The 57177-nt window shown below is 71.6% G+C and carries 50 protein-coding genes and 2 pseudogenes; 27 read left to right on the top strand and 25 right to left on the bottom strand.

Annotation, left to right across the window (positions count from 1 at the left end; genetic code table 11):
* Positions 1-200: 200 nt before the first annotated feature.
* Positions 201-1055: an ion channel gene (locus AB0H32_RS12145; RefSeq protein WP_361118269.1), complete on the top strand. Its 855-nt coding sequence runs from the start codon at positions 201-203 to the stop codon at positions 1053-1055.
* Positions 1052-2467 carry a DUF2252 domain-containing protein gene (locus tag AB0H32_RS12140; RefSeq protein ID WP_361118266.1) on the top strand — a complete coding sequence of 472 codons (1416 nt, stop codon included), beginning with the start codon at positions 1052-1054 and terminating at the stop codon, positions 2465-2467. Before AB0H32_RS12145 ends, AB0H32_RS12140 begins: the two co-directional genes overlap by 4 nt.
* A gap of 139 nt (positions 2468-2606) precedes the next feature.
* Here the strand turns inward: AB0H32_RS12140 and AB0H32_RS12135 are convergent, their stop codons facing one another.
* The 9 genes from AB0H32_RS12135 to AB0H32_RS12095 all read right to left on the bottom strand — a co-directional run bounded on the left by AB0H32_RS12135 (position 2607) and on the right by AB0H32_RS12095 (position 15016).
* Complete coding sequence (locus AB0H32_RS12135; RefSeq protein WP_361118263.1) at positions 2607-2810, bottom strand: hypothetical protein; 204 nt, start codon at positions 2808-2810, stop codon at positions 2607-2609.
* A gap of 218 nt (positions 2811-3028) precedes the next feature.
* Positions 3029-5719 carry a LuxR C-terminal-related transcriptional regulator gene (locus AB0H32_RS12130; protein ID WP_361118260.1) on the bottom strand — a complete coding sequence of 897 codons (2691 nt, stop codon included), beginning with the start codon at positions 5717-5719 and terminating at the stop codon, positions 3029-3031.
* 528 nt (positions 5720-6247) lie between these two features.
* Positions 6248-7600, bottom strand: a complete 1353-nt coding sequence (locus tag AB0H32_RS12125; protein ID WP_361118258.1) for a hypothetical protein — start codon at positions 7598-7600, stop codon at positions 6248-6250.
* Between the two features lie 99 nt (positions 7601-7699).
* Positions 7700-8575 (bottom strand): methylenetetrahydrofolate reductase, encoded by an 876-nt coding sequence (locus tag AB0H32_RS12120; protein WP_361118255.1) that lies wholly within the window; start codon positions 8573-8575, stop codon positions 7700-7702.
* A 160-nt stretch (positions 8576-8735) separates the two neighbouring features.
* Positions 8736-9155: a CBS domain-containing protein gene (locus AB0H32_RS12115; RefSeq protein WP_361118252.1), complete on the bottom strand. Its 420-nt coding sequence runs from the start codon at positions 9153-9155 to the stop codon at positions 8736-8738.
* 154 nt (positions 9156-9309) lie between these two features.
* On the bottom strand, positions 9310-9819 hold the full coding sequence (locus AB0H32_RS12110) for an O-acetyl-ADP-ribose deacetylase (RefSeq protein ID WP_361118249.1): 510 nt from the start codon (positions 9817-9819) through the stop codon (positions 9310-9312).
* Positions 9820-10057: 238 nt separating this feature from the next.
* Positions 10058-11470, bottom strand: a complete 1413-nt coding sequence (locus tag AB0H32_RS12105) for an NAD(P)/FAD-dependent oxidoreductase (RefSeq protein ID WP_361118246.1) — start codon at positions 11468-11470, stop codon at positions 10058-10060.
* An 87-nt stretch (positions 11471-11557) separates the two neighbouring features.
* Positions 11558-12403, bottom strand: coding sequence for an inositol monophosphatase family protein (locus tag AB0H32_RS12100; RefSeq protein WP_361118243.1), 846 nt, complete (start codon positions 12401-12403; stop codon positions 11558-11560).
* Between the two features lie 792 nt (positions 12404-13195).
* Complete coding sequence (locus tag AB0H32_RS12095; protein ID WP_361118240.1) at positions 13196-15016, bottom strand: gamma-glutamyltransferase; 1821 nt, start codon at positions 15014-15016, stop codon at positions 13196-13198.
* A 340-nt stretch (positions 15017-15356) separates the two neighbouring features.
* Between AB0H32_RS12095 and AB0H32_RS12090 the strand changes: the two genes are divergently transcribed.
* The 9 genes and pseudogenes from AB0H32_RS12090 to AB0H32_RS12050 all read left to right on the top strand — a co-directional run bounded on the left by AB0H32_RS12090 (position 15357) and on the right by AB0H32_RS12050 (position 26421).
* Positions 15357-16088, top strand: a complete 732-nt coding sequence (locus AB0H32_RS12090) for a dienelactone hydrolase family protein (RefSeq protein WP_361118237.1) — start codon at positions 15357-15359, stop codon at positions 16086-16088.
* A gap of 970 nt (positions 16089-17058) precedes the next feature.
* The gene (locus AB0H32_RS12085) at positions 17059-18279 is read left to right on the top strand and encodes a M6 family metalloprotease domain-containing protein (RefSeq protein ID WP_361118234.1); all 1221 of its coding nucleotides are present in this window, start codon (positions 17059-17061) and stop codon (positions 18277-18279) included.
* A gap of 128 nt (positions 18280-18407) precedes the next feature.
* Complete coding sequence (locus tag AB0H32_RS12080) at positions 18408-20090, top strand: ABC transporter substrate-binding protein (protein ID WP_361118231.1); 1683 nt, start codon at positions 18408-18410, stop codon at positions 20088-20090.
* Complete coding sequence (locus AB0H32_RS12075; RefSeq protein WP_361118228.1) at positions 20087-21031, top strand: ABC transporter permease; 945 nt, start codon at positions 20087-20089, stop codon at positions 21029-21031. The genes AB0H32_RS12080 and AB0H32_RS12075 overlap by 4 nt, the downstream gene beginning before the upstream one ends.
* Positions 21028-22020, top strand: coding sequence for an ABC transporter permease (locus tag AB0H32_RS12070; protein ID WP_361118225.1), 993 nt, complete (start codon positions 21028-21030; stop codon positions 22018-22020). Before AB0H32_RS12075 ends, AB0H32_RS12070 begins: the two co-directional genes overlap by 4 nt.
* Positions 22017-22784, top strand: a pseudogene (locus AB0H32_RS12065) (ABC transporter ATP-binding protein); the annotation flags it as partial. The gene AB0H32_RS12070 and the pseudogene AB0H32_RS12065, both read left to right, overlap by 4 nt.
* A gap of 71 nt (positions 22785-22855) precedes the next feature.
* Positions 22856-23866 (top strand): dipeptide ABC transporter ATP-binding protein, encoded by a 1011-nt coding sequence (locus tag AB0H32_RS12060; RefSeq protein WP_361118222.1) that lies wholly within the window; start codon positions 22856-22858, stop codon positions 23864-23866.
* Positions 23863-25143 carry an alpha/beta fold hydrolase gene (locus AB0H32_RS12055; RefSeq protein WP_361118220.1) on the top strand — a complete coding sequence of 427 codons (1281 nt, stop codon included), beginning with the start codon at positions 23863-23865 and terminating at the stop codon, positions 25141-25143. Before AB0H32_RS12060 ends, AB0H32_RS12055 begins: the two co-directional genes overlap by 4 nt.
* A gap of 63 nt (positions 25144-25206) precedes the next feature.
* Positions 25207-26421, top strand: coding sequence for a M6 family metalloprotease domain-containing protein (locus AB0H32_RS12050; RefSeq protein WP_361118217.1), 1215 nt, complete (start codon positions 25207-25209; stop codon positions 26419-26421).
* A 22-nt stretch (positions 26422-26443) separates the two neighbouring features.
* Here the strand turns inward: AB0H32_RS12050 and AB0H32_RS12045 are convergent, their stop codons facing one another.
* Positions 26444-27409: a LysR family transcriptional regulator gene (locus tag AB0H32_RS12045; RefSeq protein WP_361118215.1), complete on the bottom strand. Its 966-nt coding sequence runs from the start codon at positions 27407-27409 to the stop codon at positions 26444-26446.
* Positions 27410-27548: 139 nt separating this feature from the next.
* Between AB0H32_RS12045 and AB0H32_RS12040 the strand changes: the two genes are divergently transcribed.
* From AB0H32_RS12040 to AB0H32_RS12010, 7 genes are all read left to right on the top strand, one after another.
* Positions 27549-28697: an FAD-binding oxidoreductase gene (locus tag AB0H32_RS12040; protein ID WP_361118212.1), complete on the top strand. Its 1149-nt coding sequence runs from the start codon at positions 27549-27551 to the stop codon at positions 28695-28697.
* A gap of 28 nt (positions 28698-28725) precedes the next feature.
* Entirely contained in the window at positions 28726-29040 is a 315-nt protein-coding gene (locus AB0H32_RS12035; protein WP_361118209.1) for a (2Fe-2S)-binding protein, read from the top strand.
* Positions 29021-30490, top strand: a complete 1470-nt coding sequence (locus AB0H32_RS12030) for an NAD(P)/FAD-dependent oxidoreductase (RefSeq protein ID WP_361118207.1) — start codon at positions 29021-29023, stop codon at positions 30488-30490. The genes AB0H32_RS12035 and AB0H32_RS12030 overlap by 20 nt, the downstream gene beginning before the upstream one ends.
* A 75-nt stretch (positions 30491-30565) precedes the next feature.
* Entirely contained in the window at positions 30566-31474 is a 909-nt protein-coding gene (locus AB0H32_RS12025) for a dihydrodipicolinate synthase family protein (RefSeq protein ID WP_361118204.1), read from the top strand.
* A 19-nt stretch (positions 31475-31493) separates the two neighbouring features.
* On the top strand, positions 31494-32498 hold the full coding sequence (locus AB0H32_RS12020; RefSeq protein ID WP_361118201.1) for a proline racemase family protein: 1005 nt from the start codon (positions 31494-31496) through the stop codon (positions 32496-32498).
* Positions 32495-33883, top strand: a complete 1389-nt coding sequence (locus tag AB0H32_RS12015) for an aldehyde dehydrogenase family protein (protein ID WP_361118198.1) — start codon at positions 32495-32497, stop codon at positions 33881-33883. Before AB0H32_RS12020 ends, AB0H32_RS12015 begins: the two co-directional genes overlap by 4 nt.
* Before the next feature lie 42 nt (positions 33884-33925).
* The gene (locus AB0H32_RS12010) at positions 33926-34600 is read left to right on the top strand and encodes a GntR family transcriptional regulator (RefSeq protein ID WP_361118195.1); all 675 of its coding nucleotides are present in this window, start codon (positions 33926-33928) and stop codon (positions 34598-34600) included.
* A 116-nt stretch (positions 34601-34716) separates the two neighbouring features.
* On the opposite strand, the gene AB0H32_RS12005 is transcribed toward AB0H32_RS12010, so the two are convergent.
* The 5 genes from AB0H32_RS12005 to AB0H32_RS11985 form a co-directional block, all read right to left on the bottom strand.
* Positions 34717-34944, bottom strand: a complete 228-nt coding sequence (locus AB0H32_RS12005; RefSeq protein ID WP_361118193.1) for a hypothetical protein — start codon at positions 34942-34944, stop codon at positions 34717-34719.
* 182 nt (positions 34945-35126) lie between these two features.
* Positions 35127-35384, bottom strand: a complete 258-nt coding sequence (locus tag AB0H32_RS12000) for a PLD nuclease N-terminal domain-containing protein (RefSeq protein WP_361118190.1) — start codon at positions 35382-35384, stop codon at positions 35127-35129.
* A gap of 108 nt (positions 35385-35492) precedes the next feature.
* Positions 35493-36056, bottom strand: a complete 564-nt coding sequence (locus AB0H32_RS11995; RefSeq protein ID WP_361118187.1) for a hypothetical protein — start codon at positions 36054-36056, stop codon at positions 35493-35495.
* Between the two features lie 12 nt (positions 36057-36068).
* Positions 36069-36422, bottom strand: a complete 354-nt coding sequence (locus tag AB0H32_RS11990) for a PadR family transcriptional regulator (protein WP_067308095.1) — start codon at positions 36420-36422, stop codon at positions 36069-36071.
* Positions 36423-37229: 807 nt separating this feature from the next.
* Positions 37230-38483: a hypothetical protein gene (locus AB0H32_RS11985; RefSeq protein ID WP_361118183.1), complete on the bottom strand. Its 1254-nt coding sequence runs from the start codon at positions 38481-38483 to the stop codon at positions 37230-37232.
* 828 nt (positions 38484-39311) lie between these two features.
* Between AB0H32_RS11985 and AB0H32_RS11980 the strand changes: the two genes are divergently transcribed.
* From AB0H32_RS11980 to AB0H32_RS11945, 8 genes and pseudogenes are all read left to right on the top strand, one after another.
* The gene (locus tag AB0H32_RS11980) at positions 39312-40376 is read left to right on the top strand and encodes a biotin/lipoate A/B protein ligase family protein (RefSeq protein WP_361118180.1); all 1065 of its coding nucleotides are present in this window, start codon (positions 39312-39314) and stop codon (positions 40374-40376) included.
* Positions 40377-40471: 95 nt separating this feature from the next.
* Positions 40472-40999, top strand: a pseudogene (locus AB0H32_RS11975) (biotin/lipoate A/B protein ligase family protein); the annotation flags it as partial.
* Positions 41000-41203: 204 nt separating this feature from the next.
* Positions 41204-41692: an SAV_915 family protein gene (locus tag AB0H32_RS11970; protein ID WP_361118177.1), complete on the top strand. Its 489-nt coding sequence runs from the start codon at positions 41204-41206 to the stop codon at positions 41690-41692.
* Positions 41689-41979, top strand: coding sequence for a DUF6317 family protein (locus AB0H32_RS11965; RefSeq protein WP_361118174.1), 291 nt, complete (start codon positions 41689-41691; stop codon positions 41977-41979). The genes AB0H32_RS11970 and AB0H32_RS11965 overlap by 4 nt, the downstream gene beginning before the upstream one ends.
* Positions 41980-41985: 6 nt before the next feature.
* Positions 41986-43209 carry a hypothetical protein gene (locus tag AB0H32_RS11960; RefSeq protein WP_361118171.1) on the top strand — a complete coding sequence of 408 codons (1224 nt, stop codon included), beginning with the start codon at positions 41986-41988 and terminating at the stop codon, positions 43207-43209.
* Positions 43187-43723: a hypothetical protein gene (locus AB0H32_RS11955; RefSeq protein ID WP_361118169.1), complete on the top strand. Its 537-nt coding sequence runs from the start codon at positions 43187-43189 to the stop codon at positions 43721-43723. Before AB0H32_RS11960 ends, AB0H32_RS11955 begins: the two co-directional genes overlap by 23 nt.
* 24 nt (positions 43724-43747) lie before the next feature.
* Positions 43748-44338 (top strand): hypothetical protein, encoded by a 591-nt coding sequence (locus tag AB0H32_RS11950; protein ID WP_361118167.1) that lies wholly within the window; start codon positions 43748-43750, stop codon positions 44336-44338.
* Positions 44339-44403: 65 nt separating this feature from the next.
* On the top strand, positions 44404-45075 hold the full coding sequence (locus tag AB0H32_RS11945; RefSeq protein ID WP_361118164.1) for a hypothetical protein: 672 nt from the start codon (positions 44404-44406) through the stop codon (positions 45073-45075).
* Positions 45076-45094: 19 nt separating this feature from the next.
* On the opposite strand, the gene AB0H32_RS11940 is transcribed toward AB0H32_RS11945, so the two are convergent.
* Complete coding sequence (locus tag AB0H32_RS11940) at positions 45095-45634, bottom strand: TlpA disulfide reductase family protein (RefSeq protein WP_361118162.1); 540 nt, start codon at positions 45632-45634, stop codon at positions 45095-45097.
* A 109-nt stretch (positions 45635-45743) separates the two neighbouring features.
* On the opposite strand from AB0H32_RS11940, the gene AB0H32_RS11935 reads away from it, so the two are divergent.
* Positions 45744-46220, top strand: coding sequence for a DUF3515 family protein (locus AB0H32_RS11935; RefSeq protein ID WP_361118159.1), 477 nt, complete (start codon positions 45744-45746; stop codon positions 46218-46220).
* Positions 46221-46302: 82 nt separating this feature from the next.
* Here AB0H32_RS11935 and AB0H32_RS11930 read toward each other — a convergent pair whose 3' ends face one another.
* From AB0H32_RS11930 to AB0H32_RS11890, 9 genes are all read right to left on the bottom strand, one after another.
* Positions 46303-47841: an NCS1 family nucleobase:cation symporter-1 gene (locus tag AB0H32_RS11930; protein WP_361118156.1), complete on the bottom strand. Its 1539-nt coding sequence runs from the start codon at positions 47839-47841 to the stop codon at positions 46303-46305.
* 152 nt (positions 47842-47993) lie between these two features.
* The gene (locus AB0H32_RS11925) at positions 47994-49013 is read right to left on the bottom strand and encodes a TIGR03842 family LLM class F420-dependent oxidoreductase (protein ID WP_361118153.1); all 1020 of its coding nucleotides are present in this window, start codon (positions 49011-49013) and stop codon (positions 47994-47996) included.
* 11 nt (positions 49014-49024) lie between these two features.
* Positions 49025-50428: a dihydropyrimidinase gene (gene hydA / locus AB0H32_RS11920; protein ID WP_361118150.1), complete on the bottom strand. Its 1404-nt coding sequence runs from the start codon at positions 50426-50428 to the stop codon at positions 49025-49027.
* 115 nt (positions 50429-50543) lie between these two features.
* Positions 50544-51386 carry a nitrilase-related carbon-nitrogen hydrolase gene (locus AB0H32_RS11915; RefSeq protein WP_361118148.1) on the bottom strand — a complete coding sequence of 281 codons (843 nt, stop codon included), beginning with the start codon at positions 51384-51386 and terminating at the stop codon, positions 50544-50546.
* Positions 51387-51540: 154 nt separating this feature from the next.
* Positions 51541-53139 (bottom strand): PucR family transcriptional regulator ligand-binding domain-containing protein, encoded by a 1599-nt coding sequence (locus AB0H32_RS11910; RefSeq protein ID WP_361118145.1) that lies wholly within the window; start codon positions 53137-53139, stop codon positions 51541-51543.
* Between the two features lie 60 nt (positions 53140-53199).
* Positions 53200-54483: an aspartate aminotransferase family protein gene (locus AB0H32_RS11905; protein ID WP_361118142.1), complete on the bottom strand. Its 1284-nt coding sequence runs from the start codon at positions 54481-54483 to the stop codon at positions 53200-53202.
* Positions 54480-55322, bottom strand: coding sequence for a nitrilase-related carbon-nitrogen hydrolase (locus AB0H32_RS11900; protein WP_361118139.1), 843 nt, complete (start codon positions 55320-55322; stop codon positions 54480-54482). The genes AB0H32_RS11905 and AB0H32_RS11900 overlap by 4 nt, the downstream gene beginning before the upstream one ends.
* A gap of 158 nt (positions 55323-55480) precedes the next feature.
* Complete coding sequence (locus AB0H32_RS11895) at positions 55481-56890, bottom strand: hypothetical protein (protein ID WP_361118136.1); 1410 nt, start codon at positions 56888-56890, stop codon at positions 55481-55483.
* A 149-nt stretch (positions 56891-57039) separates the two neighbouring features.
* Positions 57040-57177: helix-turn-helix transcriptional regulator (locus tag AB0H32_RS11890; RefSeq protein ID WP_361118305.1), on the bottom strand; the 138-nt coding region annotated here is incomplete at its 5' end.

Below are 57177 nucleotides of genomic sequence, written 5' to 3'. Positions count from 1 at the left end.
CGTCCGACCGCCGGTTGCGCCGCGGACCGCCGTCGGAACGGCGCGCCACGGCCTCGCGGTCACTGTCCTGCGCCCGTGCGGGGCACCGGATCACCCACGGCGGGTGATCCCCGCGCGGCGCCCGGACGATGGGCTGGCGAGGTCGGCAAGCGCCGGACCGGACGGAGCGAAGAGGGCCGACCGGAACGAGGAGAGCCGAGATGAGCGATCCCGTGACTGCCCGCCCGGAGCACGCCCGCCGCGGCTGGGGACACCGGCTGCGCCGCCCGGTTCCACAGCCGACCACCTGGGCAAAGGTTCAGGCTGTGGGACGGCCACTGATCATCACGGCCGGGCTGGTCGCGGCCTACTACCTGGCGCCCCTCGGTGTCCGGGGCGCGGGCGCCACTTCGGCACTGCTGCTGTGCGGGCTGTTCGGGGTGGCGCTGGTGTTCGCCTGGGAGATCTGGGCGATCATGCGCTCGCCCTATCCGCGGCTGCGGGCCATCGAGGCGCTGGCCGTCACACTGGTGCTGTTCCTGATGATCTTCGCCGGCGCGTACTACGCCCTGGACAACAACACCCCGGACTCCTTCAGCGAGCGGCTGACCAGGACGGACTCGCTCTACTTCACGCTCACCACGCTCAGCACGGTCGGTTACGGCGATATCACCGCCCGCTCGCAGACGGCCCGGGTGGTGGCCATGGTCCAGATGGCATGCGGTCTGCTCCTGGCAGGCTTCGCCCTGCGGGTGCTCACCGGCGCGGTCGCGACAGGGCTGCAGCGCAAGCGCTCGGCGGCGCCGGGAGCGGCGGACGGGACCGACGACGGCGGATCCGACGGCAACGGCGAGAACGGCACGTCCGGCAGGAACGGCACATCCGACGGGTCCGGCGGGAACGACGGGCACGACGGAGCCGGCGGGAACGGTGCATCCAACGGCTCCCACGGATCCGAGGAACCCGGGCACAAGGCCGGTTCGCACAAGGCCGGGTCCCTCGAGGCCCAGCCGCAGGAGGCCGGGTCGCAGGAGGCCGGGTCGCAGGAGGCCGAGTCACAGGAGGCCGAGTCATGATCGCAACCGCGCCCACTGCTGTGACCGTCTCCGCGTCAGCGGCCGAGCGGGCGGCGTACGGGAGAGCCGCCCGCCTGCGCGTCCCCCGTACGCGGCACGGCTGGTTCGAGGCACCGCCGGACCGGCCGGACCCGGTCGACGTGATAGAGCGTCAGTCCGCCACGCGGGTGCCCGAGCTGGTGCCCCTCCGCTACGGCCGCATGCTCGAATCCCCCTTCCGGTTCTACCGGGGGGCCGCGGCCATCATGGCGGCGGACCTGGGGGCCCAGCCCGACAGCGGTCTGCGGGTGCAGCTGTGCGGAGACGCCCACCTGCTGAACTTCCGGCTGCTCGCGTCCCCGGAACGGCATCTGGTCTTCGACATCAACGACTTCGACGAGACCCTGCCGGGCCCGTTCGAATGGGACGTCAAGCGGCTGGCCGCCAGCTTCGCCATCGCCGGCCGGGCGAACGGCTTCCCGGTCGCGGTGCAGGACGACGTGGTGCGCACGTGCGTGGGGTCGTACCGGAGCCGGATGCGGGAGTTCGCCGGCATGCGCACCCTGGACGTCTGGTACGCCCAGGACGACGTCGAGCAGTTGCAGGCGCTGCTGGCCTCGTCCATGGACAAGCAGGCGCGGCGCCGCACGTCCCAGGCTGCGGCGCAGGCCCGTACCCGCACGCATCTGCAGGCGTTCGCCCGGCTCACGCATGTCACGGCCGGCGGCCGGCGGATCGCCCCGGACCCGCCGCTGATCACCCCGTTCGCCGACCTGCGGACGGACCCCGCCGAGCGGGGACGCGACCGGGAACTCGCGACGCTCGTCTCGACGTACGCCCGCAGTCTGTCCTCCGAGCGCCGGCACCTGCTGCGCCACTACCGGCTGGTGGATCTCGCCCGCAAGGTGGTGGGCGTGGGCAGCGTCGGCACCCGGTGCTGGATCCTGCTCCTGCTCGGCCGGGACGACGACGATCCCCTGCTGCTCCAGGCCAAGGAGGCACAGGAGTCGGTGCTCGCCGCCCACACGGACGGCCCGGTCTTCACGAACCAGGGTCGCAGGGTGGTGGCCGGACAGCGGCTCATCCAGACGACCAGCGACATCTTCCTGGGCTGGACGCATGCCATGGGCGTGGACGGGCACGACCGGGACTTCTACATACGGCAGCTGCGGGACTGGAAGGGCATCGCCCGGCCGGACACCATGGACCCGGGCCTGCTGGGCCTGTTCGCCCGGATCTGCGGGGCCTCGCTGGCGCGGGCCCACGCCCGCTCGGGCGATCCCGTGGCCATCGGCGCCTACCTGGGCGGCAACGACCGCTTCGACCGGGCCCTGACCGGGTTCGCCCAGGCGTACGCCGACCAGAACGAGCGGGACTTCGGGGCGCTCGGCGCGGCGGTCCGCTCCGGCCGGGTGAACGCCGCCGTGCTCTGACATCGCCCGGTGACATCACGCATTGCCATCGCTCCATGACATCGCTCCATGACATCGCTCTGCGACGTCGCTCTGTGGCATCGCTCTGTGGCATCGCTCTGTGGCATCGCTCTGTGGCATCCCTGCGAGGACCCGCCGGTCATTCCGGCTCCGGTACCTGGCGCATCTCCAGCACCCGCAGTCCGAGGGACCGGAACCGGGCCAGCAGACCGTACAGATGCGCCTCGTCCACGACGCGTCCGAACAGGAGCGTCTGCCCGGACATCACGACGTGGTCCAGTTCCGGAAAGGCCTTGGTCAGCGTCTCCGACATGCGACCGTCGACGCGGATCTCGTAGCGCATGGGCTGCTCTCCCGCCACGGGCGTACTGCCGCCTCGGTCGCGATCCTCCGCTTTCCCGGGCGCCCGGGCCTCACCCGGTGCAGGTGATACCGGCTCCGGGAGCCACGACGCGCGGCACGCAGGCAGCCCCGTCCGCGGCGCCTCACCTGTCACGCGGGGACGGCCGGACAGTCGTCGCAGCAGGTGCAGTTCGCCGTCAGAGCAGCTGCAGTTCGCCGTCAGAGCAGGTGCAGTTCGCGGGCCCGGCGGACCGCGTCGCTGCGGCGGTTGACGGCCAGTTTCCGGTAGACGCTCTTGAGGTGCGTCTTGACCGTGTTCACCGACAGGGTCAGGTCGGCGGCGATCTCCTCCGTGGACATCATCCGGGACAGCCGGAGCAGCACGTCGCGCTCGCGCCCGCTCAGCTCCTCCACGACCAGCGACGGCAGCTCCTGCGGTGCGTCGCCGGGGGCTCCCTGCCCGCCGGGCGCGGGGAACAGCCAGCCGGCTGCCAGTTCGTCCAGCGGGGGCGTCTCCAGCAGCCGCCGCAGTTGCGGTCCGGCGGCCAGGAAGGGGCGCCGCAGCCGGTCCCGCCGCGCCTGCAGCAGGGCCCTGCCGAGCAGCCGGCGGGCGGTGTCGGTGTCCCCCGCCTCGTGCGCGGCGCGGGCCCGCACCAGCGCCGAACGGACGGCGACCGCCGGGCCCGTCCCGTTCTGGCCGTGCAGGCCGTCGAGCATGCGCAGGGCCGCGGCACGGTTTCCGGCGGCCAGGTGCGCCCACGCCGGCTCGGCAGCGTACGGCCGCCCGTCACAGGGAATGTCGTCCAGCACCTTCGAGGCGGTGTCCGGCCGGCCCTCGGCGAGGTGGGCGGCCGAGACGACCAGGGCCGTGTACGCCTCCGCCCAGGGGCAGGGAACGTCGGTGGTCACCGAGAACTCGGCGGCCGCGGCGGCGGCCCGGGCGTCGCCCCGGGCCAGCAGCAGACGCGCGCTCGCGAGGGCCCGGCCCGCCACGGCCACCGGGTCCCGTCCGCCGGGGCAGGCCTCGGCGGCCTCGTCGAGCAGTGCCTGGGCCTGCGCCAGCTCGTCGCGGTCCACGGCGACGACGGCCAGGACCGTGTGGGCGAGGCCGAAACCGCAGGGGCGGGGCAGCAGCCCGCGCTCCCCGTCGCCGAGCGCCGCCCGCGCCTTGCGTTCCGCCCGGCCGGGCCAGCCGTTCAGGTAGTCGATGAACGCCAGGTGCGCCAGGGCCTCCTCCCTGGGCAGGGTGCCCGAGGCCGCGCCGGGGCCGTCGGCCACCGCGGACAGGACGGCGCGCGCCTCGTCGAGGCGGCCCGCCCACAGCCGGGCCGACCCCAGGTGGGTCAGCAGCAGGGCGGTGAGTTCGGGGTGTTTGCGCAGCAGCTGCTCGGGGACCTCGTCGCGCAGTTCCTCGGCCGACCGCGCGGCCTGTTCCGCTCCGCCGGGCGAGCCGGCCAGCCGGGCCGCAAGGACACCGAGCAGCGCGCAGCTCAGCCGGGCGGCCGCGTCCCCGCCGCCTCCGTCCCGGCCGTCCCCCGCCGGGTCGGCCAGTGTCCGTTCGGCGCGGCGCAGGTGGGCCAGGCCGTGGTCCAGGTCGCAGCGGCACAGGTCGCGCGCGGCCCGCACCAGGTCCGCCGCCGCGCTGGTCGCCTCGGGTCCCATCGAGCGGAAGAGTTCGTCGAGGTCGTTGCAGCGCAGCCCGGTGAACAGCTGCCCGATCGCGAGGTCGTCGACGAGCGCGCCCGCGGTCAGGTCCCAGTCCCCCGCCGCCGCACCGTGGGCCAGGGTCTCCGGCAGGGCACCGGAGTCGCGCAGCCAGCGGGCGGCGCGCCGGTGCAGCTCGGGTTCCAGTTCGGGAGAGCGCTCACGCAGATGGGCGCGGAGGATCTCCGCGAACAGCGGGTGCAGCCGGTACCACGGGTGTCCGAGGTCCTCGACGAAGGCGTTCTGGCGGTGCAGCCCGGCGAGGATGGGCTCGCTTCCGCTCCAGCCGGTGAGCGCGTCGGCCAGCTCGGGCCGGAACCGCTCCAGGACGCTGACCTGCAGCAGCAGGTCCTGGGTCCGGGCCGGCTGCCGTTTGAGCACCTCGGCCAGCAGGTAGTCGGCGACGGTGCTGCGGGCCGCCTCGAACTCCTTCAGGTACGTCTGCGGGTCCACGGTCTGCTGGGCGGCCAGGGCGCACAGCCGCAGTCCGGCGGCCCACCCCCGGGTGCGGGTCACCAGGGCGCGGGTGTCCTCGGCGGGCAGGTGCAGCCCGTGCAGGCCCAGCAGGGCCGCCGCCTCCTCGGGGGTGAAGGCCAGTTCGGCGTCGCGGATCTCGGTGATGGCGCCCGCCACCCGGTAGCGGTGCAGCGGCAGCAGCGGCTCGGTGCGGGTCACCAGGACCAGCCGGATGCCGTCACCGGCGTGGTGCAGGACGAACTCCAGTTCCTCGGCGATCTGGGGGGCGGTGACGCGGTCGAACTCGTCGAGTACGACGAGCAGGGGCCGGGCGCCCTCGCTCAGGGCCGCGGCCAGGCGCGCCAGCAGCCCGTGGTCCACGCGGTCGGCGTCCGCCGGGCAGCCGAGGGCGTCGGGCAGCGGTGCGCCTGCGGCGTGCAGCGCCTGGAGCAGATGGGCCCAGAAGACGCCGGAGCTGTCGTCCTCGGACTCGGTGGTCATCCAGGCGACCGGGCGGTCCAGCCCGGCGGCCCAGTCGGCGACCAGAAGGGTCTTGCCGGCCCCGGCCGAGCCGTTGACCATCGTCAGGGGGGTCTGCAGTGCCTGGTCGAGGTGGTCCACCAGGCGGTCGCGCCGCAGGAAGGTGGCCGGCCTGGCCGGCGGGGCGAAACGGGTGTGGAGGAACGGCTCCCCCAGCGGGTCGGCGTAGGCCGCCTCGGGTGGCGGCAGGTTGTCTTCCGTCGCAGCCATGGCTCTCACCGCCTGTCCGTCGGATCACGGGCAGCGCTTCCTGCCACCAGGATCCCAGCCTTCCGGCTTTGGCACAGATCGGTAGATTCTGAGCATGTCGAGCAGGACCCGCCGACCCGGGCAGAGGACGTCGGTGGGATCGGTGGGATCGGCCGCCATCGGCGGGTCGCCCGGCAGGCTCGGGCGTCGGGGGCGGAGTCGGGGTCGGCTGGAAGGTTCGGGCATCGGGGGCGGGTCGGCTCGGGCGTCGGGGTCACCCGGCAGGCTCGGGCATCGAGGTCGGCCGACAGGCTCGGGCGTCTGAGGGCGGGCAGGCTCGGCCGTCGGCCGGGGACTCACCCCCTGCCGGCCGAGGATCCACCCCTCGCCGGCCGGGGGCTCACCTCCTGCCAGCCCGGGGCTCATCTCTCGTCGGCCGGGGACCCGCCTCCTACCGGCCGGGACCCACCTCTCGTCGGCCAGGGACCCACCTCCTACCGGCCGGGACCCACCTCCTACCGGCCGGGCCCACTTCTTGCCGACCGGGGCTCAGCTCTGGTCGGCCGGCGGGCCTGAGACAGGTGGGGGTGGGGGCGCCGGCCCGGCCGCCCGTCCGCTCGCCGCCAGCAGCGCCAGCACGGCGAGGACGGCGAGGAGCACGAGGACGAGCAGGAGGATCGTGAGGACCGTCGGGTGGTTCCACAGGGCGAAGACGAGGACCACGACGAGCAGCACGGCGAGGGTGAGCGGCCGCCGGTAGGCCTGTGCCCACGCGCCCGCGCGTCCGGTGGTGACGTGGTGCTCGGCCGCCCACCGGGCCGCCGAGTCCGCGGTGTGGTCACAGGTGCCGCGCACGGCGACGGGCAGCCGTCCCGGCCCGATGAAGTAGGCGCCGAGGGCGACGACGAGGCCGAGGACGACGGCCGTGCGCAGGCTGACCTTCAGGAAGCGCAGCAGGGTGTCGAAGACGGCCGCGGCGGCGGCCCGGGACTGTACCTGGGGCGGCAGGTGGTCGAGGTAGTAGTGGCGTGCCACGACCAGGCTGATGGCCACGACCAGGCAGGCGAAGGCGGCGCCGAGCGCGGTGCGGGCCAGCGCCCGCCGCCGGCTCCGGGCGAGCATGACTCCGGCGGCACCGAGGACGACGACGAGGACCGGGAACCAGTTGCCGACCACGTCGAGCAGGTGGGCGCCCTTGCGGGCCTTGGCGAGTTCCTCGGACTGGAACAGCACCATCTGCTTGTTGATGTCCGGGATCTTCGCGGCCGGGCTGATCCCGGCGTCGACCAGGTCCTTCTTGACGCGGTCGACGGCGGCGCCGACGTCGAGGGTGACGGTGCCGTCCTGCACCCCGAGGGCTCCACGGCCCTCACCGGTCAGGGCGTGCACCACGGCCTGGTGGGCGTCCCGGTTGGCGGCGGTCCACACCTTCTCGAAGACGTTGCTCTGCACGACCCGGGTGGCAGCCTTGGTGACGGCCTGCTGCACCAGCGCGTCGATCTGCGGCCCCAGCGCCTTGACGGCGTCCGCCGCGCGCGGGGGCAGCCCTTGGGACTGCAGCCAATTGCCGAGGTCTGCCGCCGCCTGGGGGCCGTTCACCTTGGTGCCGACCGCCTCGGTGATCCGGTGGACGGCGGCGTCCTGGATCGCGGGTTCCTCCGCCAGCGGCGCGACCGTGGACACGTACCGGTCGGTGTCGAGGGCGATGTCGTGCACCCAGGTGGCCAGCAGGGCGACGGGAACGAGGATGCACGTCAGCACGATGAGCACGGCCGAGGCCGTGGCGCGCGCCGCCCGCCCTGCGGCGCCCGGCGCCCGTCCCCGGCCGTGCCCGGCCTCGCTCCCCAAAGGCGGCTCCCGACCATCCGGTCCGCCGGGCGTCGCGGCTGGCGGCTCGGTCATGGGACCTCCGGGGCGGTGAACTCCTGGACATCCCCATTGCCTCAGCCCGCCCGCCATCGGGCATCTCCAGCGGGCCGTACGGGCGACGCAGGGGCGGCCCTACCGTTGGTGGTCGCCCTGCCGGAAGCGGGCGATCCACTCCGAGGTCGCCCGCAGACCGCCGAAGGTGTAGAAGTGCACCTTCACCGTGCCGTGCCGCGCCGGGTCGTACTCCCTGGCCAGCGCGTGCAGGAAGCGGTCCGGGCCGGTGGTCCCCATCAGGTTGGTCAGCGAGAAGCCGTACTTGCGGGCGACGGAGGCGCTGGTGGCGACGCCGAACCGGGCCGCGTAGCCCAGCAGCCGGCGCACGCCCGCGGGGCCGGGCACGCCGATGCGGACCGGCAGGTGCACGCCGCGGGCGCGGACGGCCTCCAGCCAGCCGAGGACCGGTTCGACGTCGAAGCCGAACTGGGTGATGACGTCGCCCCCGAGCCGCCCGGTCCCGAGGGCCGCCGTCTTGTCGGTGAGCGCCGACCACAGGGTGCGGTCGGTGATCGCCGGGTGCCCCTCCGGGTAGCCGCTGATGCCGATGTGCCGTGCGCCGTAGCGCTGGAGCAGCCCGGTGCGGATGACGGACAGGGCGTCGTCGTAGGGGCCCTCCGGGCGGGTGGGGTCCCCGCCGACCACGAACACGTTCTCGGCGGTGCCGTCCGCCGCCAGGCCGGCCAGGAACTCCTCCAGGTGGAGCTGCGAGGGCAGGCGGCGGGCGGAGATGTGCGGTACGGGCACGAAACCGAGCCGCTTGACCGCGCGGGCGGCCTCCAGCCGCATGCCGAGGTCCTCGCCGGCCAGGAAGGTGACGTTGATCCGGGTGCCCGGGGGGATGCTGTCGCGCGCCTCCTCCAGCTTCGGCACGTCCTTGCCGGTCATCTCCAGGGAGAAGTCGTCCAGCAGGGAGGTGCCCACCGCGGACGGGGCGGTGAGAGCGGGGTTCATCGTGCTCCTTGTGCGACGGCGTACGGCTGCCCACGACCGCGTACGCCCGCCTGCGGCTGCGACGGCGTACGGCCGCGGTCCTGGCCCCGCCCGATGATGCCACGCGGGCCTCGGGCCCCTCGGACCGGCCGCCGTTTCCGCTGCCCCGGAGCCGGTGCCGTCAGCGCGACGCGTAGACCTTCTCGACGAAGCCGGCGATCTGCTCGTCGTTCAGGTGCCGGGCCAGATCGGCCTCCGTGATCATGCCGACGAGCTTCTTCTCCTGGATCACCGGCAGCCGCCGGATCTGGTTCGTCTGCATCTCGTCCAGCACCTGGTCCACGCTCGCGTCGGCGTCGATCCAGCGGGGGGTGCCCTGCGCCAGGTCGCCGCACGTCACCTTCGACGGATCGTGGCCCTTGGCCACGCACTTCACGACGATGTCTCGGTCGGTGATGATGCCGCACAGTCGTTCCTTGGCATCGCTGACGGGCAGCGCGCCCACGTTCAGGCGCGCCATCAGCTGTGCGGCCCGGTCGAGGGTCTCGGTCGCCAGGATCCACTGGGCTCCGGGATGCATGATCTCTGCGGCGGTGGTCATCGGTTCAACCTCCTTGCGGACACGCCCGTACGGGTGAAAAGGGCGTCCTTCTTTCACCGTACGAGCATGTCCGCTGCCCCGCGCGAGGGTCGGTCGGCAGGTCGCCGCAGGACCCTCGCAGGCCGGTCCGCAGGCCGGTCCGCGGGCCGGTCGGTCAGCCGGCCTGCCGGGTGAACACCTCGTACGCACGGTCGTCGAAGAGCACGAACCGCACCTCTTCCACGGCTGTCCGCTCGGCCCGCACCGTCTCCACCGCGATCCGTGCCGCGTCCTCCATCGGCCACCGGTACACGCCGGTGGAGATGGCCGGGAAGGCGACCGTCCTGGCTCCCAGTTCACCGGCCACGCGGAGCGACTCGCGGTAGCAGGAGGCGAGCAGGTCGGAGCGGTCCTCGGTGGCGGACCAGACCGGGCCCACGGTGTGGATGACCCAGCGGGCGTCCAGCTCGCCCGCCGTGGTGGCGACCGCCTGGCCCGTGGGCAGGCCCTTGCCGTACCGCGAGGCGCGCAGTCTGCGGCACTCCTCCAGGATCGCGGGGCCACCGCGCCGGTGGATCGCGCCGTCCACTCCTCCGCCGCCGAGCAGGGAGGAGTTGGCCGCGTTGACGATGGCGTCGGCGCTCTGCCGGGTGATGTCGCCCTGGACGAGAGTGATGGTGGTCATGGCTGTCTCTATATCAGCTCCCTGCCGGCCGGGGCCGTTTCGCAGGCCGGCCCATCACCGTGCGGCGGGCGGAGGCCGGGTCTCTGGCCCACCGGGCACGGGCCGGGTACCAGCTGGTGTGCGGTGAAGTCGCTGGTGTGCCGGTGTTCCGCTGGAGTCGCCGATGTGCCGGTGGAGTGGCCGGTGTGGCGGTGGAGTGGCCGGTGTGGCGGTGGATTGGCCGCAACACACAGGCGCGCTACGGCTGTTGGCGCAGCCGCCGCCAGACCGCCTTGGCCGCGTTGTGCCCGGACATGCCGTGCACACCGGGGCCCGGCGGGGTGGCCGAGGAGCAGATGAAGACGGCCGGATGCGGGGTCCGGTACGGGTACAGGGACAGTCTGGGGCGCAGCATGAGCTGGAGTCCGGAGGCCGCGCCGCAGGCGATGTCGCCGCCGACGTAATTGGCGTTGCGGGCGGCCATCTCGGCCGGGCCCGCGGTGGCGCGGGCCAGGACACGGTCGCGGAAGCCGGGCGCGAAGCGCTCCAGCTGGCGCTCCATCGCGTCCGTGAGGTCGCCCTGCCAGCCGTTGGGTACGTGGCCGTACGCCCAGAAGACGTGTTTGCCCTCGGGGGCGCGGGTGGGGTCGACCACGCTGGGCTGGACGGTGATCAGGAACGGCCTGTCGGGGGCGTGCCCCCCGTGGGAGGCGGCGCGCAGGGCGGTGCCGATCTCGGCCCGGCTCGCGCCGATCTGCACGGTACCGGCGACGCGGGCCTCGGGGGCGGTCCAGGGGACCGGGCCGTCCAGCGCATAGTCGATCTTGAAGACGCTGGCGCCGTAGCGGTAGCTGTCGTAGTAGCCGCCGAAACCGGCGATGCGGGCGAGCGCGGCGGGCGAGGTGTCGAAGACGTACGCGCGCGCGGGCGGCAGGTCGTCCAGGCGCTTGACCTCGTAGTCCGTGTGGACGGCGCCGCCGAGGTCCTTGAGGTAGGCGGCGAGGGCGTCGGAGATGGCCTGGGAGCCGCCGCGGGCCACCGGCCAGCCCCGGGCGTGCGCGGCCAGCGCGAAGACCAGGCCGACGGCGCCCGTGGCCAAGCCGCCCAGCGGGGCGATGACATGGGCGACGAGGCCGGAGAAGAGGGCCTTGAACCGCTCGTCGTGGAAGCGGCGCATCAGCCAGGTGGAGGGCGGCAGTCCGGCCAGGCCGAAGCGGGCGAGGGTGACCGGGTCACGGGGCAGCGCGGTCAGCGGCAGCGACATGAAGTCCCGGGCGAGCGTGTCCCAACGGGGCAGGAACGGCGCGACCAGCCTGCGGTAGGCGCCCGCGTCGCGCGGCCCGAAGGAGGCGGCCGTCTCGGCGACGGACCGGGACAGCACGGCCGCCGTGCCGTCCGGGAACGGGTGCGCCATGGGCAGGTCCGCGTGCAGCCACTGCAGGCCGTAGCGGTCCAGGGGCAGCGCGCGGAACGCGGGCGAGTTGATGCCGAGGGGGTGGGCGGCCGAGCACGGGTCGTGCAGGAAGCCGGGCAGGGTCAGCTCCTCGGTGCGGGCGCCGCCACCGACGGTGGACTTCGCCTCGAAGAGGGCGACGGAGAAGCCGCGGCGGGCCAGCTCCACGGCAGCGGTCAGTCCGTTCGGCCCCGCACCCACCACAACCGCATCGAGCATCGACGGCACCTTCGGACCCCTTCGTCAGCCGATGGCCACTCGGGTTCAGGATATGCCGGAGGACGGACACTCCCCGGGCCGGGTGCCTCAGGCGGCGGTGCGCAGCAGCTCCACGACCCGGCGGGCGGTGGCGGCGTCCCGGGCGGCGGTGAACGGCAGCGCGTTGGCCCCGGTCACGCGGAACGGATCACCACTGCGGGTCAGGTGGGCGCCGCCCGCCTCCTCGACCAGGAGCAGTCCGGCCGCGTGGTCCCAGGCGGCCTCCCAGGAGAACGCCACGGCGTCCAACTCGCCCCGGGCCATGGCGAGATACTCCAGGCCCGCCGAGCCGCAGGGTCGCGGGGCGATGCCGTCGGTCCACAGCGCGCGCAGCGATCGCTTCTGCTCGTCGGTGGTGAAGTCCGGGTGGGAGGTGGCCACGCGGAGGTCGCGGCCGGGTGCGGGCGGGCCCGCGAACAGCCGCTCGCCGTCCAGGTGGGCGCCTCGGCCGCGGACGGCGGTGGCGAACTGGTCACGTGCGGGGGCGTAGGTCCAGGAGGCCAGGACGGTGCCCCGGTGGGCGAGCGCGACCAGGGTGCAGAAGCCGTCGTCGCCGTTCACGAACTGCCGTGTGCCGTCGACCGGGTCGATGATCCACACGGGCGCGTCGCCCTGGATCGCCCGGTACGTCGCCGGGTCGGCGTGCACGGCCTCCTCGCCGACGACCACCGAGCCCGGCAGCAGCGCACCGAGGACCTCGGTGAGCCGCCGCTCGGCGAGCCGGTCGGCGTCGGTCACCAGGTCGTGCGGCCCGCTCTTCTGGTCGACCTCGTGCTCGGCGAGGCGCCGGAAGCGGGGCAGGATCTCGGCCGCGGCCGCCTTCCGGACCGCTTCCTCCACGTCGGCCGAGCAGCGGATGAGAAACTCGTCGATGGTTTCCGTGTCTTGGATCATGCCCCCCATGAGAACACGCGCCACTGACATTCCCCGCCCGAGTGGTGGACGCAAGGTGGAATCGGGATGAAGAGCGGGTGCGGGCGGAGCCGACGGACAGGAGCCGGGTCGCCGGGTCCACCGGGCACGGACCGGCCACCTCGGCCCGTGGCAACGGGCCGACCACCCAGGTCAGCGGGCAGGGGCCGGTCACCCGAACCGCTGGGCACGGTGCCGGGGCGGCTGCCCGAGGGCCGGAAACCGGCCACCGAGCTTCGTGGGCAGGGGCCGCCCCCCTCAGCCCCCAGCCGAAGGCCGGCCACCGAGACCCCTGCGCAAGAAACCGGCCACCGCGTTCCCAGACAGAAGTCGGCCGCCCAGCCCCGGCCGACGACCGACCGCCGAAACCCACCGGCAAGAAGCCGGCCACCCGAGCCCAAAGGCAGAGGCCGGCCGCCCAAGCCCACAGACTGAGCCCACAGGCAGGGGTCGGCCGCCCAAGCCCACAGGGGGGCCGGCGGCCCAAGCCCTCCGCCAGAGGTCGGCGGCCCAAGCCCATTGGCGGGGGGGAGAGACCGCTCCGGCCCATTGGCGGGGGGGGCGGCCGCTCGGGCCCATTGGCCGGGGACGGCCGCTCGGGCCGTCGGACAGGCCACGGCCAAGTACGGCAAACCGGCCGGTCCGGCGGACGCCCACGGCAGCCGCGCCCCAACGGTCACGCCCCAGCGGCGGTCACGCCCCAGCGAACGCGTCCCCTGCGTCAGCGCCCGCTGCGTCAGCGCCCAAGCGGCCGTGACCTCGGCGACCGCACCCTCAGCGGCCCACCGCGTACCCCTGCATTCCGCGCGGGTTCGCGGCGGCCGACAGGATTCCGGACTCCGGGTCGCGGGACACAGCGCATAGGCGACCCTCCGACCAGCCGGGGCCCACCGTGACGTCATGGCCTCGGCGGCGCAGCTCCTCGACCACGTCCGCGTCCATGCGAGCCTCCACCGTCAGGCTGCCCGGGCGGTGCCCGCGCGGATGGAAGGAGCTGGGGAAGCCGTCGTTGTGCCAGTTCGGGGCGTCGATGGCGCCCTGCAGGTCGAGGCCGCCACGGACCGGGGCACGCAGGGCTGCGGCGAGGAAGAAGTGCAGTTGCCACTGGTCCTGCTGGTCGCCGCCGGGCGTGCCGAACGCCAGCACCGGGACACCGTCGCGCAGGGCGAGCGACGGGGTGAGGGTGGTGCGGGGGCGGCGGCCCGGGGTGAGGGAGTTCGGCAGGCCCTCCTCCAGCCAGGTCATCTGCAGCCGGGTGCCGAGCGGGAAGCCCAGCTCGGGCACGACCGGGTTGGACTGGAGCCAGCCGCCGCTGGGCGTGGCCGCGATCATGTTGCCCCAGCGGTCGACGACGTCCAGGTGGCAGGTGTCGCCGCGGGTGCTGCCGTCGGCATCCACGCGGGGGTCGCCGGGGAGCCGCGCGACGGTCGGCTCGCCCGCGCCCAGCGGATCGAAACCGGTGCCGTCGCCGCTCGCCACGCGCGCGTAGGCCTGTGCGGGCAGCCGCGGGGTGCGTCCGCCGGGGCTGCCCGGCCGCAGCTCGTAGGAGGCCCCGGTGCCGACGAGGTCCCGCCGGGCGGTGTTGTAGCGGTCCGACAGCAGTTCGGCGAGGGGCACGTCGGCGGCGTCCCCGTACCAGGCCTCGCGGTCGGCCATGGCGAGCTTGCAGCCCTCGACGAGCAGGTGGACGTAGTCGGCCGAGCCGTGGGCGGGCAGTTCGGGCGGGAGCAGGGCGAGCTGCTGGAGGAAGGCGGGGCCCTGGCTCCAGGGGCCCGCCTTGCACACGGTCCAGCCGTTCCAGTCGTACGTCACCGGCGTCTCGTAGGCCGCCGACCAGTCGGCGAGGTCGGCCTCGGTGAGGGTGCCGGTGTGCCGTTCGCCGCTGGTGTCCCGGGTGGGCCGCCGGGACTGCCGGACCAGGGCCTCGGCGATGAAGCCGCACCGCCACACCTCGCGCGCGGCGTCGATCCGGGCCTCCCTGTCACCGGCCCGGGCGGTCTCGGCCAGCAGCCGCTTCCAGGTGGCGGCGAGGACGGGATTGCGCAGCAGTTCCCCGGACCGGGGCGCCCTGCCGCCCGGCAGGTACACCTGGGCCGAGGAGGTCCACTCGGTCTCGAACAGCTCCCGCACGCTCTCCACGGTCGCGCCGACGTTCTCCACGGGCGCGTGCCCGTGCTCGGCGTACCCGATGGCGTACTTCAGGACGTCGTCGAGGGACTTGGTGCCGTGGTCGCGCAGGAGCAGCAGCCAGGCGTCGAAGGCTCCGGGCACGGCGGCCGCGAGCGGTCCCGTGCCGGGGACGAGATCCAGACCGAGTCCCCGGTAGTGCGCGACCGTGGCGCCCGACGGGGCCACGCCCTGCCCGCACAGCACGCGCACCTCACCGCCGGCCGGGGCCAGCAGGATCGGCACCTCGCCGGCCGGCCCGTTCAGGTGCGGCTCCGCCACGTGCAGCACGAACGCGCCCGCCACGGCCGCGTCGAAGGCGTTGCCTCCCTCCTCCAGGACCGCCATCGCCGACTGGGAGGCCAGCCAGTGGGTGGAGGACACCATGCCGAAGGTGCCCTGGAGGGTGGGCCGGGTGGTGAACCGCATCTCTCACCTCGCTGTTGCGGACGGCGGTCGATCAGCAGGCTATCGACCGGATGCAGCCCAGATCCGGGGCCCGGCGGTTCCCGGCGGTCACGACCACCAGGTCCGGCGGTTCCCGACCGCCATGGCCACCAGGCCCAGCAGTTCCCGACCGCCATGGCCACCAGGCCCAGCAGTTCCCGACCGCCATGGCCACCAGGCCCAGCAGTTCCCGACCGCCATGGCCACCGGGGCGGCAGTTCCTGGCAGTCATGGCCGCCGGGGGCGGCGCCTGGGGTGAACGTCGTTGCAGGGGACTAGAATTGGGGCGGCATTCGTTCAGGAATCAAGGCACGGGGGTCCGATGACTGGTCAGTGGGAGATGCTCGGCGAAGCCGGCGGCATCGAGGCGTACGTGCACCGCCCGGCGGGCGACGTGCGGGGCGCGGTGGTGGTCTGCTCCGAGCTGTACGGCGTGAACACCTATGTCCGCGACACCTGCGCGGAGTTGGCCGCGGCCGGGTACGTGGCGCTGGCGCCCGACTACTACTGGCGCAGCGCCCGCCGCACCGCGCTCGGGTACTCCGCGGAGGAGCGCGAGGACGGCCTGGTGCTGATGCGCGCCCTGGACCGGGACGAGTTGGTGGCCGACGCCTCGGCGGCCCTGGCGGCGGCGCGCGCCGAGGCCGGGGAGCGGGGAGTGGCCTTCCTGGGGCTGAGCATGGGCGGGCACATCGCGGTGCGGGCGGCGACCGCGCTGCGATTCGAGCTGGCCGCCGTGTTCTACCCGGGCTGGCTGCTGAACAGCGGCTTCCCGCTCGTCGGCCCGGTGCCCCCGTTGGAGACCAGCGAGCGGATCGCCGAGGGCGGTGCCTTCCTGCTGGGCTTCCGCGGCGAGCTGGACCACATCATCCCGGCCGAGGAGTGGGAGCAGGCCGAGCAGCGGCTCACCGAGGCCAAGGTGCCGCACGAACTGGTCACCTACCCGGGCGCCCGGCACGGCTTCGCCTGCGCGGACCGCCCGGCCGACTACGAACCACAGGCCGGCGCGGATGCCTGGCGGAGGGTCTACGCCGCGCTGGAGACGCACCTGTAGGGCCCGGCCCGCCGGACAGGTCCCGGGCCGGTCCGGCGCTCTGCTTCGGCAGGCCCATGCGGGCCGATGAGGACGAGCCGGGGAGGGCGGGCATCAGCCCACGGTTCCGGGCGCCGACCGGCTTGTACGGTCACCGGTGACGGGCTCGTACGGGATCGTGTCGCCCGGCGGCCGGACAGGCGCGAGCGGCGCGGGTGCCCGGCCTCTCCTGCCGGAGCGGGCGGGCGGCCGCGCACGCGCCTCTGATCCCCGGCTCCGAGTGGCCCGCGTCGTACGCCTCCCCTTCGTCGGGCTCTTGCACCATCCGTGCGGTGACCACCGTCCCGCTCGGCCGGTGGGTGGTCCGGGTGAAAACGACCCGGCCACGCCGGAACCACGGTGATGTCGCCGATACCTTCGGTGCGAGCCGGATCGCCGGCTGACCGCACCGGGCACAGCACCGACGTTCCTGGCCGGTGAGGCACCGAGCCACCCGCGCCACGGGACCGGACTCCTCGTGGGGTACCCACTCACCGCTGGAGTCTTCCGCGCGGAGCGCCGACAACGGTGGCCGACGAGTGCCCTGTCCCGGTGCCGGTGCCGGTGCCGGTGAGCCCGCCCCGGCCGAAGGTCGACCCTGCCGGAGCCCAACGCGTACCCCATAGCGCTGAGTTATGGATTTCTGATGTCTCCCCGATGGCACAGGGGTGGCCGAATACTCGTTCTTGCGCAAACCGAGTACCGGAAGTGCACGCCTCACCGGACCAGGCTCCGCGGCCGTTCGAGCCGTGACCGCCCCCGCGACCGGGTGACCGCTTCCCCACATGAGCTGTCGCACCGCCGCCAATACCCCACACAGCCACGCACGGTCGGCGAGCCGGCCGGCGCTCTGGTCATCCATGGATTCGCCGACGGAACGCGCTGCCGGGCGCCGCCCGCAGTTCGACGCTGTCCGGGTCCAGACTCCCCATCGCCCGTCCCCGGAGACACCATGCGTTTTCCAGCTACGACGAGACGTCCACTGCACGGGGCGTCTCGCCTGTTCGTCCTGTCCGCCCTGGTCACCCTGGGCATCGTCCCCGCCCACCCCGCCCACGCGTACAACGGGAGCGCTTCGGCGTGTGCACTGCAGGGGACGACCGGTTACACCGACGAGGGCCAACAAACCGACTACACACGGTTCCAGAACCCGGCCGGCACCAAGCACGTGGCCGTGATCTACGTGGACTTCCCCGACGCGGTCGGCACCACCCTGCCCCTGACCGCGTACTACGACCAGCTGTCGGGAGCCGCCGACTGGATGCGGACCGCATCCAACGGCAAGACATCGCTCGACCTGCAGGCCCCGTACGCCCACTGGGTGCGCATGCCGAAGAACTCCACGGACTACGACTGGGAGCGCGGATTCTCCTGGGCCACGCACCGGACCTACGTGAAGGACGCGCTGACCGGTGCCGCCGCCGCGGGCGCCGACCTCTCCCAGTACGACATGTTCTACATCGTGCCGACCAGCACCGCAGCCGCGATCGGTCACTCCCCCACCTTCATCCAGGACCCGGCCCAGCCGACCCAGGTGTGGAACGGGGCGACCCGGAGCTGGGTGACGATCCGCTGGGCGGTGACCTTCGGTCAGGACATGTGGACCTGGGGCTACAAGGTCGCCGACCACGAGACCAGCCACACGTTCGGCCTGCCCGACCTCTACGCCGTCAGCGGCGACGAGAACCAGTACACCGGCGGCTGGGACCTCATGGGTCTGATCTCGGGCCCGGCCCCCCAGTACTTCGGCTGGGAGGCGTGGAAGTTCGGCTGGATCACCGACCCCCAGGTCTCCTGCCTGTCCACGGCGAACACGTACTCCACGACCCTGAACGGTGTGGAATACGCGGGCGGTGGCTACAAACTGGCGGTGATCAAGACCAACGACACCACCGCCTATGTCGCCGAGTCCCGCAAGGCCGCAGGAAACGACTCGGGCGCCTGTGCCACCGGTGTCGTCATCTACAAGGTCGACACCTCGACCGTCACCGGCAGCGGGCCGATCCGGGTGGTCAACAATCCGGACGCCGCCGCGCCTACCGGGAACTGCACCGCACCGGACATGCAGACCTGGAAGCCCGGCCAGTGGTTCCAGGACAGCACCGCCCGCATCCGGATCTACGTGAACAGCTCCGACGCGTACACCGACACCGTCTGGACCTACAAGTGGTGACCGTTCAGCGACAGGGACCGGATCCCCATAACGCGATGTTCTGGGGATCCGGGAGCTGGCTGTGAGGGCCGACCGTCTACACCCTTGACCTCAGCTCAGTGAAATGTCACATCGCATAGGGAGCCATCGTGAGAGCACGACGTTCCGGGATGGTCATGGCCGCCGCCCTCGGGCTCGTCGCCGTCGCCGGCTGCAGGGGAGCCGGCGGGGGCGACGAACAGGGCGGACCGGCGAGCAAGGGAGGCACCCTTCACGTGCTCTCCAGCCTCGACCTGGAGCACTTGGACCCGGCCCGCAACTACGTCACGTCCTCCGAGGACGTGGGCCGCCTCATCTACCGGACGCTGACGACATACGCGGCGGCGCCCGGGCCGGCCGGCGGAAGGATCGTGCCGGATCTGGCGACGGACACCGGCCGCCCGAGCGACGGGGCCCGGACCTGGACCTTCACGCTCAAGGCGGGGGTGAGGTTCGAGGACGGCCGGCCCATCATCAGCCGGGACATCAAGTACGGGGTCGAGCGGAGCTTCGCCGCGGAGCTCCCCGAGGGGCCGCCGTACGCACGCATGTGGCTTGCCGGAGGCCGGAGTTACAAGGGCCCCTACAAGGACAAGCACGGGCTCGCCTCGATCGAGACCCCCGACGACCGGACGATCGCCTTCAAACTCGACCGGCCCGTGGCCGACTTCGGTTCCGCCGTGTCCCTGCCGACGTTCGCCCCGGTTCCGCAGGACAAGGACACCGGCGTCCGTTACGACAGCAGACCCTTCTCCTCCGGTCCGTACAAGATCGGGGACTTCGAACCCAAGAAGCAGCTCACGCTGGTCCGCAACACCCACTGGAGCCCGGCCACCGATACGGTACGCAAGGGCCTACCGGACAAGATGGTGATCGATCTCAACCTGGACCCGGCCGTCGTCGACCAGCGGCTCATCGCCGCCCAGGGACAGGACGCGGACGCGGTCGCCTTCGAGCCGATCGGCCCGGCCTCGGTCGGGCCGGTGATGGCCAACCCCGCAGTGCACAAGAGGCTGGTCGTCGGCGAGTCCATCAACACGCGATACCTGAGCATCAACACCCGGCACAAGCCCCTCGACGACGTCCGGGTGCGACAGGCGATCGCCTACGCGCTGGACAAGGACGCCCTGCGCACGGCCCGGGGCGGCCCGATCGCCGGCCGGCTGGCTACGACCCTGCTGCCGCCGTCGCTGCCCGGCTCCGTCCCCGACGCCCCCTTCCCGAGCCCGGGCGGCAAGGGCGATCCGACCAAGGCCAAGGCGCTGCTCGCGCAGGCCGGCCATGCATCGGGCCTGACCCTCACGCTCGACACCCCGGCCACCGCGGGCGGACAGGCACAGGGCGAGGCCGTGCAGGCATCTCTGGCCAAGGCGGGGATCAAGGTGAAGATCAACGCGATCAGCTCGTCGGCGTTCTACAGCACGGTGGGGAACACCTCCCAGGAGCACGACCTGGTGATCGACGGCTGGACACCCGACTGGCCCGGCGCCTCCACCTACCTGCCCCTCGTGTTCGACGGCCGGCTGATCACCCCCGAGGGCAACAACAACCACGCCCAGTACGACTCCCCCACGGTCAACGCCCGCATCGACGCCATCGCCCGGATGAAGGACCCGGCCGCCGCCGCGACCGCCTACGGCCAACTGGCCAAGCAGATCACGCGTGACGCGCCGGTCGTGCCGTTCTTGTGGGACAAGGCGGCCGTTCTCGTCGGGTCTCACGTCACCGGCGCCTACGGGCACATCGCCTACGTCGGGCGACTGGATCTGGTCTCCCTGGGGCTGCGCAAGTGACGGCCACGCTCCCCGCCGCGGTGCCGTCCGACTCGCCGCCGAGCCTGGCACCGCACGAGACGTCCCTGCTGCGCCGGCTGCTGGACCAGCGCTCCGCCACGGTCGCACTGACGGTGGTCGTCCTCCTGGTCCTGATCGCCCTCGCAGCCCCGCTGATCACCTGGGCCGCCGGCACGTCCCCGACCGACTTCCACTCCGAAGCGGTGGACCCGTCGCTCGGCGGACTGCCGCGCGGCACCGCGGGTGGGATCAGCACCGCGCACTGGCTTGGCGTCGAGCCCGGCAGCGGCCGGGACATCCTCGCCCGGGTCGTCTATGGCGCCCGGATCTCGCTGCTGATCGCCCTCCTCGCCACTGCTGTGTCGGTGACGCTCGGAACGACGCTCGGACTGGCCGCCGGGTTCTTCGGCGGCTGGACCGACACGGTCATCGGCAGGCTGATGGACCTGCTCATGTCGTTCCCCGCCCTGATCTTCATGATCGCGCTGATCTCCGCGGCGCCGGGCGTGAACCGAATGCTGCTGCTGGTCGTCGTGCTCGGCTTCTTCGGCTGGCCGTACGTCGGGCGGATCGTGCGCGGGCAGGCCATGGTGCTCGCCCGCGGCGAATTCGTGGCGGCGGCCCGGGTACTGGGCGCCTCCCGGCGCGCCCTGCTGGTCCGGGAGGTGCTGCCCAACCTGAGCGGGCCGATCCTCGTGGTGGCGACCATGTCGATCCCCAGTTACGTCGCCACCGAGGCGGGCCTGTCCTTCCTCGGCATCGGGGTGCGCCCGCCGACCCCCTCATGGGGCCAGATGATCGCCTCCGCGGTGCCGTGGTACGCCGCCGACCCCGTCTACTTCCTCGTCCCGGGCGCCTTCCTGTTCGTGACCGTGCTCGCCTTCAACGTGCTGGGCGACGCGGTACGGGACGCGCTCGATCCCCGGAGCCGCCACCGATGATCCTCTACGTCCTGCGCAGACTGGCCGCGACAGCGGCGATCCTGCTGGTGGTCTGCGCGGCCACCTTCGCGATCTTCTATCTGATGCCCGCCGATCCGGCCCAGGGCGCCTGCGGCAAGGCGTGCAGCCCGGAGCGGATCGCCCAGATCCGTACCACCCTCGGCCTGAACCACTCGGTGTTCGTGCAGTTCCGCGACTATCTCGTCGGCATCGTGGCCGGCCGCGGCTACGGCACGGGCACGCAGGCCGTGCACTGCCCCGCCCCCTGCCTTGGATTCAGCTTCCAGACCGATCAGCCGGTGTGGCGGATGCTCACGGACCGGCTGCCGGTCAGCATCTCCATCGCCGTGGGCGCGGCGGTGCTGTGGCTGATCGTCGGTGTCACGGCGGGTGTGATCTCCGCTCTGCGCCGTGGCAGCCTGTGGGACCGTGCGGCGATGACGGCCGCGCTCGGCGGGGTCTCGCTGCCGGTGTACTTCACCGCCCTGGTGCTGCAGTACCTGCTGGTCGTCAAGCTCGGTCTGCTGCCGTATCCGCAGGCGATCCCGCTCACCGCGGACCCGGTCGGGTGGGCGCAGTCCATGGTCATGCCGTGGATCACGCTGGCGATGCTCTACGCCGGCATCTACGCCCGGATCACCCGCGGCGAGATGCTCGACAGCCTCGGCCAGAACTTCGTCCGCACCGCCCGCGCCAAGGGCCTGCCCGAGCCGGCCGTGCTGCGTCGCCATGCGCTGCGGCCGGCGCTGATGCCCATCGTGACGATCTTCGGCATGGACCTCGGCGCGCTGCTCGGCGGCGCCCTCATCACCGAGTCGGTCTTCGGCCTGCCCGGCGTGGGAAAACTCGCGGCCGACGCGATCAACAGCGCCGACCAGCCGGTGATCCTCGGGGTCACGCTCTTCGCCGCCGGATTCGTCGTGATCGCCAACGCCGCGGTGGACCTGGTCTACGCGCTCCTGGACCCGAGAGTGAGGGCCGTGGGATGACCCTGCTGACCGTACGTGACCTGACCGTGGACTTCACGGGCGGCGTGCGCGCCGTCGACGGACTCGATCTGGACCTGGCCGCCGGGGCGGTGCTCGGCGTGGTCGGTGAGTCCGGCAGCGGCAAGTCCGTGACCAGCCTGGCCGTCATGGGCCTGCTGCCCGAGGCCCGGATCAGCGGTGAAGTCCGCTTCGACGGGCAGGAGTTGACCGGCTTGGGCCGGCGGGCGCTGCGCCGACTGCGTGGCGACCGGATCGCGATGATCTTCCAGGATCCGCTGTCCTGCCTGAATCCCTACTACCCGGTGGGCTTCCAGATCGCCGAAGCCTATCGTGCGCACCGCCGGGCCGGCCGGCGCGAGGGGCACCGGGTCGCGGTGCGGATGCTGGACCGGGTCGGCATCCCCGAGCCCGAGCGGCGCGCCCGCGCCTATCCGCACGAGTTCTCCGGCGGCATGCGCCAACGCGTGATGATCGCGATGGCCCTGTGCCTGGAACCCGACCTGCTCATCGCCGACGAACCGACCACCGCGCTCGACGTGACCGTGCAGGCCCAGATCCTGGAACTGCTGCGGGAGTTGAGGGAGCGGTCCGGCACCGCCATCATGCTCATCACCCATGACATGGGTGTCGTCGCCGGGCTGGCCGACGAGGTCGTCGTGATGTACGGCGGCCGCGCGGTCGAGCGGGGCACCGTCCGCAAGGTGTTCTACCAGCCGCGCGACACCTACACCAAGGGCCTGCTCGCCTGCGTACCCCGGGTCGACGGGCCGTTGCCCGACCGGCTGCCCACCTTGTCGGCACCGGGGGCGAGGGCATGAATTCCGTGGAACATCCCGTGAATCCACCGCTGCTCGAAGCGCGTGACCTGGTCAAGCGGTTCCCCGTACGGCACGGCCTGACCCGGCGGCTCGCCGGACACATCAGGGCGGTCGACGGTGTGTCGCTGCGGGTGGACGCCGGGGAGACGCTGGGTCTGGTCGGCGAGTCCGGCTGCGGCAAGTCCACGGTCGCCCGGCTGCTGACCCGGCTCATCGAGCCCACCTCGGGGACGATTTCCGTAGCCGGACGGGAACTGACCACGCTGGACGAGCAGGTGATGCGGCCCGTGCGCCGTGACCTGCAGATGATCTTCCAGGATCCGTTCTCCTCACTCAACCCCCGCCAAACCGTCCGCCAGATCCTGGCGGCCCCCTACCGCTACCAACAGCTGCCCCCCGAAGAGCCGGTGGAACAGCTCCTGGAGCGGGTGGGCCTGCGGCCGGAACACGCGGCCCGCTATCCCCACGAGTTCTCCGGCGGGCAGGCACAGCGCATCGGGATCGCCCGGGCGCTGGCGCTGCGGCCGAAACTGGTGGTGTGCGACGAGCCCGTCTCGGCGCTCGACGTGTCGGTACAGGCGCAAGTCCTCAACCTGCTCAAGGACCTCCAGCAGGAGTACGGCCTCGCCTACGTGTTCATCGCGCACGACCTCGGCGCGGTCCGCCAGATCAGCACCCGTGTCACCGTGATGTACCTGGGCACGGTCGTGGAAACGGCCGACCGCGACACCCTCTACGGCCGCGCCGCACACCCGTACACCCACGCTCTGCTCTCCGCCGTACCGCTGCCCGACCCGGACGCCGAACGAGCCCGCGAGCGGATCGTCCTCCACGGCGACCTGCCCAGTCCGCTGAATCCCCCCAGCGGCTGTCCGTTCCGCAGCCGGTGCCCCAAGGCGGCCGACCCGTGTGCCACCGAGCGGCCCGTGCTGCGCGCGATCGCGCCGGGCCATGAGGTCGCCTGCCACTACCCCGAGCCGCTGAGGCGTCCGTCGTCCGCGTCGGTCGCCGAGGAAAGGACCTCATGATCCGCAGCTACCGCCTGCCCGGTCTCGCCGTCACCGACCACGCGTTCACCGTGCCCCTCGACCACGCCGACCCCGCGGGAGCCTCGATTCCGGTGTTCGCCCGGGAACTGTGCGATCCAGCCCGGGCCGGCGAGCCACTGCCCTGGCTGCTGTACCTGCAGGGCGGACCCGGAGGCAAGTCGCCGCGGCCACTGAACGCCACCTCCGGTTGGCTCGCCCGCGCCCTCACCACCCACCGGGTGCTGCTGCTGGACCAACGCGGCACCGGCCGCAGCACCCCGGTCACGGCCCGGTCGGCCGGGCGGTTCTCCGATGCCCGGGAGCTGGCCGGCCATCTCGCCCTCTTCCGCGCGGACTCGATCATCGCGGACGCGGAGCTGATCCGGCGTCAACTGTGCGGCAGCGAAGCATGGGAGACGCTCGGCCAGAGCTACGGCGGGTTCCTCACCCTCACCTATCTCTCCCAGGCTCCCGAAGGATTGCGGGCCTGCTACATCACCGGCGGGCTACCCGGCCTGGACGCCACCGCCGACGACGTCTACGCGGCCACCTATCCACGGGTCAGGGAGAAGGTGACCGCCTTCTACGCCCGTTACCCCGGTGACCGCGAGCTGGTCCGGCGGATCGCCGAGCTGCTCGCCGGCCGAACGGTCCGGCTGCCCGACGGCGACCGGCTCACCGTCCGGCGGCTGCGCACGCTCGGCCTGATGCTGGGCATGGGAGACGGAGCCCAGCGCCTGCACTGGCTGCTGGACGAAGCCCTCGACGCCGACGGCGACCTCTCGGCGACCTTCCTGCACCAGGCGATGAACCTGACCGGGTTCGTCGGCAACCCGCTCTTCGCCGTGCTCCAGGAGTCCATCTTCGCCCAGGGCGGCAAGCCCACCGACTGGGCCGCCGCCCGCGCGCTCGCAGACCGCCCGGAGTTCGCCGAGGACGCCGACCCGCTGCTGTTCACAGGCGAGATGTTCTACCCCTGGATGTTTGAGGAGATCGCCGGGCTGCGGCCGTTCCGCGAAGCGGTCCAGCTGCTGGCCGAGCGAGCCGACTGGCCCGAGCTGTACTCCCCCGCGCGGCTGGCGGCCAACCAGGTGCCGGTGGCCGCCGCGATCTACCACGACGACATGTACGTCCCCACCGAGCTGTCCATGCCGACCGTGCACTCGGTAGGTGCGCTGCGCACCTGGGTCACCAACGAGTGGGAGCACGACGGGGTGACCGCGTCCGGCGAGGGCGTCCTGTCCCGCCTGATGGACATGGCCGCCGACCGGGCCTGACGTCCTCCTCCGCACCCACCCGCTTGACCCCTTTCACCCACCCGAAGGAGATGATGAGGAGACATGTCCCGATCCATCAAGAGCCTCAGAGCCCTTGCCGCGGGCGCCGCCGCGACGGCGTTCCTCTCGCTCGGCGCCGCCGCCCCGCCCCCGCCCCCGCCCCCGGCCCCGGCCCCGGCATCGGGGCAGACCACCGCACCGGCCGCCGACTGCGCCCTCCCCGGCAGAACCGGCTGGACGGACGAGGGCCACACCACCGACTACACCCAGTTCCAGCGGCCTCTCGGCACCAAGCGCGTCCTCATGCTGTTCGTCGACTTCCCCGACGCCCGGGCCTCCGGTTCCACCTCCGACTACTACCGGCAACTCGCCCCGGCCGCCGACTGGATGAAGCGCGACTCCTACGGCCGGACGGCCCTCGACATCACCCCGCTGTCCCGTTGGATACGGATGCCACAGGACTCCACCAGCTACGGCTTCCAGCGCGGCATCACCTTCGAGCAGCACGAGGCATACGTCCGGCAGGCGGTGGCAGCCGCGGACCCGTACACCGACTTCTCCCGCTACGACATGGTCTACGTCGTCCCGGCCAAGTCCGCCTCCGCGATCAGCTTCTCGCCGACGTACCTGTACGACCCCACCACCGCCGGCATCATCGCCGACGGCACGCGCGTCAAGTGGGCGGTGACGTTCGGGCAGGACATGTGGCACTGGGGCTTCAAGGTCGCCGACCACGAGACCAGCCACACCTTCGGCCTGCCCGACCTCTACGCCTTTACCGGCACCGACTACCACCGCTTCGTCCGCGGCTGGGACCTCATGGGCGACATCGCCGGAGCCGCCCCACAGCACGTCGGCTGGGAGCGGTGGAAGTTCGGCTGGATCGACGACCGCCGGGTCGCCTGCCTTCCCTCGGCCGGCAGCCGCACGGTCCGCCTGAAGGCGGTCGAACGTCCCGGTGGAACGAAGATCGCGGTGATCCGCACCGGCGAGACCACCGCCTACGTGGCCGAGTCCCGCAGGGCTGTCGGCGCTGACAGCCACGCCTGTTCCACCGGTGTGCTGGTCTACAAGGTGGACACCTCCACCCAGACCGGCTACGGCCCGGTCCAGATCGTGAACGGAAACCCCGGCGTCACCCCGCCTTCGGGCTGCCAGACCCTGGACATGGCGGCCTTCCACGCCGGGCAGTCCTTCACCGATTCCGCCACGGGAGTCCGGATCGATGTCGAGCACAGCAGCCCTCTTCACGACGAGATCACGATCACCAAGAACTGAGACCAGGTGCGTGCTCGGTGGCTCACTTCAGCATCCGCAGCGACTCGGGATGACGCTTGCGCCACCGCGCGTAGGCCGGAGCGTCGGCACTGGTGGCCAGATACCCCTCGGCGACCCTGCGCACGATCTCGTCGCCGTGCTCGGCCGGCGGTCCGTCCCGGCGCCAGGCGAGCACATGGCGGTACCAGAGCGGACTGCCGGCGAGCGGGCGCACGGCCACGCCCGGCACCTCGATGAACGTCGCCTGGCAGAGGCTGACGGCCAGGCCCGCCCGGACGATTTCGATCAGCTGGCGGCCCTCCGCCTCGTAGGGGGCGTGCGGCTGATGACCCATCAGAGAGAAGACGGATGCCCAGTACTCCCGGGTTCGGTCACTGTCCGGGTGAGGCATGGCCCAGTCGTCCTCGATGAACTCCCTGAGGCTCACCTCCTCCCGCCCGGCCAGCGGGTGAGTGGACGGAAGCAGGGCGAATACGGGCTCGGTGACGACGGGGCGCAGCACGACCCCCTCGCGCGGTGGGAGCTCATGGCCGGGGTTGTCGCCGAGAACCGCCGCCTCCAGACGGCCCGCCGCGAGGTCGTCCAGCAGCGGCAAAGGGGAGTACTGGCATCGGGTCGTCACCTCCGATCCAGGCATCAACTCCCTTGTCGTCACGATGAGATCGGCCAGCAGCGGCGCGCCCACCGAACCGAGGCGGACGCGCCCCGGGGCGGTTCCGCAGCGAGCAGCGCGGGCGGTGTCGGAGAGCAGGCCGTCGATGCCCGGCAGAATCGCCCGCGCCCGGGGCAGCACCAGCTCGCCCAGCGCGGTGGGCACGGCGCCGGCCTGCCCCCGGTCGAAGATCGGTCCGCCCAGCATGGCTTCAATGCGCCGCAGTTGGGCGCTGAGTCCCGGTTGCGTCATACGCAGCGAAGCGGCGGCACGCGTCAGACTTCCGGCCTCCGCGATCGCGCAGATCACTCGCAGATGCCGTACCTCCAGATCCATGGCGCGGATGGTAAGGAGCGGCAGGCGCTTTCCGGCAGGGGTCGGGACATCACAGTCCCATATGAAATGTCACATGTGATCTGCACAGCGCCCTCCGCAACTCTTGGCACAGGACAGTGCAATGTGAAATATTACTGTCGTGCCCACGAGAAACTCCTCGGACGTCATCGTCGTCGGGGCTGGAATGGTCGGTGCCGCCTGCGCCTACTACGCCGCCCGCGCCGGCCTTTCGGTCACCGTGGTCGACCGCGGCGCTGTCGCCGGTGGGACCACCGGCGCAGGGGAGGGAAACCTCCTGGTCTCCGACAAGGAACCCGGCCCCGAACTCACCCTCGCCCAGCTGTCCGCGCGGCTGTGGCGGGAGCTGGCGGAAGCTCTTCCCCCACAGCTGGAGTACGAGGCCAAGGGCGGCCTGGTCGTCGCCTCCGACACACCGGGGATGGACGCCCTGCGGGACTTCGCGGCCGGGCAGGAGAAGGCCGGGGTCGAGGCGGAGGAGATTCCCGCCGACCGGCTCACCGACCTGGAGCCCCATCTCTCCCCCATCCTGGCGGGCGGCTTCCACTACCCCCAGGACGCACAGGTCCAGCCCGCCCTCGCCGCGGCCCACCTGCTGCGCGCCTCGCGTGCCCGGGTCCGCCTCGGAGAGGAGGTCACGGGTCTCCTCACCTGGCCGGACGGCAAGGTGAGGGGCGTACGGACGGCGGCCGGCGCCCTCCACGCCCCGCACGTGGTGAACGCGGCCGGCGCCTGGGGCGGCGAGCTGGCCCGGCGCGCGGGTGCGGACCTGCCCGTCCTGCCCCGCCGCGGCTTCGTCCTCGTCACCGAACCGCTGCCGCGCGTGGTGCGGCACAAGGTGTACGCGGCGGACTACGTCGCCGACGTGGCAAGCGGGTCGGCCGCGCTCCAGACCTCGGCCGTGGTCGAGGGCACCCCGGCGGGCCCGGTGCTGATCGGCGCCAGCCGCGAGCGGGTGGGCTTCGACCGCACGCTGTCCGTCGAGGTGCTGCGCCGCCTCGCCGCCCAGGCCACCGCCCTGTTCCCGGTACTGGCCGGGGTGCGGGCGATGCGGACCTACGCGGGGTTCCGCCCTTACCTCCCCGACCACCGGCCGGCCATCGGCCCCGATCCACGCGTGCCGGGACTGTTGCACGCCTGCGGCCACGAAGGCGCGGGGATCGGCCTGGCTCCGGCCACCGGCCTGCTCATCGCCCAGCTCGTGACCGGGGGGCAACCTCCCTTGGACATCATCCCGTTCAGCCCCGGTCGCTTCACGTCCGTCTCCTGACCCGTCAGCTCTTCCAGAGGAGGCTGCAGTGGCCCGTACCCCCGGTGAACTGGCCGGCGCACGGCCCGGTCCGCCGTTCGAGATCACCGTCGACGGCCGTACCGTCACCGCACTGCCCGGACAGTCCATCGCCGCCGCCCTGTGGGGCGCCGGCATCCTCGCCTGGCGCACCACGCGCGGCAACGGCCGCCCACGCGGCGCCTTCTGCGGCATCGGGCAGTGCTACGACTGCCTGGCCACCGTCAACGGCGGGCCCAACAGAAGGGCCTGCCTGCTTCCCGCGCGCCCCGGTGACGCGATCACCACCCAGGAGGGACACGGCCATGCCGGGCTCGGCGTCTGAACCGTACGACCTTGCGGTGATCGGTGCGGGCAGTGCCGGACTCGCCGGTGCCGTCGCCGCGTCGGAACGGGGCTTGTCCGTCGCCCTGTTGGAAGCGTCGGAGCAGATCGGCGGCCAGTTCTATCGTCATCCGTCCCCGGCCCTCGGTGCCGTACGGCCGCAGGCCCTGCACCACGACTGGGCCGCTTTCGACGCATTGCGCCGACGTCTGGAGGCGAGTGCCGTCGCACCGCTCCTCGGGCATCACGTGTGGAGCGTGGCACCGGAGAGTGGGGAGCTGTGGGCGGTGCGCGCCGTCACCGGCGCCGACGGCGAAGCGGAACGCACGGCACAGGTGCGGGCCCGCACGATCCTGCTCGCGACCGGTGCGTACGAGCGGCAACTTCCCTTTCCCGGCTGGACGATGCCCGGGGTGGTGGGTGCCGGGGGCGCCCAGGCGATGCTCAAGGCCGGGCTGGTACTGCCGGGGAAGCGGGTCGTCGTCGCGGGCAGCGGCCCGCTGCTGCTCGCCGTCGCCTCCTCGCTGGCCGCGGCCGGGGCACGCGTCCCCGCCGTCGTGGAGGCATCCGGCTATCTCGGGTACGCCCGCCACCCACGCGCCCTCGCCGCCAACCTCGGCAAGCTCGCCGAGGCCGCGGTCCACGGATCGGCCCTGCTGCGCCACCGTGTGCGGCTGTGTACCCGCAGCGCGGTCACCGAGGTCCACGGCACCGACCGGGTGGAGGCCGTGACCGTCTCCCGCGTCAACCCGCAGTGGCGGCCGATACCGGGAACGGGGCGGCGCATCGCGTGCGATGCGCTGGCCGTGGGACACGGACTGGTCCCGCACATCGACCTGGCCACGAGCCTCGGCTGCGCGACCCGGCGAACACCCGACGCGGCCTCGGCCCTCGTCCTGGGCGACCTGCAGGAGACCTCGGTCCCCGGCATCTGGGCGGCCGGCGAGACAGGCGGCATCGGTGGAGCCCGACTTGCCTGCGTCGAAGGCGAGTTGGCGGCTTCCGCAATCGCCGCCCGGCTGGCTGGCAGACCGTTCCTGACCGGCAGCGGGCGGGCCCGGGAGCTGTGCCGCCGTCGTGACCGGATGCGTGCCTTCGCCGACGCCATGGCGGTCGCACATGCCCCCGGCCCCGGCTGGACCGAGTGGCTCACTGACGACACGGACGTGTGCCGCTGCGAGGAGGTGACCGCCGGTCGCGTCCGGGCGGCGATCGCCGACTTCGGTGCCCGCGACGCCCGTACGGTCAAGCTCCTCACACGAGCGGGCATGGGCTGGTGCCAGGGCCGCATGTGCGGGGCGGCCGTGGCCTGTCTCGCGGCACGCGGCGACGGGACAGGCCACGGCACAGTGCCGCCGTCCGCCGAGCGCCGGCCACTCACCGTGCCGGTGCCGCTCAGGGCGCTCGCGTCGCTCGACGAGCCCGACGAGCCCGACGAGCCCGACGACTGACCCGTACGCACTCCGCACGGGACCTCATGGTCCCGACTAATAAAATGTCACATATTACAGAAGGGTCGACCGACAATGACCTCCAAGTCCTGGAACTCCGACCGCCCCTGGCGCGGCATCATGGTCGCCACCGCCCTCCCCTTGCGCCCGGACCTCTCCGTCGACTACGACGCCTACGCCGAGCACGTCCGCCGGCTGATCGACAACGGCTGTGACGGCGTCGTACCGAACGGCTCGCTCGGCGAGTACCAGACCCTCACCGCCGAGGAGCGCGCCCGCGTCGTCCGAACCGCCGTCGAAGCCGCCGGCGACGGCGCCCGGGTGATGCCCGGGGTCGCCGCCTACGGCAGTGGCGAGGCCCGCCGCTGGGCCGAGCAGGCGGCCGAGGCGGGCTGCGGCTCCGTGCTGCTCCTGCCACCGAACGCCTACCGCGCCGACGAACACGCCGTACGTGCCCACTACGCCCAGGTCGCCGAGGCCGGGGTGCCTGTCGTCGCGTACAACAACCCGATCGACACCAAGGTGGACCTGACTCCGGCACTGCTGGCCCGGCTCCACGGCGACGGCAGCGTGGTCGCGGTCAAGGAGTTCACCGGCGACGTGCGCAGGGCGTACGAGATCGCCGAACTGGCACCCGAACTCGATCTGCTGATCGGAGCGGACGACGTCCTGCTGGAACTCGCGATCGCCGGCGCCGTCGGCTGGATCGCGGGGTACCCGAACGCCTTCCCCGCCGCGTGCGCCCAGCTCTACCACGCCGCCGTCGCGGGCGACCTGGAGACGGCCCTGCCCCTCTACCGGTCGCTGCACCCGCTGCTTCGCTGGGACTCCAGGACCGAGTTCGTGCAGTCGATCAAGCTCTCCATGGACATCGCCGGCCACCACGGCGGCCCCACCCGTCCGCCGCGCTCACCGCTCACCGGCGAGATCGAGGCCGGGGTACGCGCGGCCACCGAGAAGGCCATCGCCCAGGGTCACCACTGACCGGAAGGGACGGACGTCCGTGCGTACCCGTCACGTCTTCCATGCCGTCGACTCGCACACCGAGGGCATGCCCACGCGTGTCATCACCGGCGGCGTCGGGGTGATCCCCGGCGCGACCATGGCCGAGCGCAGGCTCCACTTCATCGAACACCTGGACCACATCCGCACGCTCCTGATGTACGAGCCACGCGGCCACGCCGCCATGAGCGGCGCTATCCTGCAGCCCCCAACCCGCCCCGACGCCGACCACGGGGTCCTGTTCATCGAGGTCTCCGGCCTGCTGCCGATGTGCGGACACGGCACCATCGGGGTGGCCACCGTCCTGGTCGAGACCGGAATGGTGCCGGTCAGCGAGCCGGTCACCACGGTACGACTGGACACCCCGGCCGGCCTGGTCTCCGTCGACGTCCACGTCGAGGACGGCGTGGCGACGGAGGTCACGCTCACCAACGTGCCCGCCTTCTGCCTGGGCCTGGAACGCAAGACCGACGTCCCGGGGTACGGCACGGTGACGTACGACCTCGCCTTCGGCGGCAACTTCTACGCGTTCGTCGAACTCGAAGCACTGGGGCTGCCCTTCGAGCGGGCCCGCAAGGACGACCTCCTCGCCGCCGGTCTCGCCGTCATGGGCGCGATCAACGCCTCACCGGACCGGCCCGTCCACCCCGAACACCCGGAGATCACCGGCGTCAAGCACGTCTACCTCGCCGCGCCCGGCTCCGACGCACACCACTCACGGCACGCCATGGCCATCCATCCCGGCTGGTTCGACCGTTCGCCGTGCGGTACCGGCACCTCCGCCCGCATGGCCCAGCTCCACGCCCGCGGCGAACTCCCGCTGAACCGCGACTTCGTCAACGAGTCCTTCATTGGCACTCGGTTCACCGGCCGCCTGGTCGACGAGACCCTGGTCGGCGGGGTGCCGGCCGTCGTCCCCACCGTCACCGGTCGCGCCTGGATCACCGGCACCGCCCAGTACTTCCTCGACCCGGACGCCCCCTTCCCAGGAGGCTTCCTCCTATGACCGACTCCGCTTCCGTCATCTCCCGCAATCCGGCCGATCCCTCCGACGTCCTGGTGCACATCCCGGCCCCCGGCGCCGCCGGTGCGATCGACGCTGGGGACCGGGCCCGCGCCGCCCAGCCCGACTGGCTCACCGGTGGTGCCGCAGCCCGCTCGTCGGCCCTCACCGCGATCGCCGGGGCCATCGAGGCCGCCGCCGAAGAGCTGTCGGCCCTCGCCGTGCGCGAAGTGGGCAAGCCGCTCACCGAAGCGCGGTCCGAGGTGGCACGTACCGCTGCGATCTGGCGCTACTACGCGCAGGCCCCGTTCGAGCCCACCGGTGCCGTCCACGAAACGGCAGGTGGCCCCGGGCTGTTGCTGACCCGACGACGCCCGCACGGCGTCGCGGCGCTGATCACGCCCTGGAACTTCCCCTACGCCATCCCCAGTTGGAAGGCGGCCCCGGCGCTGGCAGCGGGCAACTCGGTCGTCCTGAAGCCGGCTCCGGAGGCCACAGCGTGCGCCCAGCGTCTCGCGGGGATCCTCGACGGGGCCCTGCCCGCCGGGGTGTTCACCGTCATCCCCGGCGGGGCTGTCGAAGGCGAGGCCGTCGTCTCCGCCGCCGACGTCGTCTCCTTCACCGGTTCCACCGCGGTCGGCCACGCGGTCGTCGGCGCCGCCACCGCCTGGGGCGTTCCGGTCCAGGCGGAGATGGGCGGGCTCAACGCGGCGATCGTCCTGCCCGACGCCGACATCGGCCGGGCAGCCGCCCACATCGCCTCGGCGATCGCCGGATACGCGGGGCAGAAGTGCACCGCGACCAGCCGCGTGATCGCCGTCGGCGCCGCCCTGGACCCGCTGCGCGAGGCCCTGACCGAGGCGCTGCGCGCGCTGCGGGTGGGCGACCCGGCCGATCCGGCCACGGTGTGCGGCCCGCTCATCAGCGAGCGGGCCCGCGACCAGGTGGAGAAGGCCTCCCATGGCCTCTCCGTGCTCGCCGGCGGAGCCGCTGCCCGGACAGCGGGGCCGGACGGCTGGTACACGGCACCCACCCTGGTGGAAAAGGTCCCGTCGGACCACCGGCTGCTGCGGGAGGAGGTCTTCGGCCCGATCGCGGCCCTGCTGCCCGCGGACGACCTCGCCCACGCCGTACGGATCACCAACTCCAGCTCCTACGGCCTCGTCACCTCGGTCCACACGGCCGACCTCGACGTGGCGCTGCACGGTCTCGACCACCTCGGGACCGGCATGATCCGCGTCAACGGGCCGTCCACCGGTGTCGACTTCCACCTGCCCTTCGGCGGCACCAAGGCATCCAGCCACGGCCCGAGGGAGCAGGGCAGAGCCGCCCTGGACTTCTACACCACGAGCCGCACGTACACCCTGGCACCCGCCAGAACAACGTGACATTGTACGCTGACGCTCCGGTCAGGGCACGGAGGAAACAGCATGGGGCATCTGAAGGCAGGCAACCTCATCACCACCCGGGAGCGGCTGCGCGACCAGGTCGCCCACGCCCTGCGCGCCGCCCTCATTTCCGGTGAACTGCGCCCCGGCGAGGTCTACTCGGCCCCGGTGCTCGCCGAGGACTTCGGCATCTCCGCGACGCCGGTCCGCGAGGCGATGCTCGACCTGGCCCGCGAGGGCCTGGTCGAGCCCCTCCGCAACAAGGGCTTCCGGGTCACCGAGGTCGACGAGCGCGACCTCGACCAGTACACCGAGATCCGTACTCTGATCGAGGTTCCCATGGTCGGCCGGATCACGAGGACCGCATCGAAGAAGGACCTCGAAGCGCTGCGCCCGGTCGCCGAGGAGATCGTGCGCGCCGCGCACGACCACGACCTCATCGGCTACCTGGAGGCCGACCGCCGGTTCCACCTCTCGCTGCTGGCACTCTCCGGCAACGACCGTCTCGTCGAAACCGTCGGTGATCTGCGCAAGCGCTCCCGCCTGTACGGCCTGACCGCACTGGACCGGCGCGGCGAACTCATCCCCTCGGCCCAGGAGCACCTGGAGCTGCTGGAGCTCATGCTCTCCGGCGACTCCGAAGCCTCCGAGCAGTGCATGACCCGGCACCTGGGCCATGTGCGCTCACTCTGGGCCGAGGCCGGGGCCGACAAGTGAGGCCCCCTTCCGGTCGCTGAGCCTCACGCCGGCCGCGCAGGGTGTGTCTCTGCCTTCCGGCCTTCCGGTAGAGGGGCAGTCCTCCCCGGAACGCAGGGGGTCCGGTGCGACAGAACTCAGCCCTTCTTCTGTTTGTACAGTTCGAGATCCCTGTTCACGAACAAATGCACATAGCCGCAGCTCCAGCAGATCAGGCCGGTTGCCGACTCGTTCGCCCAACCCAAGCTCATGAACTCCATGCCGGAGCTGTTGAGCTTCACCTCACGGTCCCTGAACAGGTCACCCTGACAGAAGGTGCACTTGATCCACACGCCCCCGAGAGCCGCGCGAACAGGTTTGGCCATGCCTCCACCTTTCCTATGAGCCGCCGGAGTCGTGCGCCCGTCTCCCACACAAACTGCGTGGCGGCAGCGTAATCAGGCCCCCTGAACCGGGCCATGGACCAGACAGGCGCCGCAGACGCCCTGCCACCGCATCAGCTCAGTGACTTCCCGGTCACGAAGACGGCGATGGCGCGCTCTGGGAATCAGGCGATGCCCGGCCGGCGCTGGGTGTCGCGGCGTCCGATGAGGAACCAGAGCAGGCTCCCGAGGTACGGGGCCAGCAGGGCGAAGGCGACCCAGACCAGCTTCATGCCTCCGGTGAGGTCAGACCTGACGATGCTGAGCAGGGCGCCGAAGTAGAACGCGAGAGCGCCGAGGACCATCGCGGCTCCTGCACAGGTGATCACGATGTTGCCCGTAGAGGCAAGGGCCATCTGCTGTGCGAGCTGTGCCTGCATCATTCATTCCTCTTGCTGGTGGGGGGATTCTCAGAGCCGCCGGTCGGGCGGTCTCGGTTGGCGGCAGTCGGGCCGTGCCAGGGTGCTGGCTGCGTTATGGGTGAGCCCTTGTCATGAGGGGCGCCGTGCGGACCGCAGCAGGTAGACGCCAGCGGCGACCGGGAGTGCCGGGACGGCCAGAAGGACGGGGGTGAATGCTCCGAGGCCGAGGTTCAGCGTGCCCGCGGGGACCACCCACAGCGCCACCGCGAACAGCGGCGGCACGAGGGCGGCCGCCGTTGCGATCGACTTGTCCCGATTGCGCCACTGCGGCGCCCTCCACAGCCACCAGATCGCGCCGATCAGGGCGGGGCCGCCCAGCAGGGGGGCGAAGAGCGTCAGGAGTCCGGTCGCCGCCAGCAGTGCCAGCAGTGCGAGGGTGCGTCCTCGGCTCACTTGCGGGGCGGGGAGCTCGTCGCCCAGTGCGGTTTCCGCGATGGTGCGCGGGTCGCCGAGGCGTGTGAGTACGGTGCGGATCTCGTCGTCGCCGGATGCGGACTCTTCCGCGAGGGCCACGGCGATGTGTTCCTCCAGGTCGGCCAGCAGCTCATTGCGGCGTTCCGGGCTGAGGCCGGCCGTTTCACGCGCCACGGTGGCCAAGTAACTCTTCACCAGCGGGTGCTCGGTGATCGTCACGGTGGTCTCCTGTCAGTCGGTGATGAAGTGGTCGACCGCGTCCCGGAAGTGCGGCCAGATGGCGGTGAACTCCTTCAGCGCCGCATGCCCCGACGGCGTCAGCTCGTAGTAGCGCCGTGGGGGCCCGCTGGGGGACTCCTGCCAGCGGGTCTCCACCAGTCCGTCACGGCGCAGGCGCGACAGCAAGGGGTAGATGGTTCCTTGGCTCGTGACCATGACATTCACCGCGCCGAGGGTTTCGAGCAGCTCCACGCCGTAGCGCGGGCCCTCCCGCAGGATCGCGAGCACGCAGTACTCCAGCACCCCCTTGCGGAGCTGGCTCTCGGCCTTGCCCGCGACGGGCTTACCTGCGATGTCAGGTTCCATGCATTGCACAGTACCTGGCTATCTCTAGAAGTCCAAAGGCGATGTCGGCGCACCCGGGATGCGATCCCCACGCTCAGGTCCCGCCACCCCCGGACGCCCACGGGGACGGCACGGATCCTCCTCAGCCACCGCCCGTCTGCACCTGGCGAATCACGACTCACCAACGCGGGTACCAGCGGGAGCACGGTGGCGGGAGCCTGGCTGGCGACCGCCTCTTCGGAAGCAGTGGCCAGCACGTCGCTCATGATGTGCCCTGGCAGCCCGGACTCGAAATGCGCTCCCACGTCGCGGGCGGGCAACGTGATGATGGCGTGCAGGTCGTACCGGGTGAGCACCGCCGGCACATTGAGGAGTCCCGGCATCGCAGCTTCCAACAACCTGGAGGCCAGGGCGGCGAGCTGGGGTAGAAGTCGTCGCGCATCACGAGGAGCACGCTGAGTCGGCTGTGGTCGTCCAGCGCTTCGACGATCTGGTCCGCGACGATCCGGCGGCGGTCCACCGCGCTGGTGCTCCGCTGGGTGAGCAACTCGCCCGCGCGATCCGCCCCGTCGGAGAAGGGACTTGCTCACCCGAACGGGGACGGAGCGACAACGGACACCTCGACAACTGCATCGAACTCGAAACAGCCCCGAGCATGCCCGCTGATCACGCTGGCGCGCCGGGGAACTCCAAGATCCCCAACAGAGTCAAGTCCCCGACGCCAGCACCGAAGCGCAAAACGTTCACGACCGGTTCCTCCGCGGTATGCGGCTCTTCGCAGTTGAGCGTGCACTCGGGCTGCGCAGGTGGCTGACGGTCGGCGCTCACTCAGCCTTCCTCGTCGCGTTCCTCCTCGTCCCCGCGCCGACGGCGCGCTCGCTCGGCGATCCCGCTGGAGAGCTTGCCCTTTACCGAGCTGGCCCGGTCGAGAGTCTCGTTACCGAGGCTTCTGGCAGCACCGACGCCCTTCGCTCCTGTCTCAAGCGCCTTGTCTCTCACCTCCGCCGCCGCGACCGCCCATCGTCTCGTCTCCGACGGCCGGCGACCGGACTCGATCCCGAGCCGCCCGTGGAAGTCATGGACGCCGGTCACGACATGATTGCTCGACTGGACCACAGCCGGGGACTTGGTCGGGTGCAGCAGCACCTTCGCGTTGGCCGCTCCGGCAGCCGCATTCATCCGGGCCGCCAGACGCTCGGTGCTCCGCGAGATGAGATCCAGCCGGTTCTGCCGGGCAATCCGAATCCCGAGGCGGTGCCGGTCCAGCTCCTCCGGAGCCGCGTCCAGCACCCGGTCGAGTTCGAGCACGGCAATCGCGTCCTGCAGCTGGAAACAACGAGCCAGAACAGCGAGCCACTCCTGAGCCTTGGACTCGGCTTCCTTGGCCGCCTCGGCGAGATCACCGATCTTGGCCTTGCGCTCCATCTTCTCCGCGAGTGCGTCGAGTCGACGCAACGCGTACACCTGGGTCGTCGCAATCGTCCCCGGCGTGGCCTGCACCTTCGACCACGTGATCCCGGAAACCCGGCCCACCTGCTCCCGGATGGTCATGGCCTCCTCGATCACGAGCTCCGCTCCGATCATGTCCGACAACGCGGCGTCCTCCTGAGCGCGGAGCACGTCGTCGACCTTCTCGTCGATCGTGGCGAGATAGTCGGTGATCTCGTCCATGGTCTGCTGCATCGCGAGCTGCGCCATGATCCCCGCAGCACGAGCGAGAAACGCCGGGTTACCCAGAAGCGATCGGGGCCCGCTCACGAATTCGACAAAACCCCTGATCTGGCCCTTGGGCCCTTTCACCACACCGGTGCTGAGACCTGTCTTCGAGCTTTCCCTCAGCCCGTGCTTCTTGACGACCTGTGCCGACTCCCGGGTCAGCTTCACCCAGCAAGCGGATTCGGCGGCAACGTCCGAACCTGCCTGCGCGACCACAGCCCCGGTACCGGTGACGGACTTGAGCCGTCGCATTCCGACGTCCTTCGACGACAGCCCCTCCGAGACGAGGAAACGTTCGACATCCGCCTCACTCCCGATGACCGTCAGTCCGTCACCGTCGCTGATCAGCTGAATCTCGTTGTCCATCCGGCTGATTCTTCACCAGTCGCCAGCCCGGCCCGCCCGATATATGGAAACTCCCCAACAGCATCGCTGTCGGCAGCCCGAGAGACACGGACCCGCAGCCCCTTCGCCTTCGGCGCGACGGGCCAGTTCTCGGGGTCGCGCTCGTCCACCGCTCTGCACGCCCGCTTGCACGCTTGTCCACCGACTCCCCCGAGCGGCGGCCCTCGGGCCGGTCAGACGCAGCGAGAACCGTTCACGGAAGGTAATAGGCCCAGGTCAGCTGGGTTGCTGACCTGGGCCTTCGTGGAGCCGCGTTCGGGATTCGAACCCCAGACCTGCGCATTACGAGTGCACCGGCCCCAGACCACGAACACTCCACCGCAGACCACCTCCTACTTCACGGCATTGGAAACTGCGGGGTAGAGCGGCGGCGTGATGTCCCATCGACCCGAACCGGCTCAGAGGCGTCATCCGCCCCTCCGCTCCAGGGACTCTTCAGGGACTTTCAGCCCTGTTCCGAGGGACTTCCGAGGGACTTTCCGCCGCCTAACGCCGCAAGCCCCTGAAAGATCCGAATGGGCCTCCGCTGCAGGTCAGAGGTCCTTTTCAAGGCAAAGCCGCAGGTAGCGGCAGACGAGTCGGGCTGTACGCCTGGGCCTGTTCCTCCACAAGGAGACAGTCGGGACAACAGTCGGCATCCCTTCCGCTCCTCCAGTGCACGGGGCTGCGTACCCGCTCGCTACGGGCGAGCATTAAAAGCGCAATCCGAGAGATGTGCGCATCCGTCCGAATGTCGGAGCCATAGGCTTGGCTCAGGACACACGCCGCGCACCGGAAGGAAACGAAGCCGTGCATGGCGAGTACAAGGTGCCCGGCGGCAAGCTGGTCGTCGTGGATCTGGATGTCGAAGAAGGTGTCCTGCGCAACGTGCGAGTCGCCGGGGACTTCTTCCTGGAGCCGGACGAAGCGATCTTCTCGATCAACACAGCCCTTGAGGGTTCTCCCTCATCGACGGACGCTGCAGGGCTGGCCGCCCGGATCACGGCGGCGCTGCCGGAGTCGACCATGATGCTCGGGCTGACAGCGGAGGGCGTCGGCATCGCCGTCCGGCGCGCCCTGGCCCGCGCGACCGAGTGGAGCGACTACGACTGGCAGCTGGTGCACATGGAGCCGCAGGAACCGGCCCTGCACATGGCGCTGGACGAGGTGATCACCACCGAGGTGGCCGCTGGGCGGCGGGCCGCAACCCTACGGGTATGGGAGTGGGCCTCGCCTTCCGTCGTGATCGGCAGCTTCCAGTCCCTGCGGAACGAGGTGGACCCCGAAGGGGCGGCAAAGCACGGGATGACCGTGGTTCGCCGTGTTTCTGGTGGTGGGGCCATGTTCGTAGAGCCCATGAGTACGATCACGTACTCCCTGTCCGTGCCGGAGTCCCTGGTCTCGGGCCTCTCCTTCGCAGACAGCTACGCCTACCTCGACGACTGGGTGCTGGGCGCGCTCGGCGACATGGGCATCAAGGCCTGGTACCAGCCCCTGAACGACATCGCCACCGAGGCCGGCAAGATCGCCGGTGCCGCCCAGAAGCGCATGGTCGGCCCTGACGGCGGCCCTGGAGCCGTCCTCCATCACATGACGATGTCGTACGACATCGACGCCGGCAAGATGGTCGAGGTGCTGCGGATCGGCAGGGAGAAGCTGTCCGACAAGGGGACCAGGAGCGCCAAGAAGCGCGTCGACCCGCTCCGCCGGCAGACGGGCCTCGCACGGGAGCAGGTCATCGAGAACATGATCGCCTCCTTCCGCAACCGCTACGGGCTGACCACCGGCGAAGTCACGGCGGAAGAGATGGCCCGCGCGGAGGAACTGGTGCGGACGAAGTTCGCCACCGAGGAGTGGACCGCGCGCGTGCCGTGAACGCCGCGCCCTGCCGGGTGTCGCGCGGCACCCGGCAGGGCGAGTAGGCCCATGCCCGTGATCACGCCGGCTCGTAGTGTCTTCCGCCTCCGACCTTCGTGGAGCCCGGCGACACGATCACGTACTGGCTGTCGGTGCCGCAGTCGCTGGTCCAGGGGCCGTCCTTCCAGGACAGCTACGCCTACCTGGACGACTGGGTGCTCGGCGCCCTCGGTGAGATGGGGATCCGCGCCTGGTGCCAGCCGCTGAACGACATCGCCACCGACCAGGGCAAGATCGCGGGCCGGCGCAGAAGCGGATCGTGGGCGAGGACGGCGGGCCGGGTGCCGTTCTGCACCACGTGACCATGTCGTACGACATCGACGCCGGCAAGATGCTCGAGGTGCTGCGGATCGGCCGGGGAGAAGCTCTCCGACAAGGGGACCAGGAGCGCGAAGAAGCGGGTCGATCCACTGCGCCGGCAGACGGGCCTGCCGCGCGAGGCCGTCGTCGAGCGGATGATCGAGTCGTTCCGCGCGCGGTACGGCCTGGTGGACGGCAAGGTCACCGACGCGGAGCTGGCACGCGCCGAGGAGCCGGCACGCGCCGAGTTCACCTCCCCGCAGTGGACGGCGAGAGTGCCGTGGCGGCCGGTCTCGCGGACGGCACCGGTTCAGCAACGGGTCAAGCATTGCCCTGGCCCGGGCCAAGGGGACGTATGAGTTCCGTGTACACCCGGAGCACCGCCCCGACAAAGCCGGATTTGCCCCGTTGACCGCTGGCTACCGTGGTCGGGCCCGATCGGCCACGACAACCACGGGGAAGAGGTGACGGCGGTGGGGGCGCCGATGCATTCACGCCTGCTCGATTTCGCGGAGCCGGATCCACCGGGACGCGAGGTCCCGAAGCAGGAACCGCGTCGCTCGCATCTGCTGGACCTCGTGGAGGCGGCTCCGCCTCCGGGCCCGGCCGCGGACGACCGGCCCCGTCCCAAGCCGGGTGTGCCCGCGTACCACACGCCGGTGTTCGTCCCGGCGCATCCGAGGTCCGTCGCCGGAACCGGCACGGACGGCCGCCCCGCGCGCGTGCCCTTCGTCGTGTTCGAGCTGTTCGAGCATCCCGCGCACGGCGCCGTGGCCTTCGCGTTCACCACGCTGGAGAAGCTGGTCGACGCGCTCGGCGAAGCACAGCCGTGGGCCGCCAGCTCGCTCGGCCCGCTGGCCGAAGGCGTGCGCGACCAGGGCGTCACGGTCCTGCTGGACCCGCTGGTCGCTCAGGGAGAGCCCAACTGGCAGCCGGCCGATCTGGCCGCCTACGTGCGGGAGGTACGCCGGTGAGCGACTTCAAGGCGGTCTACGACGACCTCGCCACCATGGCGAAGACCTTCCACGAACAGGCCGGTGACTACCGGAAGTTGCACCCCGACGTGGCACCGCCCGTGGTCAGCGGCGGCGACCCGGGGCTCGACTCGGCCATCAAGGAGGTCGCGGACCTCATCGTCTCCCTGCACATCGGCATGGCCGACCGGATCGACGACCACGGGGACAAGGTCGCGTACGCGCGGGACTCCTTCCACCGGCACGACGTGGACGTCCACGGTGTCTTCGAAGACCTGATGGGGTGAGAGCTGATGGGTGACAGCTGGGTCGGCGGCGACATCGACGGACTGCGCACGATGGCCGAGACGTACAAGAACGCCAAGGACAAGCTCGACGGGGTGGTCAAGCCGCTCAGCGGCGCCGTCGAGAAACTGGTCGGCGACGCGAGCTGGCAGGGCGACGCGGCCGAGACCTTCCGCGGCAAGTGGAGCGAGGACGCGCTGGCCGCCGGCGGTTTCGCCGAACTGGTGCACGCGGCGGGCGAGATCCTGGAGACGCTGGCCGACGCGCTGTCCACGTGCAACACGTCCCTGCAGAACGCGCACCACATCGCGACCCGCAAGGGTGCGGCGGCGGATCCCGACATGAAGGAGTACAACAAGGCGCGTGACGAGATCCTGCACACCGCCCAGCACGCGCGGCTGGTGGCGGCGCAGCAGTTGCAGGGGCTGTACGACAAGGTGACGTCGAAGGACGGCTCGGTCTCGCCGGGCGACAAGACCACCCTGTACGACGCACTGCGCGGCCTGTACGCGTACGACGCCGAGGACGCCCGGGCGGGCGGTATCGAGGCCCGCAAGCATTTGGACGCGGCCAAGGCCGAGGCGCTGGACGCCAAGAAGAAGCTGCGCGCCGAGCGCAAGGTGTTCCAGCAGCAGGGCCGCAAGATGCCCGCCGACCTGCCCGCCAAGAGCGCCTACCGCGACGCGGTCACCAAGGTCGACGCGCTGGAGGAGGACATCGCCCGCGCCGACAACGGCAGCACCAAGCTGCCCTACGACCGTGCCCTGAACGTCAAGATGGCCGACGCGGCCGACGCGCTGCGCATGGGCAAGGGTCTGGAGGCGCTGCCGGACGTCCTCAAGGAGCTGCCCGTCCTGGACGTCGCCGCGGCCGGCGCCTGCGGTCTGATCGAGGCGAAGGACGACCACGACAAGGGCTGGTCCTGGCAGCACTCCATCGCCGTCGACGGGACCGCCAACGTCGGCGGTCTGGTCGCGGGCACCGCGGTCGCGGCGGCGCTGCTGCCGGCCGAGGCACCGGCCGTCGCGGTCGCCGCGGTGGGGGTGGGGGCAGTGGTCGTCACGACCAGCGTCATCGACCACTCCCTGCACGAGCACTGGAGCGAGGACATCCACGACCACGGTGTGCTCGGCGGTGTGGCGGTGGGCAGTGGCCATGTGCTGAAGGAGACCGGGGAGGACCTCGGGAGGTTGGGAAAGGACGTATGGCATGGCGTCACGAGCATCTTCTGAGGTGCCCGCCCCCGGATTCTCCGTCCCCATTCCCGCCCTGCCGAAGCTGGGCAGGACCTGGTACGAGCGCGGCACCCGCTACTGGCTGTGCCGCGCCCGCACGACCGCCGCCATGGTCCTCGTGATGGCCATGTTCTGCTTCTTCGCGGTGGGCCTGTACTCGGGGGTGCGCGACGAACTGCCGTCCACCGTGCGTGTCGTGTGGGACGGTGTGCAGGTGGCCGCGTCCGCCGTCACCTTGGTGTGGGGCTGGATGTCACAGCGCCGGGGCCACCGCGAGGCGCTTGTGGATCCCCCCACTCCCGGCCAGACCCTCCGGGCCAAACGCGACCACGACAGCCGTGTGCCGGGCCGGATCGCCCTGGGCCGCGGGCTGGTGCTGATCGCTGCTCCCGTCATGCCGGCGTTCGCCGCCTGGATCATCGGCTGGCTGGCCGCCTGGCTGACGGTCCGGGAGTACCCCAGCGAAGTCGGCGCCCGCCGCTGGCTCGAGGAGCACGCCACCGCACCATGACACCGAGCAGCACGCCACCGCACCATGACACCGAGCAGCACGCCCGCCGGCATCCCGTCCCTGCCGGGGCTCGGCACCACCTGGTACGAACGCGGTGCGCGCCACTGGCTGCGCCGCGCCGGCGGCGCCCTCTTCCTCCTCACCGTCCTGGCCTTCTTCTGCTGCATCGCGCTCCGTCTGTATCCGGGGGTCCCCCGCAGCGACCTTCCGGCCGGTGTGCGCCGGGGCTGGGACGTGACGCAGGTGATCGTCTCCTGTGCGACCCTCGCATGGGGATGGGTCAAGCAGCGCCGGGATCTGCGCGGGCAACTGCTGGACCCGCCCGCGCCCGACGCGTTCCGTGCGGCCAAGCGCGCCGAGGCCACGCATGCCGGGTACTGGTCCCGTGCCGGCCTCATCCCCTTGCTGCTCGCCGCCCCGGTCCTGCCCGCGGTCGCCGCGTGGGGTGTCGGGTGGTTCGCCGCCGCGCTGACCGTCCGCGAGTATCCCGGCGAAGTCGGCTCCCGGCGCTGGATCGAGGAACATAACGGGCAGATACGTACGTCGCGAACGCGTCGCCGTGACCGGCCGGGCACGGAGCGAGTTCACCCTTCCGCCCCACAGGCAGGCATGTGACACTGTCGTCCCCGTCCACCATGCGGACCCCTTTCCGCACCCCCCTCCCCCACGAGAAGTGCGCCGTGCGTTCTCTTCCTCTGCCGCTCGCCCTCACCGCGCGTCTGACGCCCGTCGCCGTGCTGGCCTGCGCCGGCTGGGCGCTGACGTCGGGCCCCGCTGCCAAGCCCTCCGCCGACGGCCACCGGACGGCCGGGCAGACGACACCCACCCGGTCGGCCTCCGCGCCGTCCTCCACCCAGGTGTCGAAGACGTACGGCGCGGTGCCCGCTCCCTGCGGCAGTGTGCCCGCGGCGACGCTCAAGTCCCTGGTGCCCGGGGCCAAGGCGGCGGGCAAGGAGATTCCCTCGACGGACGTCAAGCTGCGCCGCACCTGCTCCTGGAACGCCCTGAAGGGCTACTCCTACCGCTGGCTGGACGTCTCCTTCGAGCTCGCCGACTCGGACGAGTCGGCGAAGAAGGAGTACGAGCAGCGCGTCGCCGAGAAGAGCGGCGGCGGCCCCGTTCCGGGGCTCGGCGACACCGGCTACTCCGTCGTGAACCTCACCACGGAGGACAAGCAGCAGACCCGCGAGGGCGTGGTGATGGCCCGTGTCTCCAACGCCCTCGTGATCGTCACCTACAACGGCAGCGACTTCGACACGAAGAAGGCTCCGGACACGGACGAGATCAACAAGGGCGCGATCCAGGCCGCCAAGGCCGCCGTGGCCGCCCTGCAGGGCGGCGCATCCGGCTGACGGTTCGGCTGACGTTCCGTCAGGTACGGGTCAGCGGCAGGACCAGGTCGCGCAGTTCCTTCTCCGTGATCATGCCGGTGTGGACGCTCGCCATCCGGCCCCGGCTGTCGATGACGACCGTGAAGGGCACGCCCTGCGGCACCGACCCCCTGGGGAACTTCAGCATCTGGCGGCCGGAGGGGTCGCTGAAGCTGGGGTAGGCGAGCCGGTGGTCCTGCTGGAAGGCCCGGCCGCCGGCGGTGTCCGTGTCGGCGTTCAGCCCGAGGAACCGAACCCCCTTGGCGGCGAGGTGTTTCTGGGCCGAGTTCAGTTCGGGCGCCTCGGCCCGGCAGGGCCCGCAGTAGGAGGCCCATGCGTTGAGTACGACGACCTTGCCGCGATAGTCGGACAGCCGCAGGGGCTTGCCGTCCAGACTGTCGCCGGCGAGGCCGGGCGCGGCCCTGCGCTGAGCGGCGGGAACGGGCCCGCTCCTGTCGTCGGAGCCGGCGGTGCCCATCCCGGCATGACAGGAGGCCAGCAGCAGGCAGGCTGCGGTCCACAGCAACGGTCGCTTCTTCACGAGGCACGAGTATGGCAACAGCCGGGTACGGAACGGATCTTGGGGTGCTGTAGGTTCCGACGGGGACGACCGCCGGCGGGCGCCGGAACGACGAGACACGGGGGCTGCAGTGCGGGTGCGGTATGCGGTCGGGGCCGGAGCGCTGGCGATCGTGGTGGCGGTGACCGGCTGGGCGAGGTGGGGCCGGCCCGACGGCGATCCGCACCACGGGCTGCGGGCGGCCGAGCGGGCGGCCGGACCCGCGTGTACGAGCCTGGCCGGGCGCTGGCCGGGACGGCTCGACGGCCACCGGCGCGAACGGGTGGGCGTGACCGGCGCCGAGGCGTGGGGCGGGGGCGCCGTGACAGCCCGGTGCGGCGTGACCTCGCCGGGCCCGTCGGCCGACCCGTGCGTGAACGTGAACGGCGTGGACTGGCTGATCGAACAGGCCCGTTCCCGGCGGGCGGGCAGGAAGGTCCTCGTGTCCTACGGGCGCAGCCCCGCCGTGGAGGTGACCGTCTCGCCCGGGGTGCGGGCCGTCGACACGGTGCTGCTCGACCTGTCGAAGGCCGTCGCGCCCATGGCTCAGCGGTCGCACTGCGTGTAGCGGGGCCCCGGCGGCTGCCGTCCGCCGGGGCGGCCCACTCGGGCGGCCCTCGTCCAGGAGGCCTGGTTCGGACGGCCCTCGGTCAGGCGGCCTGCGCCGTCTCGGCCTCCTTCCGCCCGGTCAGCAGCGTCAGCGCCAGGTACAGCACCAGCGAGGTGCCGAGGCCCACCGCCCAGCCGTAGTCGGCGAGAGGCTTGAGGGCGGGGACGGGCCGGCCGTCGATCAGGGGGTGGAAGTCGGCGCCGCCGATCGCCAGGACGCCTCCGGCCACGAACGCGACGACCGCCCGCCAGTTCCAGCCGCCCGCGTACCAGTAGCGGCCGCCCCTGCGGTACAGGTCGGCGAGGGCGAGACGGGTGCGGCGCAGGATCCAGTAGTCGGCGACCAGGATGCCCGCGACCGTGCCGAGCAGGCCGCCGACCAGGCCGAGCCAGGTGAAGATGTAGCCCTGCGGGTCGGAGTACAGCTTCCACGGGAAGATCAGCACGGCGAGGACCGAGGTGATCAGGGCGCCGGTGCGGAAACTGATCCTGCGGGGTGCGACGTTGGAGAAGTCGAAGGCCGGGGAGACCAGGTTGGCCGCGATGTTGACGGAGAGGGTGGCCACCAGCACGGTGACCAGGGCGTAGAGCAGACCGGCCACGTTGTCCGTCTTGGCGGCGAGCTGTACCGGGTCCCAGACCGGCTTGCCGTAGACCGCCTGCGAACCGGAGGTGACGAGCACGGAGAGGAAGGCGAAGAGGGTCATCGTGGTCGGCAGGCCGAGGGCCTGGCCCCAGGTCTGGGCCTTCTGGCTCCTGCCGTAGCGGGTGAAGTCGGGAATGTTCAGGCTCAGAGTCGACCAGAAGCCGATCATTCCCATCAAGGAGGGCCAGAACAGCTTCCAGAAGTCGCCGCCCCAGCCCAGCTTGGAGGGCTGGTCGAAGAGCGGGCCGAGGCCGCCGGCCTTGCTGCTCATCCACCACAGCATCACGAACGCGCCGACGAGCACGAAGGGCGCCGCCCAGTTCTCGAAGCGGCGGATGGTCTCCATGCCCCGGTAGATGATGGCGACCTGGATCACCCAGAAGATCGCGAACGAGAGCCACATGGTCCAGGCGTAGCCGCCGATGTGCGAGGCGTTCGCCCAGGTGTCCCCGATGAGCTTGCCGGCCAGGAAGTAGATGGCCTCGCCGCCGATCCAGGTCTGGATGCCGAACCAGCCGCAGGCCACCAGGGCCCGTACGACCGCGGGCAGGTTGGCGCCGCGCACTCCGAAGGAGGCGCGGGCGAAGACCGGGAAGGGGATGCCGTACTTGGGTCCGGCGTGCCCGGTGAGCAGCATCGGCACCAGCACGATCAGGTTGGCGAGGGCGATGGTGAACACCGCCTGCTTCCAGTCCATGCCCACCGCGATCAGCCCGGAGGCGAGGGTCCAGGAGGCGGTGTTGTGGGCCATGCCGACCCACAGTGCGGAGAAGTTGTACGTCGTCCAGGTGCGCTTGGCCGCGGGGACCGGGAGCAGGTCCGCGTTGGCGTAGGGGCCGCTGGGCTGCGGCGAACCGGGGGCGATCTCCACCCGGCCGTCGGCGAGGGTGACTTGGGCGGTCGGCGGTATGGCCGTGGGAGCGGTGTCGGTCATGAGCAGGCCAATCGAGAAGGGGTGGGACGGGGAGAGGCCGTGCGGGTGGCGACGAGGGGGGTGCGCCCCGGCCTCGGGAGAGGGGAAAGCGCCCTGGGCCCCCTTCCCGGGACGGCGGGAAGGGGGAGATCGATCAACCGGTGTGCTGTGGTTCAGGAGTTGAGGGCCGGGATCACCGTCGTGCCGTAGGCGTCGATGGTGGCCTCCTGGGCGTCGTGCATGTCGTACACCGCGAACTGGTCGACGCCCAGCTCGCGCAGCGCGTGGAGTTTCTCGATGTGCTTCTCGGGCGGCCCGATGATGCAGAACCGTTCGACGATCTCGTCCGGCACGAACTCGGTGTCGGGGTTTCCGCTGCGGCCGTGGTGGGAGTAGTCGTACCCCTCGCGGGCCTTGATGTAGTCGGTGAGTTCGTCGGGGACCTGGGCGGAGTGCTCGCCGTACTTGGCTACCAGGTCGGCCACATGGTTGCCGACCATGCCGCCGAACCACCGGCACTGATCGCGCGCGTGGGCGAGCGCCTCGGGCGAGTCGTCCGCGGTGACGTACGCCGGGGCGGCGACGCAGATCTTCACCTCGGAGGGGTCACGGCCGGCGGCGACGGCCGCGTCCTTCACGGCTTTCACCATGTACTCGGTGAGGTACAGGTCCGACAGCTGGAGGATGAACCCGTCGGCCTCCTCTCCGGTCATCTTCAGGGCCTTGGGACCGTACGCGGCCATCCACACGGGGACCTCGGCGCCCGGCTTGATCCACGGGAACCTGACGACCGTGCCACCGAGGTCTGCCTCCTCGCCCCGGCCCAGCGCGCGGATGACCTTCATGGCCTCGCTGATCCGGGCCAGGGTGTTCGGCTTGCGGCCCGCGACGCGCATCGCGGAGTCGCCGCGGCCGATGCCGCAGACGGTGCGGTTGCCGAACATGTCGTTGAGGGTGGCGAAGGTGGAGGCGGTGACCTCCCAGGTGCGGGTGCCCGGGTTGGTGACCATCGGGCCGACCGTCAGCTTCGAGGTGTTGGAGAGGATCTGACTGTAGATCACGAACGGCTCCTGCCACAGCACGGCGGAGTCGAAGGTCCAGCCGTAGGTGAAGCCGTTGCGCTCGGCCCGCTTCATCAGGCTGATGACATGGGAGGCCGGCGGGTCGGTCTGCAGGACGAGTCCGAAGTCCATGGGCGCCACTCCTAGTTGAGGTACTGACAGGTGGAGCGCGGAGTGTAGGCGCCGTGGCCGGCGTGTCCGGTGTACTCCCGCTCGGTGATGACGGGTTCGCCGCGCGAGAGCACGGTCTCGACCCGGCCGGTGGTCCGCCTGCCCTCGTACGCCGAGTAGTCGACGTTCATGTGGTGCGTCGTCGCGGACATGACCTGCTCGGCGTGCGGGTCGTAGATGACGACGTCGGCGTCCGCGCCCGGGGTGATGGTGCCCTTCTTCGGGTACATGCCGAACATCCGGGCCGGGGTGGCGCAGGCGATCTCGATCCAGCGGCGGCGGGAGATGTGCCCGTCGACGACGGCCTGGTGGAGCAGGTCCATCCGGTTCTCGACGCCCGGGAGGCCGTTGGGGATCTTGGAGAAGTCGCCGCGGCCCAGCTCCTTCTGGCCCACGAAGCAGAAGGGGCAGTGGTCGGTGGAGACCACCTGGAGGTCGTTGGTGCGCAGGCCCTGCCACAGCCTGGCCTGGTGCTCCTTGGGCCGCAGGGGCGTGCTGCACACGTACTTGGCGCCCTCGAAGTCCGGCTCGGCGAGGTTGTCGGTGGACAGGAACAGGTACTGCGGGCAGGTCTCCCCGAAGACGTTCAGTCCCTCGTCGCGGGCCCGTGCCAGCTCTGCCACCGCCTCCATGGCCGAGACGTGCACGACGTACAGGGGCGCTCCGGCGACCTGCGCGAGCCGGATGGCGCGGTGGGTGGCCTCGGCCTCCAGCAGGGCCTTTCGGACCTCCCCGTGGTAGCGGGGGTCGGTCTCACCGCGGGCCAGCGCCTGCTCGACCAGGACGTCGATCGCGATGCCGTTCTCGGCGTGCATCATGATCAGGCCGCCGTTGTCGGCGGAGCGCTGCATGGCCCGCAGGATCTGGCCGTCGTCGGAGTAGAAGACGCCCGGGTAGGCCATGAACTGCTTGAAGCTGGTGACGCCCTCCTCGACCAGCAGGTCCATCTCCTTGAGCGTCTCCTGGTTCACATCGGAGACGATCATGTGGAAGCCGTAGTCGATCGCGCAGTTGCCCTCGGCCTTGGCGTGCCAGGCGTCCAGGCCCTCGCGCAGGGTGTGGCCGACGCTCTGCACGGCGAAGTCGACGATGGTGGTCGTCCCGCCCCAGGCGGCCGCCCGGGTGCCGGTCTCGAAGGTGTCGGAGGCGAAGGTGCCGCCGAACGGCAGCTCCATGTGGGTGTGGGCGTCGACGCCGCCCGGGATGACGTACTTCCCGGTGGCGTCGATTTCCCGCTCGGCGGTGAACGCCTCGGCAGCGGGTGTGCCCGAGGCGGCGAGGGCGGAGATGCGGCCGTCCTCGATCAGGACGTCGGCGTGGATCTCGTCGGACGCGGTGATGACGAGACCACCGCGGATGAGAGTGCGGCTGCTCATGGTGCCTCTCCTGGGTGTGTGCGGGTCGTGTGTGGCTGGTCGCGCCCGCGCGGCGGTAGCCGCAGATCGAGCACAGCCCCGCGCCCCTGTCGGCGCGCTGTCGGCACCGGCGTTCCTACGGAGCGGTCAGCGGTCCGTAGGCCCCCGGGGCGCGGTCGCGGTAGAACTGCCAGCGGTCGCGGACCTCGCGGAGTTTGGCCAGGTCGAGGTCTCGGACGACGAGTTCGGTCTCCTTGTCGCTCGCCACTTCGCCGACGAACTGGGCCTCCGGGTCCACGAAGTACGTGGTGCCGTAGAAGTCGTTGTCGCCGAGGTCCTCCACGCCGACCCGGTTGATCGCGCCCACGAAGTACTCGTTGGCGGCGGCCGCCGCCGGCTGCTCCAGCTGCCACAGGTACCGGGACAGGCCGCGCGAAGTGGCCGACGGGTTGAAGACGATCTCGGCTCCGGCGAGGCCGAGCGCCCGCCAGCCCTCCGGGAAGTGGCGGTCGTAGCAGATGTAGACGCCGATCCGCCCGACGGCCGTGTCGAAGACGGGCCAGCCGCTGTTGCCGGGGCGGAAGTAGAACTTCTCCCAGAATCCCTGCACTTGCGGGATGTGGGTCTTGCGGTACTTGCCGAGGTAGGAGCCGTCCGCGTCGATCACGGCCGCGGTGTTGTAGAGGACGCCCGGCTGCTCCTCCTCGTACATGGGCAGCACGAGGACGAGGCCGAGTTCCTTCGCGAGCGCCTGGAAGCGCTTGACGGTGGGGCCGTCCGGGATCTGCTCGGCGTACTCGTAGAAGGCCTTGTCCTGGACCTGGCAGAAGTAGGGGCCGTAGAACAGCTCCTGGAAGCACAGGACCTGGGCGCCCTGTGCGGCCGCGTCGCGGGCCGCCTGCTCGTGGACCTGGATCATGGATTCCTTGTCGCCGGTCCAGGCGGTCTGGAACAGGGCGGCACGGATCACTCGGCTCATCGGGACCTCCGGTAGCTCGGTGTGCGGTGAGCCTAGGAAGTCCGCAAGGACCGTTTGAGTGGCAGCGTGTCACGCTTGCGGGCGCTTGGCGTGCCACCGTGTCACGTGTCGCGAGGCCATGTTTCACCGCCGTTTTCCCAGGTCGTGGCATGTTTCACCCCTGTTGCGCGTCATGCGCGAGGAGCGCGATGTGCACGGAGGCCGCTTGCTCGAAGTCGTCGAGGTCGATGCCCAGCCGGGTCTGTATCGCCTCCATGCGGCGGTAGAGGGCGGGGCGGGAGACGTGGTGGAGCTGGGCGGTGCGGGACTTGTTGCGGCCGGTCGCCAGATAGGTGCGCAGTACGTTCAGCAGCTCCTGGTCCTCGCCGCACAGCAGTCCGTCCAGCTCTCGCTCGGCGAAGGACTGCACGTGCGGATCGTCCCTGAGCAGCCGGATCAGGCCGCGCAGATGGACGTCGCGCAGCCGGACGACGGCCGGCAGGGCGAGGGCGGCCTGCTCATCGGCGAGGGGGGCGGCCACGGCGTCGGCGACATGCTGCGCCTCCCGCAGCCCCGCGGGCACGTCGTCCCAGCCGGTGCGTGCGTCGGCGGCGGCGACCACCGTGGCCGGCAGCCCGGTCTCGGCGCGCAGCCGCGCCGCGAAGTGCGCGGTGAGTGCCTCGGCCTGCTGGTCGCGGGCGAGGCTCAGCAGGACGGCGGTGGCACCGTCCGCCAGCTCGGCGACCACCCCGGGCAGCCCCAGCATGCGCAGCACCCGGTCCAGTTGGGCCGGATCCCCGCCGGGAACGACGAGGGGCACGAAGGTCCGCCGGTTGACGGGGAGTCCGGCCGCGCGCGCCCTCGGCAGCAGCTGCCGGGCCGGTACGACCCCGGACACCAGGTCGGTCAACAGGCTCTGCGCGGACTGCTCCTCCCAGGTGTGCGAGGAGTGGCCGCCGAGCATGCGGTGCAGGACGAGGGCCTCGGCGGCCCGGTCGGCGAGCAGCCGCCCGGTCGCGGTGTCGCCCCGGTATCCGCACAGCAGCAGCTCGCCCCACCGCTCCCCGCGGCCGCCCAGTTCGGCACGGATCCAGCCGTCGCCCTCGCGGCCGCCGGCCTGCCGGGCGATGCGTTCCCAGTCGCGCAGCACGTCGTCCACGGCCGGCCGCTCCCCCGCCGTGGCGAGGACCCGGTGGGCGAGGTTGGTGACGACCACCGGGCAGCCGCTGTGCTGGGCGACCTCGTCGAGCAGGTGCCCGAGCGGTGCGCCCGCGGTGATCAGCCCGGTGAGTGCGGTCCGTACGGTCTCCGACAGGCTGACGGCGGCGAACTTCCGCCGTACCAGCCGGGACTGGACCTCCTCCGTCAGCTCGGCGAAGGGGAAGGGCCGGTGCAGGACGACCAGGGGCAGCCCGCACCGCTCGGCGGCCCGGCGCATCACCTCGGGCGGTGCGGGGAACGCCCGCCCGAGGCCGAGGACGACGGCCGCGGCCTCCGCCCGGTGCAGGGACTGGATGTACTCGGCCTGCCCGGCCTCGTCGCCGGCGAGGAGCACACCGGTGGTGAGCACCATCTCGCCGCCGCTGAGCATCACTCCGACGTCGGCGGCCTCGGCGACGTGGACCCAGCGCACCGGCCGGTCCAGCTGCCCGGCCCCGGCCACCACCTCGGGCTCCCCGGCCTGCACCCGCTCCAGGGTCAGCACCTGGCGTACGGACAGGGCCGGTTCGAGCGTCTGCCAGCCGGTGTGGCGGGTCTGCCCGGTGGTGGTCATGGCCGTGCACCTGCTCTCTGGTACGTGCTGCTCAAGCTGGTTCCGCTCCCGTCCGCGCCGCTAGCAGGCGCTGCGCAGCGCGCGTTCGAGGATCGACGCGCCCTCCTCGGCCTCCGCGACGGTCAGCGACAGCGGCGGGGCGATGCGCAGGGCGCTGGTGTTGTGGCCGCCCCCCTTGCCGATGAGCAGGCCGCCCTCGCGGGCCGCCTCCAGGACCGCGGAGGCAGCCTGCGGGTCGGCCTCGTCCGTCCCCGGCCTGACCAGCTCGATGCCGATCATCAGGCCGCGGCCGCGCACCTCGCGGACCCCGGGCAGCTGGGCGGTGACGGCGCGCAGCCGCTCGATGAGCAGGCCCCCGACGCGGCGGGCGTTGCCCTGCAGGTCGTGTTCGAGGAGGTAGGTGAGGTTCGCGAGGCCGGCTGCCATGGTGATCTGGGTGCCGCCGAACGTCGAAATGCTGTTGGCGTCCAGGCAGTTCATGATCTCGGCGCGGGCGATCACCCCGCCGATGGACGTGCCGTTGCCGATGCCCTTGGCGAAGGTGACGATGTCCGGCGGTCCGCTACGGGCGTGCGCCTGCCAGCCCCAGAAGTGCTCGCCGGTGCGGCCCCAGCCGGTCTGCACCTCGTCGGCGATCCACAGGATCCCGTGTTCCTGGAGCACTTCGCGGAACGCCGCGTACAGTCCGTCCGGTGGCGAGGTGAACCCGCCCACGCCCTGGATGGGTTCGGCGATCAGTGCGGCCGGCGGCCGGGTGTGGCCGAGGATGTCCTTGAGGTCCGCGACGCAGGCGTCGATGAACGCGTCGTCGTCCAGGTCGGCGTACGGGCCGCGGGTGCGGACGCCGCCGTGGACGTAGAGGGTCTGCAGCGGGGACAGCGAGGTCGGGGACCAGCTGCGGTTGCCGGTGATGCCGACGGTGCTGAAGGAGCGGCCGTGGTAGCTGTTGCGCATGGCCAGGACCGTGTTGCTGCGCCGGTGGGCGGTGGCCAGCAGCAGGGCGGTGTCGTTGGCCTCGGTGCCGGAGGTGGTGAAGAAGACCCGGGCGTCCGGGATGCCGCTCACCTGGGCGACGCGCTCGGCCATCTCGACCATCGGCCGGTTGAGGTAGAGCGTCGAGGAGTGGATGATCCGCCCGGCCTGCTCGCCGACCGCCTTGGTCACCTCGGGCAGGGCGTGTGCGGTCATCGTGGTCAGGATGCCGCCGAAGAAGTCCAGGTACCTGTTGCCCGCGGAGTCCCAGACGTGGCGGCCCTCGCCGTGGGTGATCTCCAGCGGCTCGTCGTAGTAGAGGGCGAGCCAGTCGGGAAGGACGCTGCGGTGGCGGGAGTAGAGGTCGTTCACGGCTGCACCAGCCCTTCGTAGGCGTCGGGACGGCGGTCGCGGTAGAAGGCCCACTGCTGCCGCACCTGCTCGATGAGGTCGAAGTCCAGGTCGCGGACGAGGAGTTCCTCGGCCTTGTCGCTGGCGACGTCGCCGACGAACTGCCCGCGCGGGTCGACGAAGTACGAGGTGCCGTAGAAGTCGTTGTCCCCGTACTCCTCCTGGCCGACCCGGTTGATGGCGGCGATGAAGTACTCGTTGGCGACCGCCGCGGCGGGCTGCTCCAGCTGCCACAGGTAGGAGGACAGCCCGCGGTGGGTGGCCGAGGGGTTGTAGACCAACTGGGCTCCGTTCAGTCCTAGTTGGCGCCAGCCCTCCGGGAAGTGCCGGTCGTAGCAGATGTAGACGCCGACCTTGCCGACGGCCGTGTCGAACACCGGCCATCCCAGGTTGCCGGGCTTGAAGTAGTACTTCTCCCAGAAGCCCTTGACCTGCGGGATGTGGTGCTTGCGGTACTTGCCGAGGTAGGTGCCGTCGGCGTCGACGACGGCGGCGGTGTTGTAGTAGAAGCCGGACTGCTCGATCTCGAAGACGGGAACGACGATCACCATGCCGGTCTCGCGGGCGAGTTCCTGCATTCGGCGCACCGTCGGACCGTCGGGCACCGGCTCGGCCCAGCGGTAGTGCTCCGGTTCCTGGACCTGGCAGAAGTAGGGGGCGTTGAAGACTTCCTGGAATCCGATGACCTGTGCGCCCCTGCGGGCCGCCTCGCGGGCGTGCTCCTCGTGTTTCGCCACCATGGACCCGGTGTCGCCGGTCCATGTGGCCTGGACCAGTGCGGCACGTACGACGTTGGCCATGAGCTGCTCCTTCGACGCGACGTCCGAGCCTCTACGCCCGTAGAAACGGCCCGTAGAGGCATGAACGTAAGCCTCATGGAGGCCCTTGCCAAGACCATCGTCGCCAACCCGCGGAGTCGATCGCGTTTCACACTCCTTAGGGTGATCGGCGCGGGGGGTCAGGCGGTGAACCCGGCCACCCGCAAGGCGTGGACCAGGTCCCAGTGGCGTTCCTCCGAGACGCCCCGGGCGGCTTCCAGGAGGAGCGGGACGAGGCGGCCGGGATCGGCGGCGACGCTGCGGGCGGCCTCCTCGGGGGTGCGGACGCGGACATAGGCGTCCAGCAGGGCGTGCACCTCCCTCGCCCGGCCCTCGCCGTCCAGCCCGAGGACGGCGGCGCCGATCTCCGCGGCCGGCCGCGCGACGCCCTGCCGCAGCATCTGCAGCCCGTCCGCGGCCCTTCCGGCCGCCTCCAGGGCGTCGGCGGCGGCGACCAGCCGCTCGGCGGGCAGCGAGGCGGCCTCCCACAGCAGCGTGGCCCAGTCGGCGCCGAGCCCGGCGCGGTGCAGCCCGTCGGCGAGCACCGGGAAGCGGGCGGCGGGCCAGTGCGCGATCTCGACCAGCAGTGCATGCGCCTCGCCGGTGCGCCCCTGCGCCCGCAACCGCCCCAGCCTCTCGACGGCACCGACGACGGCCGCCCCCGCCCCGGCGTCCGCCGCGGGCGCCTGCGCCTGCACGACGGCCTCCGCCGCCCCGGCGAACCGGGCCCCTCGCGGCGTGCGCCGCCCGGCGGGCGCCTCAGGCACGGCCGCGGCCGCGGCCTGCGGCACGACGGCCGGCGCCCGCTCGTCCTCGGCCATGCCCGCGAATCGCGCACTGCCGCGACGGCGCTTGCGGGGCTTCGCGGGTGCGGCAGCCTGCGGGGCGGGCGGAGCGGTGACCTCACCGGCGGGGGATGCGGCGGGCCGAGGGGCCTGCCCGGCGGCCGGTGCGGAGAACCACGCGTCGGGGCCGCCCGCGGACCCGCCGGGCCGTCCGTCGCGGCCGGCGACCGGCGCCTCGCGCAGCGGCATCACCACCGCCCTGTGGTCCGATTCCGCCATCCGCCGGCGGAGTTCGGCACACCGGGCGCTCGCCCTGGCGTGGTCGTCGCGGGCCCAGGCCAGGTCGACGCGGAGGGCGTCGGCCTCCTCGCGGGAGGTCGCCGCCGTGAGCAGGCCGCTCAGTTCGGCCTGGCGCTCGGTGGCGTACCGCTGCTCGCGGAGCATGACGCCGAGGCGGTCGTCGAGGGCGTCCCGGGCGCCGGGCAGGGCGTCGTACGCCGAGACGGCGGCCGCGTGCAGGGTGCGGGCCCGTTCCTTCTCCGCCTCGGCCGCGGCGGGGCCGTACGCCGCCGCGAGGTCCTGCAGCAGCGCCTCCAGCACGTCCCAGGGCGGCACCTCACGGCCGTCGAGACAGGCCTGCATGCCCTCCGGGTCACGCTGCCAGAAGACCCCGCACCAGCCCCCGCCCTGATCCAGGCGCCCCAGCAGGCCGTCCAGATAGTTCGCGAACTCCCGGACCGGACCGAGGAGTTGATCCACCGCCATCGCCCGACTCCCGCCCGACCGCCAGTGCTTTGGTCGGTAGGCAACACCAGCTGTGTTACGGGCTTGCTACGCACAGTTTGCGAGCAGAGTGCAAGGGGCTCTTGGCGGGATCCCGCCCGTTGCGCGCGCCCCCGGTCACCGGGGGTGCGTCAGACGCCCACCAGCGCGCACCGGGCGACCAGCTCGTCCATGGACAGACCGAGCACCCCGGCCAGCGCGGCCACCGTGAAGAACGCCGGCGTGGGCGCCCTCCCGGTCTCGATCTTGCGGAGCGTCTCGGCCGAGAC

Origin of the sequence: Streptomyces sp. NPDC020362, from assembly GCF_040642095.1 — a bacterium.
GTDB lineage: Bacteria > Actinomycetota > Actinomycetes > Streptomycetales > Streptomycetaceae > Streptomyces.
The sequence above is the reverse complement of the archived record's forward strand: the minus strand, read 5'-3'. Positions and strand labels throughout refer to the sequence as shown.

Coding starts and splice junctions, on each gene's coding strand:
- AB0H32_RS11985 (WP_361118183.1), bottom strand. CDS start 38,483: ATGGACAACGAGATTCAGCTGATCAGCGACGGTGACGGACTGACGGTC.
- AB0H32_RS12095 (WP_361118240.1), bottom strand. CDS start 15,016: ATGCGGTTCACCACCCGGCCCACCCTCCAGGGCACCTTCGGCATGGTG.
- AB0H32_RS11990 (WP_067308095.1), bottom strand. CDS start 36,422: ATGGAACCTGACATCGCAGGTAAGCCCGTCGCGGGCAAGGCCGAGAGC.
- AB0H32_RS12085 (WP_361118234.1), top strand. CDS start 17,059: ATGCGTTTTCCAGCTACGACGAGACGTCCACTGCACGGGGCGTCTCGC.
- AB0H32_RS11895 (WP_361118136.1), bottom strand. CDS start 56,890: ATGGCGGTGGATCAACTCCTCGGTCCGGTCCGGGAGTTCGCGAACTAT.
- AB0H32_RS12050 (WP_361118217.1), top strand. CDS start 25,207: ATGTCCCGATCCATCAAGAGCCTCAGAGCCCTTGCCGCGGGCGCCGCC.
- AB0H32_RS12135 (WP_361118263.1), bottom strand. CDS start 2,810: ATGCGCTACGAGATCCGCGTCGACGGTCGCATGTCGGAGACGCTGACC.
- AB0H32_RS12100 (WP_361118243.1), bottom strand. CDS start 12,403: ATGATCCAAGACACGGAAACCATCGACGAGTTTCTCATCCGCTGCTCG.
- AB0H32_RS12145 (WP_361118269.1), top strand. CDS start 201: ATGAGCGATCCCGTGACTGCCCGCCCGGAGCACGCCCGCCGCGGCTGG.
- AB0H32_RS12025 (WP_361118204.1), top strand. CDS start 30,566: ATGACCTCCAAGTCCTGGAACTCCGACCGCCCCTGGCGCGGCATCATG.
- AB0H32_RS11925 (WP_361118153.1), bottom strand. CDS start 49,013: ATGGACTTCGGACTCGTCCTGCAGACCGACCCGCCGGCCTCCCATGTC.
- AB0H32_RS11930 (WP_361118156.1), bottom strand. CDS start 47,841: ATGACCGACACCGCTCCCACGGCCATACCGCCGACCGCCCAAGTCACC.
- AB0H32_RS12045 (WP_361118215.1), bottom strand. CDS start 27,409: ATGGATCTGGAGGTACGGCATCTGCGAGTGATCTGCGCGATCGCGGAG.
- AB0H32_RS11970 (WP_361118177.1), top strand. CDS start 41,204: ATGCATTCACGCCTGCTCGATTTCGCGGAGCCGGATCCACCGGGACGC.
- AB0H32_RS12125 (WP_361118258.1), bottom strand. CDS start 7,600: ATGACCGAGCCGCCAGCCGCGACGCCCGGCGGACCGGATGGTCGGGAG.
- AB0H32_RS12005 (WP_361118193.1), bottom strand. CDS start 34,944: ATGGCCAAACCTGTTCGCGCGGCTCTCGGGGGCGTGTGGATCAAGTGC.
- AB0H32_RS12130 (WP_361118260.1), bottom strand. CDS start 5,719: ATGGCTGCGACGGAAGACAACCTGCCGCCACCCGAGGCGGCCTACGCC.
- AB0H32_RS11950 (WP_361118167.1), top strand. CDS start 43,748: ATGACACCGAGCAGCACGCCCGCCGGCATCCCGTCCCTGCCGGGGCTC.
- AB0H32_RS12090 (WP_361118237.1), top strand. CDS start 15,357: ATGACTGGTCAGTGGGAGATGCTCGGCGAAGCCGGCGGCATCGAGGCG.
- AB0H32_RS12030 (WP_361118207.1), top strand. CDS start 29,021: ATGCCGGGCTCGGCGTCTGAACCGTACGACCTTGCGGTGATCGGTGCG.
- AB0H32_RS12000 (WP_361118190.1), bottom strand. CDS start 35,384: ATGATGCAGGCACAGCTCGCACAGCAGATGGCCCTTGCCTCTACGGGC.
- AB0H32_RS12105 (WP_361118246.1), bottom strand. CDS start 11,470: ATGCTCGATGCGGTTGTGGTGGGTGCGGGGCCGAACGGACTGACCGCT.
- AB0H32_RS12015 (WP_361118198.1), top strand. CDS start 32,495: ATGACCGACTCCGCTTCCGTCATCTCCCGCAATCCGGCCGATCCCTCC.
- AB0H32_RS12010 (WP_361118195.1), top strand. CDS start 33,926: ATGGGGCATCTGAAGGCAGGCAACCTCATCACCACCCGGGAGCGGCTG.
- hydA (WP_361118150.1), bottom strand. CDS start 50,428: ATGAGCAGCCGCACTCTCATCCGCGGTGGTCTCGTCATCACCGCGTCC.
- AB0H32_RS12070 (WP_361118225.1), top strand. CDS start 21,028: ATGATCCTCTACGTCCTGCGCAGACTGGCCGCGACAGCGGCGATCCTG.
- AB0H32_RS12110 (WP_361118249.1), bottom strand. CDS start 9,819: ATGACCACCATCACTCTCGTCCAGGGCGACATCACCCGGCAGAGCGCC.
- AB0H32_RS11915 (WP_361118148.1), bottom strand. CDS start 51,386: ATGAGCCGAGTGATCCGTGCCGCCCTGTTCCAGACCGCCTGGACCGGC.
- AB0H32_RS12120 (WP_361118255.1), bottom strand. CDS start 8,575: ATGAACCCCGCTCTCACCGCCCCGTCCGCGGTGGGCACCTCCCTGCTG.
- AB0H32_RS11910 (WP_361118145.1), bottom strand. CDS start 53,139: ATGACCACCACCGGGCAGACCCGCCACACCGGCTGGCAGACGCTCGAA.
- AB0H32_RS11955 (WP_361118169.1), top strand. CDS start 43,187: ATGGCGTCACGAGCATCTTCTGAGGTGCCCGCCCCCGGATTCTCCGTC.
- AB0H32_RS12055 (WP_361118220.1), top strand. CDS start 23,863: ATGATCCGCAGCTACCGCCTGCCCGGTCTCGCCGTCACCGACCACGCG.
- AB0H32_RS12115 (WP_361118252.1), bottom strand. CDS start 9,155: ATGACCACCGCCGCAGAGATCATGCATCCCGGAGCCCAGTGGATCCTG.
- AB0H32_RS12140 (WP_361118266.1), top strand. CDS start 1,052: ATGATCGCAACCGCGCCCACTGCTGTGACCGTCTCCGCGTCAGCGGCC.
- AB0H32_RS11900 (WP_361118139.1), bottom strand. CDS start 55,322: ATGGCCAACGTCGTACGTGCCGCACTGGTCCAGGCCACATGGACCGGC.
- AB0H32_RS11960 (WP_361118171.1), top strand. CDS start 41,986: ATGGGTGACAGCTGGGTCGGCGGCGACATCGACGGACTGCGCACGATG.